Annotated in this window: 57 protein-coding genes, 1 pseudogene and 1 riboswitch (2 of these 59 only partly in view); of the genes and pseudogenes, 33 read left to right on the top strand and 25 right to left on the bottom strand. The window is 53.6% G+C overall.

Going from position 1 to position 55742, the window contains the following annotated elements; genetic code table 11:
- The 3 genes from bioF to bioD all read left to right on the top strand — a co-directional run.
- Positions 1-1002, top strand: partial view of an 8-amino-7-oxononanoate synthase gene (bioF, locus tag AC1DUO_RS07560; RefSeq protein WP_015690233.1) — the 3' portion only. It extends 150 nt beyond the left edge of the window; the window shows 1002 of its 1152 coding nt (coding positions 151-1152); its start codon lies beyond the left edge, outside the window; the stop codon is at positions 1000-1002.
- Positions 986-1777: a malonyl-ACP O-methyltransferase BioC gene (gene bioC, locus AC1DUO_RS07555; RefSeq protein WP_015690232.1), complete on the top strand. Its 792-nt coding sequence runs from the start codon at positions 986-988 to the stop codon at positions 1775-1777. Before bioF ends, bioC begins: the two co-directional genes overlap by 17 nt.
- Before the next feature lie 66 nt (positions 1778-1843).
- Entirely contained in the window at positions 1844-2524 is a 681-nt protein-coding gene (gene bioD, locus AC1DUO_RS07550) for a dethiobiotin synthase (RefSeq protein ID WP_015690231.1), read from the top strand.
- A gap of 4 nt (positions 2525-2528) precedes the next feature.
- Here bioD and AC1DUO_RS07545 read toward each other — a convergent pair whose 3' ends face one another.
- Positions 2529-3239 (bottom strand): ABC transporter ATP-binding protein, encoded by a 711-nt coding sequence (locus AC1DUO_RS07545; protein ID WP_013576383.1) that lies wholly within the window; start codon positions 3237-3239, stop codon positions 2529-2531.
- 1156 nt (positions 3240-4395) lie between these two features.
- Here AC1DUO_RS07545 and uvrB point away from each other — a divergent pair.
- The 3 genes from uvrB (at position 4396) to AC1DUO_RS07530 (ending at position 7402) form a co-directional block, all read left to right on the top strand.
- Positions 4396-6402 (top strand): excinuclease ABC subunit UvrB, encoded by a 2007-nt coding sequence (gene uvrB / locus AC1DUO_RS07540; RefSeq protein ID WP_013576382.1) that lies wholly within the window; start codon positions 4396-4398, stop codon positions 6400-6402.
- A 66-nt stretch (positions 6403-6468) separates the two neighbouring features.
- Positions 6469-6837 carry a VF530 family protein gene (locus AC1DUO_RS07535; RefSeq protein ID WP_013576381.1) on the top strand — a complete coding sequence of 123 codons (369 nt, stop codon included), beginning with the start codon at positions 6469-6471 and terminating at the stop codon, positions 6835-6837.
- A gap of 40 nt (positions 6838-6877) precedes the next feature.
- Positions 6878-7402 carry an isochorismatase family protein gene (locus AC1DUO_RS07530; RefSeq protein ID WP_015690230.1) on the top strand — a complete coding sequence of 175 codons (525 nt, stop codon included), beginning with the start codon at positions 6878-6880 and terminating at the stop codon, positions 7400-7402.
- A 64-nt stretch (positions 7403-7466) separates the two neighbouring features.
- Here the strand turns inward: AC1DUO_RS07530 and AC1DUO_RS07525 are convergent, their stop codons facing one another.
- Complete coding sequence (locus AC1DUO_RS07525; protein ID WP_015690229.1) at positions 7467-8375, bottom strand: gluconeogenesis factor YvcK family protein; 909 nt, start codon at positions 8373-8375, stop codon at positions 7467-7469.
- A 263-nt stretch (positions 8376-8638) separates the two neighbouring features.
- Positions 8639-8795: riboswitch (molybdenum cofactor riboswitch) on the top strand.
- On the opposite strand from AC1DUO_RS07525, the gene moaA reads away from it, so the two are divergent.
- From moaA to AC1DUO_RS07495, 6 genes are all read left to right on the top strand, one after another.
- On the top strand, positions 8785-9771 hold the full coding sequence (gene moaA, locus AC1DUO_RS07520; RefSeq protein WP_015690228.1) for a GTP 3',8-cyclase MoaA: 987 nt from the start codon (positions 8785-8787) through the stop codon (positions 9769-9771). (Overlaps the previous riboswitch by 11 nt.)
- 31 nt (positions 9772-9802) lie before the next feature.
- Positions 9803-10315 carry a molybdenum cofactor biosynthesis protein B gene (moaB, locus tag AC1DUO_RS07515; protein ID WP_013576377.1) on the top strand — a complete coding sequence of 171 codons (513 nt, stop codon included), beginning with the start codon at positions 9803-9805 and terminating at the stop codon, positions 10313-10315.
- 2 nt (positions 10316-10317) lie between these two features.
- Positions 10318-10809 (top strand): cyclic pyranopterin monophosphate synthase MoaC, encoded by a 492-nt coding sequence (moaC, locus tag AC1DUO_RS07510; RefSeq protein ID WP_119261836.1) that lies wholly within the window; start codon positions 10318-10320, stop codon positions 10807-10809.
- Complete coding sequence (gene moaD / locus AC1DUO_RS07505) at positions 10806-11051, top strand: molybdopterin synthase sulfur carrier subunit (protein ID WP_013576375.1); 246 nt, start codon at positions 10806-10808, stop codon at positions 11049-11051. The genes moaC and moaD overlap by 4 nt, the downstream gene beginning before the upstream one ends.
- Before the next feature lies 1 nt (position 11052).
- Complete coding sequence (gene moaE / locus AC1DUO_RS07500; RefSeq protein WP_112151652.1) at positions 11053-11505, top strand: molybdopterin synthase catalytic subunit MoaE; 453 nt, start codon at positions 11053-11055, stop codon at positions 11503-11505.
- Positions 11506-11623: 118 nt separating this feature from the next.
- The gene (locus tag AC1DUO_RS07495) at positions 11624-12334 is read left to right on the top strand and encodes a Bax inhibitor-1/YccA family protein (protein WP_013576373.1); all 711 of its coding nucleotides are present in this window, start codon (positions 11624-11626) and stop codon (positions 12332-12334) included.
- Positions 12335-12549: 215 nt separating this feature from the next.
- On the opposite strand, the gene AC1DUO_RS07490 is transcribed toward AC1DUO_RS07495, so the two are convergent.
- On the bottom strand, positions 12550-13752 hold the full coding sequence (locus AC1DUO_RS07490; RefSeq protein ID WP_013576372.1) for a multidrug efflux MFS transporter: 1203 nt from the start codon (positions 13750-13752) through the stop codon (positions 12550-12552).
- 377 nt (positions 13753-14129) lie between these two features.
- On the opposite strand from AC1DUO_RS07490, the gene rhlE reads away from it, so the two are divergent.
- Entirely contained in the window at positions 14130-15542 is a 1413-nt protein-coding gene (gene rhlE, locus AC1DUO_RS07485) for an ATP-dependent RNA helicase RhlE (RefSeq protein ID WP_013576371.1), read from the top strand.
- Between the two features lie 66 nt (positions 15543-15608).
- Here the strand turns inward: rhlE and AC1DUO_RS07480 are convergent, their stop codons facing one another.
- Positions 15609-16256, bottom strand: coding sequence for a helix-turn-helix transcriptional regulator (locus AC1DUO_RS07480; RefSeq protein ID WP_013576370.1), 648 nt, complete (start codon positions 16254-16256; stop codon positions 15609-15611).
- Between the two features lie 121 nt (positions 16257-16377).
- Between AC1DUO_RS07480 and AC1DUO_RS07475 the strand changes: the two genes are divergently transcribed.
- From AC1DUO_RS07475 to pbpG, 3 genes are all read left to right on the top strand, one after another.
- Positions 16378-17823 carry an MFS transporter gene (locus AC1DUO_RS07475; protein WP_015690225.1) on the top strand — a complete coding sequence of 482 codons (1446 nt, stop codon included), beginning with the start codon at positions 16378-16380 and terminating at the stop codon, positions 17821-17823.
- A 58-nt stretch (positions 17824-17881) separates the two neighbouring features.
- The gene (gene dusC, locus AC1DUO_RS07470; protein ID WP_015690224.1) at positions 17882-18814 is read left to right on the top strand and encodes a tRNA dihydrouridine(16) synthase DusC; all 933 of its coding nucleotides are present in this window, start codon (positions 17882-17884) and stop codon (positions 18812-18814) included.
- A gap of 227 nt (positions 18815-19041) precedes the next feature.
- The gene (gene pbpG / locus AC1DUO_RS07465) at positions 19042-19980 is read left to right on the top strand and encodes a D-alanyl-D-alanine endopeptidase (RefSeq protein ID WP_015690223.1); all 939 of its coding nucleotides are present in this window, start codon (positions 19042-19044) and stop codon (positions 19978-19980) included.
- A gap of 69 nt (positions 19981-20049) precedes the next feature.
- Here the strand turns inward: pbpG and AC1DUO_RS07460 are convergent, their stop codons facing one another.
- On the bottom strand, positions 20050-20133 hold the full coding sequence (locus AC1DUO_RS07460; RefSeq protein ID WP_019105993.1) for a small membrane protein YohP: 84 nt from the start codon (positions 20131-20133) through the stop codon (positions 20050-20052).
- Positions 20134-20241: 108 nt separating this feature from the next.
- Positions 20242-20871, bottom strand: coding sequence for a hypothetical protein (locus tag AC1DUO_RS07455; protein ID WP_013576366.1), 630 nt, complete (start codon positions 20869-20871; stop codon positions 20242-20244).
- Positions 20872-21240: 369 nt separating this feature from the next.
- Between AC1DUO_RS07455 and AC1DUO_RS07450 the strand changes: the two genes are divergently transcribed.
- Together AC1DUO_RS07450 and AC1DUO_RS07445 are read left to right on the top strand one after the other, a co-directional pair.
- Positions 21241-21900: a hypothetical protein gene (locus AC1DUO_RS07450; RefSeq protein WP_013576365.1), complete on the top strand. Its 660-nt coding sequence runs from the start codon at positions 21241-21243 to the stop codon at positions 21898-21900.
- A gap of 177 nt (positions 21901-22077) precedes the next feature.
- Complete coding sequence (locus AC1DUO_RS07445; protein ID WP_013576364.1) at positions 22078-22668, top strand: Yip1 family protein; 591 nt, start codon at positions 22078-22080, stop codon at positions 22666-22668.
- Between the two features lie 139 nt (positions 22669-22807).
- On the opposite strand, the gene dld is transcribed toward AC1DUO_RS07445, so the two are convergent.
- Complete coding sequence (gene dld / locus AC1DUO_RS07440; RefSeq protein WP_015690221.1) at positions 22808-24499, bottom strand: D-lactate dehydrogenase; 1692 nt, start codon at positions 24497-24499, stop codon at positions 22808-22810.
- A gap of 206 nt (positions 24500-24705) precedes the next feature.
- On the opposite strand from dld, the gene phnC reads away from it, so the two are divergent.
- From phnC to phnE (AC1DUO_RS07420), 4 genes are all read left to right on the top strand, one after another.
- Positions 24706-25542: a phosphonate ABC transporter ATP-binding protein gene (gene phnC, locus AC1DUO_RS07435; RefSeq protein WP_015690220.1), complete on the top strand. Its 837-nt coding sequence runs from the start codon at positions 24706-24708 to the stop codon at positions 25540-25542.
- 68 nt (positions 25543-25610) lie between these two features.
- Positions 25611-26543: a phosphonate ABC transporter substrate-binding protein gene (gene phnD, locus AC1DUO_RS07430; protein ID WP_013576361.1), complete on the top strand. Its 933-nt coding sequence runs from the start codon at positions 25611-25613 to the stop codon at positions 26541-26543.
- Positions 26544-26703: 160 nt separating this feature from the next.
- On the top strand, positions 26704-27567 hold the full coding sequence (gene phnE / locus AC1DUO_RS07425; protein ID WP_013576360.1) for a phosphonate ABC transporter, permease protein PhnE: 864 nt from the start codon (positions 26704-26706) through the stop codon (positions 27565-27567).
- Positions 27567-28490: a phosphonate ABC transporter, permease protein PhnE gene (phnE, locus tag AC1DUO_RS07420; protein ID WP_013576359.1), complete on the top strand. Its 924-nt coding sequence runs from the start codon at positions 27567-27569 to the stop codon at positions 28488-28490. Before phnE (AC1DUO_RS07425) ends, phnE (AC1DUO_RS07420) begins: the two co-directional genes overlap by 1 nt.
- A gap of 80 nt (positions 28491-28570) precedes the next feature.
- Here the strand turns inward: phnE (AC1DUO_RS07420) and AC1DUO_RS07415 are convergent, their stop codons facing one another.
- Both AC1DUO_RS07415 and AC1DUO_RS07410 read right to left on the bottom strand, forming a co-directional pair.
- Complete coding sequence (locus AC1DUO_RS07415) at positions 28571-29692, bottom strand: ribosomal protein uL16 3-hydroxylase (RefSeq protein ID WP_015690219.1); 1122 nt, start codon at positions 29690-29692, stop codon at positions 28571-28573.
- Between the two features lie 149 nt (positions 29693-29841).
- Positions 29842-31221 (bottom strand): NAD-dependent succinate-semialdehyde dehydrogenase, encoded by a 1380-nt coding sequence (locus tag AC1DUO_RS07410; protein ID WP_013576357.1) that lies wholly within the window; start codon positions 31219-31221, stop codon positions 29842-29844.
- 335 nt (positions 31222-31556) lie between these two features.
- On the opposite strand from AC1DUO_RS07410, the gene AC1DUO_RS07405 reads away from it, so the two are divergent.
- Together AC1DUO_RS07405 and ddlA are read left to right on the top strand one after the other, a co-directional pair.
- Positions 31557-31886: a DHCW motif cupin fold protein gene (locus AC1DUO_RS07405; protein ID WP_013576356.1), complete on the top strand. Its 330-nt coding sequence runs from the start codon at positions 31557-31559 to the stop codon at positions 31884-31886.
- Positions 31887-31944: 58 nt separating this feature from the next.
- Positions 31945-33042 carry a D-alanine--D-alanine ligase gene (ddlA, locus tag AC1DUO_RS07400; protein WP_013576355.1) on the top strand — a complete coding sequence of 366 codons (1098 nt, stop codon included), beginning with the start codon at positions 31945-31947 and terminating at the stop codon, positions 33040-33042.
- A 68-nt stretch (positions 33043-33110) separates the two neighbouring features.
- Here the strand turns inward: ddlA and AC1DUO_RS07395 are convergent, their stop codons facing one another.
- The 7 genes from AC1DUO_RS07395 to AC1DUO_RS07365 form a co-directional block, all read right to left on the bottom strand.
- Complete coding sequence (locus AC1DUO_RS07395; protein WP_013576354.1) at positions 33111-33452, bottom strand: helix-turn-helix domain-containing protein; 342 nt, start codon at positions 33450-33452, stop codon at positions 33111-33113.
- Positions 33433-33792 carry a type II toxin-antitoxin system RelE/ParE family toxin gene (locus tag AC1DUO_RS07390; protein ID WP_013576353.1) on the bottom strand — a complete coding sequence of 120 codons (360 nt, stop codon included), beginning with the start codon at positions 33790-33792 and terminating at the stop codon, positions 33433-33435. Before AC1DUO_RS07390 ends, AC1DUO_RS07395 begins: the two co-directional genes overlap by 20 nt.
- Before the next feature lie 173 nt (positions 33793-33965).
- The gene (locus AC1DUO_RS07385) at positions 33966-35180 is read right to left on the bottom strand and encodes an MFS transporter (RefSeq protein WP_013576352.1); all 1215 of its coding nucleotides are present in this window, start codon (positions 35178-35180) and stop codon (positions 33966-33968) included.
- A 247-nt stretch (positions 35181-35427) separates the two neighbouring features.
- The gene (bhsA, locus tag AC1DUO_RS07380) at positions 35428-35685 is read right to left on the bottom strand and encodes a multiple stress resistance protein BhsA (protein ID WP_013576351.1); all 258 of its coding nucleotides are present in this window, start codon (positions 35683-35685) and stop codon (positions 35428-35430) included.
- A gap of 151 nt (positions 35686-35836) precedes the next feature.
- Complete coding sequence (gene bhsA / locus AC1DUO_RS07375; RefSeq protein ID WP_013576350.1) at positions 35837-36094, bottom strand: multiple stress resistance protein BhsA; 258 nt, start codon at positions 36092-36094, stop codon at positions 35837-35839.
- Positions 36095-36263: 169 nt separating this feature from the next.
- Positions 36264-36521: a multiple stress resistance protein BhsA gene (gene bhsA, locus AC1DUO_RS07370; protein ID WP_013576349.1), complete on the bottom strand. Its 258-nt coding sequence runs from the start codon at positions 36519-36521 to the stop codon at positions 36264-36266.
- A gap of 416 nt (positions 36522-36937) precedes the next feature.
- Positions 36938-37195, bottom strand: coding sequence for a hypothetical protein (locus AC1DUO_RS07365; RefSeq protein WP_013576348.1), 258 nt, complete (start codon positions 37193-37195; stop codon positions 36938-36940).
- Between the two features lie 210 nt (positions 37196-37405).
- On the opposite strand from AC1DUO_RS07365, the gene AC1DUO_RS07360 reads away from it, so the two are divergent.
- Together AC1DUO_RS07360 and AC1DUO_RS07355 are read left to right on the top strand one after the other, a co-directional pair.
- A complete protein-coding gene (locus tag AC1DUO_RS07360) occupies positions 37406-38065 on the top strand; it encodes a TetR/AcrR family transcriptional regulator (RefSeq protein WP_013576347.1) in 660 nt (219 codons plus the stop codon).
- A 17-nt stretch (positions 38066-38082) separates the two neighbouring features.
- The gene (locus AC1DUO_RS07355) at positions 38083-38949 is read left to right on the top strand and encodes an oxygenase MpaB family protein (protein WP_013576346.1); all 867 of its coding nucleotides are present in this window, start codon (positions 38083-38085) and stop codon (positions 38947-38949) included.
- 3 nt (positions 38950-38952) lie between these two features.
- Here AC1DUO_RS07355 and abgT read toward each other — a convergent pair whose 3' ends face one another.
- The 3 genes from abgT to AC1DUO_RS07340 all read right to left on the bottom strand — a co-directional run bounded on the left by abgT (position 38953) and on the right by AC1DUO_RS07340 (position 43364).
- The gene (gene abgT, locus AC1DUO_RS07350; protein ID WP_013576345.1) at positions 38953-40476 is read right to left on the bottom strand and encodes a p-aminobenzoyl-glutamate transporter; all 1524 of its coding nucleotides are present in this window, start codon (positions 40474-40476) and stop codon (positions 38953-38955) included.
- Between the two features lie 105 nt (positions 40477-40581).
- Complete coding sequence (locus AC1DUO_RS07345; RefSeq protein WP_013576344.1) at positions 40582-42048, bottom strand: M20 family metallopeptidase; 1467 nt, start codon at positions 42046-42048, stop codon at positions 40582-40584.
- Positions 42048-43364 carry a M20 family metallo-hydrolase gene (locus AC1DUO_RS07340; protein WP_013576343.1) on the bottom strand — a complete coding sequence of 439 codons (1317 nt, stop codon included), beginning with the start codon at positions 43362-43364 and terminating at the stop codon, positions 42048-42050. The genes AC1DUO_RS07345 and AC1DUO_RS07340 overlap by 1 nt, the downstream gene beginning before the upstream one ends.
- Before the next feature lie 201 nt (positions 43365-43565).
- On the opposite strand from AC1DUO_RS07340, the gene AC1DUO_RS07335 reads away from it, so the two are divergent.
- Both AC1DUO_RS07335 and AC1DUO_RS07330 read left to right on the top strand, forming a co-directional pair.
- A complete protein-coding gene (locus AC1DUO_RS07335) occupies positions 43566-44462 on the top strand; it encodes a LysR family transcriptional regulator (RefSeq protein ID WP_013576342.1) in 897 nt (298 codons plus the stop codon).
- 141 nt (positions 44463-44603) lie between these two features.
- On the top strand, positions 44604-45710 hold the full coding sequence (locus AC1DUO_RS07330) for a suppressor of fused domain protein (protein WP_119261835.1): 1107 nt from the start codon (positions 44604-44606) through the stop codon (positions 45708-45710).
- Positions 45711-45897: 187 nt separating this feature from the next.
- On the opposite strand, the gene AC1DUO_RS07325 is transcribed toward AC1DUO_RS07330, so the two are convergent.
- Positions 45898-47394: an MFS transporter gene (locus tag AC1DUO_RS07325; protein WP_119262246.1), complete on the bottom strand. Its 1497-nt coding sequence runs from the start codon at positions 47392-47394 to the stop codon at positions 45898-45900.
- Positions 47395-47756: 362 nt separating this feature from the next.
- On the opposite strand from AC1DUO_RS07325, the gene osmF reads away from it, so the two are divergent.
- The 4 genes from osmF to AC1DUO_RS07305 all read left to right on the top strand — a co-directional run bounded on the left by osmF (position 47757) and on the right by AC1DUO_RS07305 (position 51622).
- Positions 47757-48695 carry a glycine betaine ABC transporter substrate-binding protein OsmF gene (gene osmF / locus AC1DUO_RS07320; RefSeq protein WP_112151644.1) on the top strand — a complete coding sequence of 313 codons (939 nt, stop codon included), beginning with the start codon at positions 47757-47759 and terminating at the stop codon, positions 48693-48695.
- A 61-nt stretch (positions 48696-48756) separates the two neighbouring features.
- Positions 48757-49926 (top strand): ABC transporter permease, encoded by a 1170-nt coding sequence (locus AC1DUO_RS07315; RefSeq protein ID WP_112151643.1) that lies wholly within the window; start codon positions 48757-48759, stop codon positions 49924-49926.
- Complete coding sequence (locus tag AC1DUO_RS07310; RefSeq protein ID WP_112151642.1) at positions 49923-50867, top strand: ABC transporter ATP-binding protein; 945 nt, start codon at positions 49923-49925, stop codon at positions 50865-50867. The genes AC1DUO_RS07315 and AC1DUO_RS07310 overlap by 4 nt, the downstream gene beginning before the upstream one ends.
- Positions 50864-51622 carry an ABC transporter permease gene (locus tag AC1DUO_RS07305; protein WP_013576336.1) on the top strand — a complete coding sequence of 253 codons (759 nt, stop codon included), beginning with the start codon at positions 50864-50866 and terminating at the stop codon, positions 51620-51622. Before AC1DUO_RS07310 ends, AC1DUO_RS07305 begins: the two co-directional genes overlap by 4 nt.
- Positions 51623-51685: 63 nt before the next feature.
- Here the strand turns inward: AC1DUO_RS07305 and AC1DUO_RS07300 are convergent.
- Positions 51686-51787 (bottom strand): annotated as a pseudogene (locus AC1DUO_RS07300) (hypothetical protein); the annotation flags it as partial.
- 225 nt (positions 51788-52012) lie between these two features.
- On the opposite strand from AC1DUO_RS07300, the gene yedA reads away from it, so the two are divergent.
- A complete protein-coding gene (gene yedA / locus AC1DUO_RS07295; protein ID WP_013576334.1) occupies positions 52013-52930 on the top strand; it encodes a drug/metabolite exporter YedA in 918 nt (305 codons plus the stop codon).
- An 81-nt stretch (positions 52931-53011) separates the two neighbouring features.
- On the opposite strand, the gene AC1DUO_RS07290 is transcribed toward yedA, so the two are convergent.
- The 4 genes in view from AC1DUO_RS07290 to AC1DUO_RS07275 are tightly spaced (at most 20 nt apart) and all read right to left on the bottom strand, a layout consistent with a single transcriptional unit that may run on beyond the window.
- Positions 53012-53548: a DUF3833 domain-containing protein gene (locus AC1DUO_RS07290; protein WP_037037201.1), complete on the bottom strand. Its 537-nt coding sequence runs from the start codon at positions 53546-53548 to the stop codon at positions 53012-53014.
- Positions 53549-53568: 20 nt separating this feature from the next.
- Positions 53569-54096, bottom strand: a complete 528-nt coding sequence (locus AC1DUO_RS07285) for a hypothetical protein (RefSeq protein ID WP_013576332.1) — start codon at positions 54094-54096, stop codon at positions 53569-53571.
- A complete protein-coding gene (locus tag AC1DUO_RS07280; RefSeq protein ID WP_119261834.1) occupies positions 54096-54596 on the bottom strand; it encodes a DUF2878 domain-containing protein in 501 nt (166 codons plus the stop codon). Before AC1DUO_RS07280 ends, AC1DUO_RS07285 begins: the two co-directional genes overlap by 1 nt.
- Positions 54593-55742 carry the 3' portion of a class I SAM-dependent methyltransferase gene (locus AC1DUO_RS07275; RefSeq protein WP_477986914.1) on the bottom strand. The gene runs 83 nt beyond the window's last position, so the window shows 1150 of its 1233 coding nt (coding positions 84-1233); its start codon lies off the right edge, out of view; its stop codon occupies positions 54593-54595. Before AC1DUO_RS07275 ends, AC1DUO_RS07280 begins: the two co-directional genes overlap by 4 nt.

Genomic DNA, 55742 nt, shown 5'->3' with positions numbered 1-55742 from the left:
GGCCTGAGTCAGGACGCTGAGGTGATCGCCGCGTGGCAGCAGGGTGCGGCTAAATACGGTGTCGGCAGCGGCGGTTCAGGACACGTCACCGGTTACAGCGAGGTGCATGCCGCGTTTGAGCAACAACTGGCGCAGTGGCAGGGATATCCGCGGGCTTTGCTGTTTATCTCCGGTTTTGCGGCGAATCAGGCGATTCTCGCGGCGCTGATGCAGGCTGAGGATCGCGTGCTGGCTGACAAACTCAGTCACGCGTCTTTACTGGAAGCCGCAGCCCATGCACCTTCGCAGTTGCGGCGTTTTCACCACAATCAGCCGGATTCCCTGCAGCGCCTGCTGGAAAAACCGGTAGCCGGTGAAACGCTGGTGGTGACCGAAGGTGTATTCAGTATGGACGGCGACGCCGCGCCGCTGGCTGATCTGCATAACTTGTCCAAAGCGCACGGTAGCTGGCTGATGGTCGATGACGCGCACGGTGTGGGCGTTACCGGTGAAGAAGGGCGCGGCAGTTGCTGGCAACAGGGCATCCGGCCGGAACTGCTGGTGGTCACATTCGGAAAAGCTTTCGGTTGCAGCGGCGCGGCGGTGTTGTGTGATGATGCTACCGCCGATTACCTGTTGCAGTTTGCCCGCCATCTGATTTACAGCACGTCGATGCCCGCCGCGCAGGTGTGCGCGTTACAGGCTGCACTGGCACGAGTCCGGCAGGATGACGGTCTGCGTGATAAACTGGCCGCCAATATTGCCCGTTTTCGCGCGGGTGCCGCCGGTTTGCCGTATCCGCTGACCGGTTCACAGACGGCGATCCAGCCGGTGATTGTGGGTGAAAACCAGCCCGCGCTGGATCTGGCATCCACCTTGCGCGATCGCGGATTGTGGGTCAGCGCCATCCGTCCACCGACGGTGCCACCGGGCAGTGCGCGGCTGCGCATTACTCTGACAGCGGCGCATGAGCCGGAAGATATCGATTTTTTGCTGGAGTCCCTTCATGGGTGCAGTCACTGAATTAGTGAACAAACAAGCGGTGGCCGATGCGTTCAGTCGCGCCGCCATCAGTTACGAAAACGCCGCACAGTTGCAGCGTGATGTGGGTGAGGAATTACTGGCGCTGGCAGCGCCGTATCTGCAAGACGCCGGCAAGATTGTCGTCGATGCGGGCTGTGGCACCGGCCACTTCAGCCGTTACTGGCGTGCGCAGGGTAAAAATGTCATTGCGCTGGATCTCTCTGAGGGCATGTTAAATCGCGCCCGTGAGCTGGATTCTGCTGATGAATACGTGCCGGGCGACATCGAACGTTTGCCGTTTGCCGACAACTCTGTCGATATCTGCTTCAGCAATCTGGCGGTGCAGTGGTGTAACGCACTGCCACGCGCACTGGAAGAAATGCACCGCGTCACCCGCAACGGCGGGCTGGTGCTGTTTTCCACGCTGGCAGAAGGTTCGCTCAATGAGCTGGCCGCAGCATGGATGAAGGTCGATGGCCGACGTCACGTGAATCAGTTCCTGACGCCGGACAAAATCGCCGAAGCCTGCGCGCCGTATCGCCATGATGTGACCTTCAGCGATCATGTTGCTCAATTCCCCGATGTGATGTCGCTGCTGCGCTCGCTGAAAGGCATCGGTGCGACGCACATCAAAAATGGCCGCCTCGGCGGTCTGGGCGGGCGTGAACGTCTGCAATTGCTGGACAAACACTATGCCCGCCGCGACGGCATCCTGCCGCTCAACTACCGGCTGGTCTACGGCATTTTGCAGGTCGAAGAACTTATCCCACGCTGATTTACTCCTCCCCCTTCGCAGGGGGAGGGAGCCAGAACCAACACCAGGCTTTTATTAAAATAAATCATGAAACAAAAATACTTTATTACCGGCACCGACACTGAAGTCGGTAAAACCGTCGCGACCACCGCTTTTTTGCAGGCTGCCGCGCAGGCAGGACACAAAACAGCCGGATACAAACCGGTGGCATCCGGCAGTGAAATGACCGGCGAAGGCCCGCGCAACAGTGATGCGCTGGCGTTACAGGCTTACAGCACCGTCGGGCTGCGTTATGACGAAGTGAACCCCTGCACCTTTATCGAACCGACTTCGCCACATGTCGTCAGCGAACTGGAAAAACGGCCGATTGATCCGCGGGTGCTATCAGACGGATTACGTCATCTCGAACCGCTGGCGGACTGGGTGGTGGTGGAAGGCGCAGGCGGCTGGTACACACCGCTGACGGCAGATTATACCTTTGCTGACTGGGTTATCGCCGAGCAGTTGCCGGTAGTGTTAGTGGTAGGCATGCGGCTGGGTTGCATTAATCACGCCGTGCTGACGGCGCAGGCCATCACACAAAGCGGGTTGCATCTGGCGGGCTGGATAGCTAACGACGTACAGGAAACGGGGAAGCATCATCAGGCATACATGGATACGCTCACGCGTATGCTGCCTGCGCCTTTGCTGGGCGAGATCCCGTACCTGAGTGCCGGAACTGACGTTAATTTGGGACAGTATCTTCATCTTAACCGTCTCACGGCATGAGACGTCAGACGGTCAGATAATTTTTGACTAATGTATCGTCAAGCTGCGCCAGTGTGCCTTGCGCGATGTTGCGTCCGCCGTCGACCAGGCAGAACCGGTCGGCAACGCTGCGGATGAACGGCAGTTTATGACCGACCAGCAACAATGTCAGGCCGAGATCACGGTTCAGGCGGTGAATGATATTGCCCATGTTTGCCGCCATCGATGCGCTGGTGTGCTCGGTCGGTTCATCCAGAATCAGTAATTCAGGTTCCTGAACCAGCGCACGACTGATTGCCAGTTGCTGCTGCTGGCTTTCATCGAGCTCACCGGCTTTGCGCGCCCCCATCTCCTTTAATGTCGGAAACAGGTCATACACCTCTTCCGGCACGCGACGGGTCTTATTCCGGCTGGCCATCATGGCGATTTGCAGGTTTTCATCGACGCTCATCTGCGAAAAAATCTGCCGTCCCTGTGGCACATAACCGATCCCCATTTGGGCGCGGCTTTCGACCGGCAAATTCAGCAGACTTTGCGGCTCTTCGTCACGCGACTGCCAGGAGATGGCGCCGCTTTTCACCGGAAGATGCCCCATGATGCAGTTCACCAGCGTGGTTTTTCCCACGCCATTTCGCCCGATCAGGCAGGTACATTGACCGCGGTACAGTTCGAGATTGATATCCCACAGAATATGTTTTTGCCCATAATACTGATTAACTGATTTTACACTTAACATCAGACCTCCCTCCCGCACGGAGCCTTCCGCTGAACTTCATTTTGACGGCCACTGTCATATTTCTGACATTTATGTTCCGCTGTTAATGCCCCAACGCAGAATTTAATTCCGTTTGTTGACGGCTAACCTGACAGCATCAATTACAGATAAATCCCCCTTAATCAGTGATAAATGGGGTTAAGGGGCATTTCCTTGTGCTAAAAATGATTTTTCCTGCCTGAAAGCAGGGAAATTCTCATTTTTTATGGCGGGGCGAAAAAAGCAGTTCCGGCTGTCGCAACCTCCACATGCAGAGACGTTGCAACTCTCAGGCCAAGTTTGTAAAAACGGCCAGGGAAAGAGAAGTTACAGGGGTGTTAACAGGCGCGCCGCTGATGATTTCGGATTATTCATTAGCATTTCTGAGGTTTTTGAGATTACCCCATAAGGAGTAGTCCAGGCTGAACTGCACTTTGCCAGTGCCGTCTTCACTGTTTTTGGTGCAAACACATGGACAAACGTGAGCAAAAAATTCTGGTGAGATGCACTTTTGGTTTTTGCAAGAAACATCAGCCCAGAAATTTAGGCAAAATAGGCATAAATAAGGAGATAAAAAAGATAAAAAATAACTAAAAAAGACCTTTCAGACTCACCGAAGGCAAAATTCAGTTTTTTACCAACTCCCGCAGCGCGGGGCGTGCTGGGACTTATCCACTATTCCTGTGGATAACCTTGTGCATGAGAGTGAGAAAAGTTGCTACAGACGAGTCAGCATGCGGGTTCCGCTTAGTTTGCCCGTATTCGCAGCTTTTTAATGATACTGTTTTTAATCAACGAGTTAGTTAAAAGCAATACAGCCGTAATTCGTTCGTCATAGTTGTGTCAATCTTCGTCAACCTGTGGTCAGAAAATGGAGGGAATGCGGATTTTGGGAAAAAATGTCATCTGATGGTGAGAATTCTCATTCGTCATATCCTAAAAAAGTGCAGCATCGACAGCACGTTAAAACGCCAACACTTTTTATCGATTGGAAGCTGGTTTTATATACAGTATTATAGCGAAGGTAAAATCAGGGCTGGCAAAAATCGCGAAGTCTTTCATACTATTTTTCCGCAAACTGTTCACCCGTTCAGCGCGCACGGCCCTATGCATTCCCATTTCAGTCAGGTAGCCCGTCATGAGTAAAGAGTTCAAACTGCATTCCGAATTTAAACCGTCAGGTGACCAGCCTGAGGCAATACGCCGTCTGGAAGAAGGGCTGGAGAACGGACTGGCGCACCAGACATTGCTCGGGGTAACCGGTTCAGGAAAAACCTTTACCGTGGCGAATGTGATTGCGGATCTGAACCGTCCGACGATGGTGCTTGCCCCCAACAAAACGCTGGCCGCACAGTTATACGGCGAGATGAAAGAGTTCTTCCCGGAAAACGCCGTCGAATATTTCGTCTCTTACTATGACTATTATCAGCCTGAGGCGTATGTTCCGAGTTCCGATACCTTTATCGAAAAAGACGCCTCGGTGAACGAACACATTGAGCAGATGCGTCTTTCTGCCACCAAAGCGCTGCTCGAACGGCGCGATGTCATTGTGGTGGCCTCTGTTTCAGCGATTTACGGTCTGGGCGACCCGGACTTATACCTGAAAATGATGCTTCACCTGACCAAAGGGATGATTATCGATCAGCGTTCGATCCTGCGTCGTCTGGCGGAACTGCAATATGCACGCAACGATCAGGCTTTCCAGCGCAGTACTTTCCGCGTGCGTGGCGAAGTGATTGATGTGTTCCCGGCTGAATCGGACGATCTGGCGCTGCGCATTGAGTTATTTGATCAGGAAGTTGAACGCCTTTCGCTGTTTGATCCGCTGACAGGCCAGGTGCAGCATGAAGTGCCGCGTTTCACCATCTACCCGAAAACGCACTACGTCACGCCACGCGAACGTATTGTGCAGGCGATGGAAGAAATTAAAGTCGAACTGGCGGATCGCCGCAAAGTGTTGCTGGCCAACAACAAATTGCTGGAAGAACAGCGCATCAGCCAGCGTACGCAGTTTGATCTCGAAATGATGAACGAGCTGGGTTATTGCTCCGGTATCGAAAACTACTCACGTTATCTGTCTGGCCGCGGGCCGGGCGAGCCGCCGCCGACGCTGTTTGATTATTTGCCGGCTGACGGCCTGCTGATTGTCGATGAATCGCACGTCACCATTCCGCAAATCGGCGGTATGTACAAAGGCGACCGCTCGCGTAAAGAAACGCTGGTGGAATACGGTTTCCGTCTGCCTTCGGCGCTGGATAACCGCCCGATGCGTTTTGAGGAATTCGAAGCCCTGGCGCCGCAAAGTATTTATGTCTCGGCCACGCCGGGCAAATACGAGCTGGAGAAATCCGGTGACGATGTGGTCGATCAGGTCGTGCGTCCGACCGGTTTGCTGGATCCGATCATCGAAGTGCGACCGGTAACCACGCAGGTTGATGACCTGCTGTCTGAAATCCGCAAGCGTGTGGCGATTAACGAGCGTGTGCTGGTCACCACGCTCACCAAGCGTATGGCCGAGGATCTGACTGAGTATCTGGAGGAACACGGCGAGAAGGTGCGTTACCTGCACTCTGATATCGATACCGTCGAGCGCGTCGAGATTATCCGCGATTTGCGTCTGGGGGAATTTGACGTGCTGGTCGGCATCAACTTACTGCGCGAAGGGCTGGACATGCCGGAAGTGTCGCTGGTGGCGATTCTCGATGCGGACAAGGAAGGCTTCCTGCGTTCTGAACGTTCGCTTATCCAGACCATCGGCCGTGCGGCGCGTAACCTCAACGGTAAAGCGATTCTGTACGGTGATAAAATTACCAATTCAATGGCCCGCGCCATTGAAGAAACCGAACGACGTCGCGCCAAACAGGAAGCGTACAACCTCGAAAACGGCATCACGCCGATGGGGCTGAACAAGAAGATCTCCGACATCCTGCAACTCGGTCAGCCGAAAACCAAAAAGAACAAAGACAAACGCGATGCCGAAGCGGCGCAAACCTTCAAATCGCTTACGCCGAAAGCGCTGGAGCAACGCATCAAGGAGCTGGAAAGCAAGATGTATGCGCACGCGCAAAATCTGGAATTCGAAGAGGCGGCCAACACGCGCGACGAGTTGCATGCCCTGCGTGAGCAGTTTATTGCGATTTCGTAACGAGAAGGGTGGTAGACTGCGCGGCTTAAAAATCATGACCCAGACATTTTAACGAAGAGCGAGCCAATGACTGATACACCACAAAACCCTGGCGCAGCGAAAGATCCGCTGCACGGCGTCACGCTGGAAAAACTGCTGACAACGCTGGTGGATAACTTTGGCTGGCCGGCGCTGGCCTCACAGGTGAATATCAACTGCTTCAAAAGCGACCCGAGTGTGAAATCCAGCCTGAAATTTCTGCGCCGCACGCCGTGGGCGCGTAAGGAAGTGGAAACGCTGTATCTGGATTTCATTGAAGGTCATCTGCGCCCGGATATGACCCGCAGCAAGCGCCGCACACCGCTCTCAGCACAGGCTCCGCAAAAGCCAAAAGTCAGCACCGCCAAACCGGCTGCCGACAGCCCGTGGAATAACCATCCGCTGGTGAAAAAGTAATTTACGCGCATTTCATTCTGTTCATTTGAGGGGAAGGATCGTGTCAGAGCAACATGTTCTTATCGTGGTGGATATGCAAAACGGGGTGTTCGCTTCCCCGCGTTATGACCGCAGCGGACGGGCTGAGCGCATTAATCAGCTGATTGACCGGGCAGGGCGGGTTATTTTCATTCAGCACGCTGAAGGTGAAATGACCGAAGGCAGCGAATTCTGGCAGATATTACCGGAATTGCATCAGCCGGAAGGCGCGATTTCTGTGACTAAAACCGCCTGTGATTCCTTCTACCGCACTTCACTCGATAACGTTCTGCAGGAACTGAATGCGACCCGTTTTACCCTTTGCGGTTGTGCAACGGATTATTGCGTAGACACCACCATCAAAATCGCTGCCAGCAAAGGCTATGCCGTGACGGTTGCGTCAGATGCGCACACTACCGGCGATCGCACACACGCGACGGCGCAGCAACTGATCGGGCAGCATAATGAAGTGTGGCGTGAGTTATCTGTGCCGGGAAATCCGGTAACGGTAAAAACCACTGCGGAAATCCTGGCTGACTGGCAGTAAATTCAGTTTTCGGACGCAAAAAAGGCCGCATCGCGCGGCCTTTCTTATCTCTGATGTTTACCAATCAGATCATTTTTTGCAGCGCCTCTTCAATCGCCATGCGTAACATGTCGCGGTCATGACGATAGGGCACATCACTGGCTTCGAGCGGGCTTTGAATAATCAGATGTTCAGTGGCGCTTCCGCCGATTTTGACTTTCGGCCCGACAATCGCGGCATCGGCGCGGCGGCCGATGCGTTTCTCGATCATATCCAGTTTGTCGTCCAGCGTCAGCGACGCGGCGGCGACACTCAGTTCCTTCCCCAGATTTCCGATATACACGATATGCGCCCGGCTGCGGCGCAGCGCGGTTGTCAGATCATTCATCAGTAACAACGGCATCAGGCTGGTAAAGAAACTCCCCGGCCCGATCAGGATCAGATTTGCCTCAGCAATGGCCTGTAACGCTTCGCGCGTGGTGGACACCTGGGGTTCCAGCCGCAGTTCGCGCGGAATTTGTGCCAGTTTATCGACGTTGACTTCGCCGTGGACGTGTTCACCATTGGCATCAATGGCCGCCAGATCGACCGGCTGTTCTGACATCGGGATCAGTTCTGCGTCGACTTTCAGCAGGCTTCGTACCAGATTGATCGCTTCGAGCGGGCGCACGGTGAGATGATCCAGCGCGCGCAGCATCAGATTGCCAAGATTATGGCCATCCAGCTCGCCCTGGCCGCTGAAACGGTATTCGAACATCGCCGACGCCAGACTCGGTTCGGTGATCAGCTGATTCAGGCAATTGCGCATATCACCCCAGGCAATGCCGCCAACGGAACGGCGGATACGGCCAGTCGAACCGCCGTTATCGGTGGTCGTCACAATGCCGGTCAGGCGCGGACCCAGCAGCGAGAGTGAAGACATCACACGGCCCAGCCCGTGACCTCCGCCTAATGCCACCACCCGGTCGAGGTCTGCTAATGTTCGGTTGCGCATGGTTTTCCTTTCAAATGGGGAGCGGCGGGTTTACATCGTTTTCTGCGGCGGATTTTACCTAATTTTGCAACAAGATGTTATCCCTTCACGCCACTCTCAGGACATTAAAAACCGGGCAGTTTCAGCGTTGAAAATGCAGCCTTTTGTCGTAAAAAATCGTTATGTATCAAAATACATAACGAAAAACCATCTTGGCGTTCAGGACTTTGCGGCGTTAGAATATCCCCCGTTACCCCCGTATTCATTCTCGATCCGCTATGGACGGCATGAATCAACTCCTAGCCCTGGTTCCTAAGTTGCCTTTCTGACGTCGTTCCCACAGAAACAATATGGAGCCCTGGCCGTGACGAAAGTCACCAGGGTGCATGGCAGAAATGCCCGCATCTCCCGTATCTGGAAAGGTGTTAAGGTGCTTCAACTTACTGATGCTTTTGCCCGCAAGTTTTATTACTTGCGGCTGTCGATCACAGATGTGTGCAATTTTCGTTGCACCTATTGTCTGCCGGATGGCTACAAGCCGCACGGACACAGCAATAAAAGCTTTCTCTCGCTCGATGAAATCCGTCGGGTCAGCCGCGCGTTCGCCAGTCTGGGAACGGAAAAAGTGCGCCTGACCGGTGGAGAGCCGTCGCTGCGCCGCGATTTCTGCGAGATCATTGCCGCAGTGCGCGAAAATCCTTCCATCAAAACCCTCGCGGTGACCACTAACGGTTATCGCATGGCGCGTGATATCGATAAATGGCGCGATGCCGGTCTGACCAACATCAACGTCAGCGTCGACAGTCTCGACGCCCGCCAGTTTCACGCCATCACCGGTCAGGATAAATTCCGCGACGTTATGGCGGGTATAGATGCGGCCTTTGACGCCGGTTTCAGCAAGGTGAAAGTCAATACCGTGCTGATGCGCGATGTCAATCACGCCAGCCTGAATACCTTCCTCGACTGGATAAAAACCCGTCCGATCCAGCTGCGTTTCATTGAACTGATGGAAACCGGCGACGGCGGCGACTTGTTCCGCAAACACCACGTTTCCGGTGAGGTGCTGCGCGAACAACTGGTGCGTCAGGGCTGGCAGTTACAACTTCGCTCACGCAGCGATGGCCCCGCGCAAGTCTTCAGTCATCCGGATTATCTGGGTGAAATCGGTCTGATCATGCCGTACGAAAAAGACTTCTGCGCCAGTTGCAACCGGCTGCGTGTGTCTGCCCTTGGCAATCTGCATTTGTGTCTGTTCGGCGAGCAAGGCATTCCGTTACGCGATTTATTAGCCGACGACATGCAACAGGACGATTTGATGGACCGCATTCAGGGCGGCCTCAGCCGTAAAAAACAAACCCACTTCCTGCATGAAGGCAATACCGGAATTACTCAGAACCTGTCGTTTATCGGCGGCTAAACCCGGTACTGATCGTTTAAGGAGCAAACTGATGAGCAAAGCCAGTAAAGAGTTCTTGCCTTTATCTGTCGCGATCATGACGGTTTCTGACCGCCGAACCGACGCTGAAGACACGTCCGGGCATTACCTGAAAGAAGCGGTGACCGAAGGCGGCCATCATGTCGTCGCGCAGCAAATTGTCAAAGAGAACATTTACAGCATCCGCGCTGTTGTATCTGCGTGGATTGCGGATGAAAAGATTCAGGCGATTTTGGTCAACGGTGGCACGGGTTTTAACGCGGGCAACAATACGCCGGAAGCGCTGAAGCCTTTGTTTGACCGTGAAATCGAAGGTTTTGGCGAGCTGTTTCGCATGGTGTCGTTTGAAGATATCGGCACCTCGACGATTCAGTCGCGCGCCATCGGCGGCATCGCCAACCAGACGGTGATTTTCGCTATGCCCGGCTCAACCCGCGCCTGCCAGACCGCCTGGGACAACATTATTGAAGCGCAGCTCGATGCCCGTCAGGGGCCGTGCAATTTCACTCCACATTTGAAGAAATAAGTATGTCTGAACTGACCCATATTAATGCGTCCGGCGACGCTCACATGGTGGATGTTTCCGGTAAAGCCGAAACGGTCCGCGAGGCCCGCGCCGAAGCTTTTGTTGGAATGGCCGCTGACACGCTGGCGATGATCATCAACGGCAATCACCATAAAGGTGATGTGTTTGCTACGGCGCGTATCGCTGGCATTCAGGCGGCGAAGAAAACCTGGGATCTGATCCCACTGTGTCATCCGCTGCTGCTGACCAAAGTGGAAGTGAATCTGCAAGCACAGCCGGAACATAACCGTGTGCGCATCGAATCCCGCTGCCGTCTGAGCGGTAAAACCGGCGTGGAAATGGAAGCGCTGACGGCGGCTTCTGTGGCGGCACTCACTATCTACGACATGTGCAAAGCCGTGCAAAAAGATATGGTGATTGGCCCGATCCGCCTGCTGGAGAAAAGCGGCGGTAAATCAGGAGATTTTAAGGCGGAAGGTAAGGTGGAAGTATGATCGACATTCTGTTCTTCGCGCAGGTACGCGAACTGACCGGCACCTCCGGTCTGCAACTCCCTGCTGATTTCGCCACGGTGGAGGAGCTGCGCGCTTCGCTCACCGGACGCGGCGACCGCTGGGCACTGGCGCTGGAATCCGGGAAATTACTGGTGGCGGTTAACCAGACGCTGACCACGATGGCGCATCCGCTGCGTGCGGGCGATGAAGTGGCGTTCTTCCCGCCGGTCACCGGGGGCTGAGATGGATCAGACGAAAATTGTTGTTGATGCCGCGCCGTTCAGCGTGGGTGATGAGTACAACTGGCTGGCGCAATCGGACGCCGACGGTGCTGTGGTCACGTTTACAGGCAAAGTGCGTAATCATAATCTGGGTAATCATGTCAGCGCCTTAACGCTGGAACATTATCCGGGCATGACCGAAAAAGCGCTGGCAGAGATTGTTGCTGAAGCCCGTACCCGCTGGCCGCTGCAAAGTGTGTCTGTTTATCACCGCGTCGGACCGATGTATCCGGGCGATGAAATTGTGTTTGTCGGCGTGACCAGCGCGCATCGCGGTATGGCTTTTGAAGCCAATGAATTCATTATGGATCATCTGAAAACCCGCGCGCCGTTCTGGAAGCGTGAAGCCACAGAAGAGGGTGATCGCTGGGTCGATGCCCGCGACAGTGATAAAGAGGCGGCGGCGCGCTGGTAAATAGCGCCTCAACCATACGCAGACCTCCCATGCTTTTCTCTCTATCTGTGATACGCTTTACAAATCGGGAGGCTGTTTTGGCCTCATTTTTCATCCTCCATGCAAAAGGGTAATCATCATGGATCGATATCCACGCAGTAACGGTTCAATTGTTGAACGCGCGAATACCGGCATTCAGGCGTACATGGCGCAAGTGTATGGCTGGATGTTCTGTGGCTTGCTGCTGACCGCATTTGTGGCCTGGTACGCTTCCGGCTCTGAAAAAATCATGAGCTTTGTTTTCTCCAGCCAGATTACTTTCTTCGGCTTGATCATCGCGCAACTGGCGCTGGTGTTCGTGATTTCCGGCATGGTGAATCGCCTGAGCGGCACGGTCGCCACCGGCCTGTTTATGCTGTATTCCGCACTGACCGGTCTGACGCTTTCCAGCATTTTTCTGGTCTACACCGGTGATTCAATCTTCGGAACGTTCATCGTCGCTGCCGGTATGTTCGGCGCAATGAGTGTCTACGGTTACGTGACCAAGCGCGACCTGACCGGGATCGGCAGCATGTTGTTCATGGCACTGATTGGTCTGGTGCTGGCATCACTGGTGAACATGTGGCTGAAAAGCTCCGGCCTCGCGAACATCATTTCGTACGCCGGTGTGCTGATCTTCGTCGGTCTGACGGCGTATGACACGCAGAAGCTGAAAAATATGGGTGCGCAGTTGTCAGCGGATGACCGCGATAACTTTCGTAAATACTCGATTGTTGGCGCACTGACCTTGTATCTCGATTTCATCAACCTGTTCCTGATGTTGTTGCGGATTTTCGGCAACCGCCGGTAAGGTTTTTTGATTTCAAATATGAGAAAGGGGCACTGAGAAGTGTCCCTTTTTTTATGCTGACAGGTTAGGTTTATTAGCTCCCTCCCTTGCGAAGGGGAGGGTTGGGGTGGGGGGGGGTATTAAGATCAAAAAATGAAAGCTGAAGTGTGCAGGGATAATGGTGTCAGCCCTTAAAACCCCCTCCCGGCCTCCCCCTTCGCAGGGGGAGGAGCAAATCAAAACCTGACCCGCCCCGTCGGCACCTGCCGAAAACTCCACCAAACCTGCACCGTATTGAACAGCACCAGTATCGCCGTGACGATAAACACCCAGCGGAAGCCAAGCAGTGCCGAGGCACTTGAGCCAATCAGCGGCCCGACCACATTCCCGAGATACATAAAAGACTGGTTGTAACCGAATATCCGGCCGGTGACCTGATCACTGCTGTATTTCACCAGCAACGCCTGTACCGCAGGCATCAGCGCGCCATCGCCGAAACCGAGCATGAAACGCAGGATCCCGAGCTGGGTCGGCGTATTAATCAGTGCCATCAGGCAAAACAGAATGAAGCAAAAAACCAGCGCGGCAATCAGAATGCGATGCGCGCCAATGCGGTCGCCGAGCTTGCCAAGTTTCGGGGCGGCCATCAGCGCGGAAACGCCCGGCACGGCGGCAATCACGCCACTGATAAAGGCGATATTGCTGGTATCCGATGACAGTTCGCGGATAAATAGCGTCAGGATCGGGCTGATGGAACCGTTGGCGAGCTGAATCATCATGGTGGTGACGAACAGGCTGACAATCAGCCACGGGTAGGGCAGCGTAGTAAATACGGCTTTGCCGCTCAGACGGTTGGCTTTGGTGACCGGTACCACGCGTTCTTTAATCAAAAATAATGTGATCAGAAAGCTGATAAACAGCATGCCGCTGGTGACGAAAAACACCGTGCGCAGGCCGAGATGGTCAGCCATAAAGCCGCCGAGCAGCGGGCCGATAATCACGCCGGATACCTGACCGGTAGACAGCGTGCCGAGCGCCCAGCCACTTTTATCTCGCGGGACCTGCGAGGCGACCAGCGCCATCGCGTTGGGAATATACCCGGACGTCAGGCCCATTAGTGTGCGCAGAATGAAAAGCTGCCAGACGTTGGTGGCGAACCCCTGCAACATCATGACAATCGCCATCCCCAGCGCGGCGCGCAGCAACATCAGTTTGCGGCCTTTGCGGTCAGCCAGACTGCCCCACAACGGCGCAACGATGGCGGAAACCAGGAACGTGCCGCTGAATACCAGCCCTGACCACAGGCTCAGGGATTCATGAGACGTTACGCCAAGTTGTTCGATATAAAGGGGTAAAAAAGGCAGGATCTGACTCATCGCCATGCCGGTAAAAAAACAGCCCAGCCAGACGGAGATTAAATTTACTTTCCAGGTTTCCATGTTGCAGCGATGTAGCCTTATGGACAGAGGAGTGAGAGAAAAGAAGCATAGCAATCAAATCTGTGAAGTGGGACGCAAAAAGTGGGAACCCATTCATCAGGTTTATAATTGATTATCCTGTGTCAAAGTTTCGGATTATCGCGGCAGATTATGCGGCCTGAAAGTGTTACCAGAGTCTGCGGCTGTAACCATCAGTTACAGGCGAGAAGGAGATAACTTCACGCAGAGCGGCGTTTTGTGCTACTATCGCCCCAACTGGCGCACTGCAGTTTGTGCCGAATCCTCGTGGTAATGCCTCATTTGCCTCGTCTGATCATCCACTCTTGAAACTGCACCGAACCCCGTTCGGGTTAGAGTGGACTGGAGCTTTTCCTTATATGTCATTTGATTCCCTCGGCTTAAGTGCCGAAATTTTGCGTGCTGTTGAAGAACAGGGCTATCGCGAACCTACGCCTATTCAGCGTCAGGCTATTCCTGTCGTGCTGGAAGGCCGTGACCTGATGGCGAGTGCGCAGACCGGTACCGGTAAAACCGCTGGTTTTACCTTGCCGCTGCTCAATATGCTCAGCCATACCAACGCGCAATTCAAAGGACGTCGCCCGGTTCGTGCGCTGATCCTGACCCCAACCCGTGAGCTGGCGGCGCAGATTGGTGAAAACGTACAGGCCTACAGCAAATACCTCACCCTGCGTTCTCTGGTGGTATTTGGTGGTGTGAGCATCAACCCGCAGATGATGAAACTGCGCGGTGGTGTGGATGTGCTGATCGCAACGCCGGGTCGTTTGCTGGATCTGGAACATCAGCGTGCTGTTGATTTATCTCAGGTTGAAATTCTGGTGCTGGATGAAGCCGACCGCATGCTGGACATGGGCTTCATTCACGATATCCGTCGCCTGCTGGCAAAACTGCCTGCCAAGCGTCAGAACCTGCTGTTCTCCGCGACGTTCTCTGATGAGATTAAAGGTCTGGCGAGCAAGTTGCTGACCAACCCGGCCTCTGTCGAAGTCGCGCGTCGTAACACTGCTTCTGCGCAAATTGAACAAAGCGTTCATTTTGTTGATAAGAAACGCAAAAGAGAATTGCTGTCGCAGATGATCGGTGAAGGCGACTGGAAACAGGTGCTGGTGTTCAACCGGACAAAACATGGTGCAAACCATTTAGCCGAACAACTCAATAAAGATGGCATCACGGCTGCTGCTATTCACGGCAACAAAAGTCAGGGCGCACGTACCCGTGCACTGGCTGATTTTAAAGCCGGTTCTGTCCGTGTTCTGGTGGCAACAGACATCGCTGCGCGTGGCCTGGATATCGATATGTTGCCGCACGTGGTCAACTATGAGCTGCCAAACGTACCGGAAGATTACGTTCACCGTATCGGCCGTACCGGTCGTGCGGAAGCCACTGGTGAAGCGATTTCTCTGGTGTGTGTGGACGAACACAAACTGCTGCGTGATATCGAGCGTCTGCTGAAACGTGAAATTCCTCGCATCGCACTGGAAGGTTACGAGCCCGATCCGAGCATCAAAGCTGAGCCGATCATCAATGGTCGTCAGGGCAGCGGCGGTGGTGGTGGTCGTGGCGCGCCACGTCAGGGCCAGCGTCCTGGCGCACCGCGTACGGGTGCTCCACGTTCAGGCGCTCCGCGTCAGGGCGGTAACGGTCAGCGCAGCGGTACGTCTGAAAACCGGGGTTCAGAAAACCGTGGTTCAGCTGAGAACCGTCCGGCACGTTCGCGTCCTGCCCATGCAGGCCAGCGTCGCACCGGCAATGCAGGCAGCGGCAACAAATAAGTTTCCGGATCCCCTGTAATGCAATCAAACCGCCTTCACTGAAGGCGGTTTTTTTTCGCGGGTAATCTAACGAATCACGTACGCACAACGGCGTGCACCCTGCAAAATATGTTCGGTGCGTTCGACACTGGCGTTCAGCACATCGCTGAATACATCGCGTTCCGCACGGCAAAATCCCTGACAGGTAGCTGCGGCAGCGCAAATCGGGCAGTGATTTTCGACAAACAGATAACTGCCATCCTCCTGCATTTTCCAGTCCGCCATATAGCCTTCACGGGTACGGATATCCGTCAGCCTTTGCAATTTGTCTTCCATCGACACCGCCCCGAGCATCGCCTGGCGGTAGTGTTCCTGCGTGATTTTTTCCCGCGAGGTGATGAGCTGATCCAGCGCCGAATCCCCCAGAGAGGTGCGGATCAGTTGCAAAAGTTGTACGGTGAGGTCAGCGTGGGCATCGGGAAATCGCGCATGACCGGCGGCGGTCAGTTGCCAGAACTGCGCCGGGCGTCCGACACCCTGTGAGACAGATTTGGCTTCCACCAGTCCTTCCTTCGCCAGCTTCACAAACTGCTGGCGCGCGGCTTCACCTGTGGTACCCAGCAGATGGCCGGCATCGCTGGCCTGAAGTTGCCCGTGGGTTTTCAGCAGCATCAGTAAACGCTCTGCGACGCTTTGCCGTACGTCATTTTTATTTTCCAGGTCATTGCTTGACATATTGCCTCGACGGGTTCTAGATTACGTAAAAAATATTCCAAGTTATTTCTTGTTTTAATCATATCATAACCACAGCACGCTTCAATGCGTGGACAGTACAAACCAAAGGGATGCAGAGAAAATGTCGGGAAGTCAGAACGGATGGGCGGATTTATTCAGCGCCGAAAACCGGGGCAGTGCCATTACCCTGAGCGCAGGTGTCGCGCTTTATGCGACTAACAGCTACATCGTCATCACGATTTTACCCTCCGTTGTGCAGGATATCGGCGGGCTGGCGTGGTATGCCTGGAACACTACGCTGTACGTTGTGTGTTCCATTCTCGGCTCAGCACTTTCTGCACGATTGATGCGCACCGCCGGGCCGCGTGGCAGCTATCTGATGGCGACCGCTATTTTTATTGCCGGTGCCGCCATTTGTACCGCCGCGCCGAATATGCCGGTGCTGCTGCTCGGACGGGCGCTGCAGGGACTGGGGGGCGGATTCCTGTTCGCACTCTCCTACGCGATGATCAACCTCCTGTTTAAAGAATCTCTCTGGCCGCGCGCCATGGCGCTGATTTCGGCGATGTGGGGCATTGCGACGCTGGTCGGCCCGGCGGTAGGGGGTATCTTCGCCGAACTGCATGCATGGCGCTGGGCGTTTGGTTTGCTGTTGCCGGTGACGTCGCTGTTCGGGGTGTGGGTCTGGCGGATTTTGCCAAAATCCCGGCACGACCGGCAGCCGGACGAACCGCTGCCGCTGATGCAACTGGCCTTGCTGACCGGCGCAGTGTTAGTGGTATCGGCGGGCAGTCTGTCTTCATCAGGGCTGATTAACTTGCTCGGTTTCGTGGTCGCGGTGGCGATGATTTTAATCTTGCGCCACCGCGAATTTACGGCGGATGTCAGACTGCTGCCGCGCAACGCTTTACGCCGTTCCTCACCGCTCTATGGCCTGTATCTGGTGATGACGTTGCTGATTATCGGCCTCGGTTGCGAACTGTTTGTGCCGTATCTGCTGCAACATTTACACGGTCAGACCCCGCTGGCTGCCGGATACATCACTGCCGCGGCGGCCGCGGGCTGGACATTAAGTGAAGTGGCCAGTTCCGGCTGGACAGGCCGTCGCGCGGATGGCGCGATTATCTGCGGGCCACTGATCCTGGCTGCCGGTTTGCTTTTACTGTTGTTCACCGTACCGGTCGCTTTCGGCCTGCCGTGGCTGAATATCAGTGGCGTAGTGCTCGGGCTGACGCTGGCCGGTTTTGGGATTGGCCTCGGCTGGCCGCATTTGCTGACCCGCGTTCTGCAACAGGCACCGGAAGAGGATCGCGAAAAAGCCGGTGCGTCGATAACCGTGGTGCAATCTTTTGCGGCGGCGCTTGGCGCGGCGTTAGCCGGAACGGTGGCTAACTTTGCAGGCGTTGATAAGGGGGATAGCGGTGCAGCCAGCGCGGCATTCTGGATGTTCCTGCTGTTTGCTGTGCCTGCGCTTCTGGCGGTGTGGATTGCCTGGCGCTCCGTCAGAGTCAGACGCTTGCAGGGCAGGGCGAAAACCTCATTAAGCGGCGATTTGTCTCAGGGGTAATTGCCCGGCGGCGGGCCTTGCGGTAATCTTGCGCGTCATTTTTAAGGGTTGAACTGCGATGCGCGTATTACTGGCTCCGATGGAAGGTGTGCTTGATCCTCTGGTTCGTGAACTTCTCACAGAAGTAAACGACTACGATTTGTGCATCACCGAGTTTTTGCGCGTGGTGGATCAGCTGCTTCCCGCCAAATCCTTCTATCGCTTGTGTCCTGAATTACATCATGCCAGCCGCACGTCTTCGGGCACGTTAGTGCGCGTTCAGCTACTCGGTCAGTATCCGCAATGGCTGGCCGAAAACGCCGCCCGTGCGGTGGAACTGGGCTCTTACGGTGTCGATCTCAACTGCGGTTGCCCGTCCAAACTGGTTAACGGCAGTGGCGGTGGCGCAACGTTACTCAAAGATCCTGAGCTGATTTATCAGGGCGCCAAAGCCATGCGTGAAGCGGTGCCCGCTCACTTACCGGTGACTGTCAAAGTGCGTCTCGGCTGGGATTCGCTGGAACACAGTTTTGAAATTGCAGATGCCGTGCAGCAGGCGGGTGCAACGGAACTGACGGTGCACGGGCGTACCAAAGAAGACGGCTACAAGCCGGAACGTATTAACTGGGCTGCGATTGGCGAAATCCGTCAACGCCTGAGTATTCCGGTGATCGCCAATGGTGAAATCTGGGATTACGAAAGCGGCCAGGCGTGTCTGCACACCACCGGTTGTGATGCCGTGATGCTCGGGCGTGGTGCGCTGAATATTCCGAATCTCAGCCGTGTGGTGAAGTACAACGAACCGCGTATGCCGTGGCCGGAGGTAATAACGTTGTTGCAGAAATACACCCGTCTGGAAAAGCAGGGCGATACCGGTTTGTATCACGTTGCGCGCATTAAACAGTGGCTGAGTTATTTGCGTAAAGAGTACGAAGAGGCGACAGAGTTATTTACTGAAGTGCGCGTGCTGAAGACGTCGAAGGAGATTGGTTATCTGATCGACAATCAATAATATTCACCTGTGTATTTCGAAGGGACGCTTTCTGAGCGTCCCTTTATTTTTTCAGTGCATTCTTACGCAAGTGTTCACTTACTCGTCGTTCCACGGTCTGTGGGTGGTGGTGACAGACTTTGTGACAAATAGAATTGAAAATTGCGGGTGCTAAGACTTTTCGCCTCACTTATAATTCCGCCCGCTGTTACGACATATCTTAATGACAACTTTCTAAATACAGAGCAATGCATGTGAAAATCCGTCTTTTGGTTCTGAGCTTATTAGCCTTAAATACAGGCATGTTGTCTGCCCCTGCCGCCACCGCTGCAAAGCATGAGCCGGCCGTCGCCCCGATCGTTCAAATTGCTTCCGGCAGTGCCATGGTGGTGGATCTGAAAAGCCACGAAGTGATTTATTCCCGAAATCCGGATGAGGTGAGGCCGATTGCCTCCCTGACCAAACTGATGACCGCGATGGTGACGCTTGATGCGAATCTGCCACTCGACGAAGTGATCAATATCGATATCAGTAATACACCTGAAATGCGTGGCGTGTTCTCCCGCGTGAAACTGAACAGTGAAATTACCCGTCGTCAGATGATCCAACTGGCGCTGATGTCCTCAGAAAACCGGGCTGCGGCCAGTCTCGCGGCACATTATCCGGGCGGTTATTCTGCATTTATCAATGCTATGAATGCGAAGGCGAAATCGCTGGGCATGACCCATACGCATTATGCTGAACCGACCGGTTTGTCGCCGCGCAACGTCTCCACCGCGCGTGATTTAACACGGCTGCTGCTGGCTTCACAGCGCTATCCGCTGATCGGTCAGCTAAGTACGACTGCTGAAAAAACGGCTGTCTTCAGCCATCCGGCGTACGCATTGCCGTTCCGTAATACCAACCATCTGATCATGAATCCGTCGTGGAATATCCAGCTGACCAAAACCGGTTACACCGATGAAGCCGGCCATTGCCTGGCGATGCGTACCACCATTAACGGCAAGCCCGTTACACTGGTCGTGATGGATGCCTTCGGGAAATTTACGGCCTTTGCCGATGCCAACCGCCTGCGCACCTGGATGGAAACCGGCAAAGCAGTGCCTGTTCCACAGATTGCCAAAAACTACCGTAAGCAGAAAGAGCAGCAGAAAACGCAGCCTTCCGTCGAAGAGGCGGATGATTGAGCAGATGATTGAAATGAAAAAGTCCGGCCAGATGCCGGACTTTTTGTTTTGCAGGGACAGACAACGTGGTCAGAAAATCAGTTTAAACACCCCTGTCAGGGTCAGTAAGCCGACGATAAAGATGATGGCGATGATCCACAGAATAATTTTCATGTTTTCTCCTTAACATAACCTTCAGTCGTCATCGGCCATCCGGCTAAGCCAATGATATTCCTTATCAGTATAGCTTCTGCCTGCATTTTTGCTGTGTGCTTGCTAATTTCAGGCCAGTGCCGCGCGCAGACCACATTCCGGGCTGGTAAGCGGTTTGCCCATTTGGGTCAGTTGTGCCGCACCGGTCATCGAAGCCTGAGCCAGCACCACGCAGGCCGCGCCTCGCCTGTATTCCACATCAGCCGCCGCCGCGATAGCCTGTAAATATCCGGCCAGATCCCCCTGCTTAAACTTTTCCCATGCGCCTGCCACCAGATGGATTTCAAACTGCGCCTGCGGATGTTTTTCCACCTGCGCGAACAACTGCCGCGTCGGCTCCAGGGTCGTTTCGACCGCACAGAGTGCAACCACACTGCCCGCTGTTTTCATGGCCTGTTCCGCCAGCGTCTGATCGACACGCAACACCGGCACCGCGGCACTTTCACTGGCAAGCGTCGCGGCAGAACCCAGCGTCGAACAGGTCAGTAAAACGCGATCGGCATTTTCACTCAATGCCAGCAGCACATCCGCTGTTTGCTGACGAATTTCTGCAGTCAGCCCGCCCGCCTTTTCGGCTGCAGCCAGTAAATCGGGCCGCGAAACATGCACAAACTTATGCTGATCCAGCCCAAGTTCGTGAGCTGTATTTTCGAAAACCGCAATATTGCTGTCGGCCGTATGTAAGCAGGTAATGCGCATGTAATTCTCCTGATAAGTGTCTGCCTCTACGTTAATGATTTTTTAACCGTACCGCAGACTTTTTTACCTGTAAAAACTGATGAGTTAATGCGGGCTGGAAAATGCCCGGTTTCCCCTGTGCACGCTATGATTTCCATAACCCGCGGGCGTCCGTAATTCCTTAAGTTTGACCTGTTAACGATCCCCGTAACAGGTTATTTTCATTGATATTTATTCATTAAAGCAATGCAACTCAATCATATATAGATACATAAGCAATCGCGTATTTGTCGAGAAGGAAATTGATTTGAGGTGGTTATTTATCCAGTGCAAACTGTGGCCAGATTAAGGATTTCTAAACAGGGAAAGCTCATGTGAGGGACAACAACTGTGTTTCAGCTCAGCAGACGGGATCTATCGCCGATCAACAGGATGCTCTATTTTCCAGGCGCGCCTGCCTGGCCGGAAGATTACAAAGGAAAATCGCTCATGGAAAAGCTCATGCAAAACCAGATCAACAATATTGAAAAGCAGGGAATCAAAAATGGTGAGGAAATTGCCGGGCTGAATCTGCGGGTAGGGAAGGTGGAACAGCAGGTCAGTCAGCTAACGGTAGTGATCACGGAGACGAATCTCCGTGTCGGCAAACTGGAGCACCAGATGGTCACGCTCACTGAAGCGGTGACAGATATCGGGGGTCGTGTCGGGAAAACCGAACAGAGCATCGCGCGCATCGACGGGCACCTGCTGAGAATTGACGATCATCTGGTGAGGATAGATAAACAGTTTGAACAGGTAGATAAACAGTTTCAACAGGTCGATAAACAGTTCGATCGTGTAGATGAGCGCTTTGACAAAATAGAACAACGATTTGAGAAGATCGACCGGCGCTTTGAAAAAGTAGATGAACGCTTTGTGAAGATTGAAGCTTCACTGAGTGCAATGCAGGCAATGTTTTACGATCTCATGATTAAACAGACCCGATGGATTGTCAGCATGATGCTGGTACTGGTTGGCGTGACGTTTACGGCTGCACGCTATATTCACTAACGGCGACCTGATACGGTTGATCTCCCATTACGCTGAATTGGCCGTATCAGCAAAGCTGGCAAGAGCGACTATAATATAGACAGGTCGCCACCTTCTTTATGCCCTTGTCTGACGGGCAATCCCGAAGGTTTATCACTGCGCGCTGCTGGCGGCTTTCGGCGTACAAGGGGGTGTTTCATGGCTAATCATGTCTGGGGACTGATATCCAATCCGGGTCCCGAATTGCAACAAATCCAGCGTGAGCGGGAAACCGTTTCACATGTGTATTCCCACCATGTTCTTTTAATGGCGCTCATCCCGGTTGTCTGTTCTTTCATCGGAACAACACAACTTGGCTGGAACTTCGGTGATGGCGAGAAGCTGATGGTTTCCATGTTTACCGCGTCTTATATCGCCGTCATTTTCTATGTTCTGATGCTCGCTGCTGTCGCACTGATGGGGCGGATTATCTACGGGATGGCGCGTCGTTATGACAGCCGCCCGACACTCAACAACTGTATCGTCTTTGCCGGCTACGTGGCCACACCCATGTTCCTCAGCGGGGTCGTAGCCCTGTATCCGATGGTCTGGTTATGCCTGTTTGTCGGGCTGATCGGCCTGTGTTACAGCGGATACCTGTTGTATCTCGGCATTCCTAACTTCCTCAATATCGACCGTCGCGAAGGGTTCCTGTTCTCCAGTTCAACACTGGCAATGGGCGTTCTGGTATTAGAGCTGCTTCTGGCTCTGACGGTAATTATGTGGGGTTACGGAACACAGTTATTTTAACTTAATGGCTATCTTACTTGCCATTTTGCCCCCGGGCAGTGCTCGGACTCCTCACGTACTTTATGTACGCTCCGGGTCCTCCGCGCTGTCTGGGAACAAACTGCCTGCGCCGACTACGCCATTCCTCTTTTGAAGGACATTATTCCTGCCAGTTCTTCATCTTACTGGTTTTCCCGATACCCGGATTGAAGGTGTTGGTCGGGTCTGCCTGCCGGTAGAATTCTTTCAAATGTGGTTTTGCCAGATACAAATGGCCGACGTTATGTTCGGCGGGATATTCCGCGCCTTTGGCGTCGAGCAGTTCTAACATCCTGTGTTTCAGCGCCTTGCTGTTTGCGCCTTTTTTGACGATGTAATCCTGATGGAAAACGTGGCACATGAAATGGCCGTAATACAGTTTTGCCACCAGTTGATTGTCGATATCTTCCGGCAATGTCTCGAACCAGTCGCGGTCATTGCGGCGCAGTGCGATATCCAGCGCCAGAATATCTTCCACTTCTTTTTCATGTACCGCGTGATACCGCACGGCGGCACCGGCGGCGGCAAAGCGATGCAGGAAGGCTTTCTTGCCTTCGTCGGCGGAACAGATAAAGAAATCACCCTGACCCTCACTAAAGAAACGTGTCAAAAAGGTTCGGGCTTCGTCAATACCGGGGCCGGACATTTTCAGCAGTAAGTGATGTTCAAACCGGTCACGATACTGCTTCATACGCGGTGGCAGATGATTCGGCAGGGCTTTGCTCAGACACTGCATCACGCGGTCGCTGAAATGTTTGGGCAGGAAAGGGACCTTGCTGGCGTGTGCATCGAACTTTCCTTTGGCAGTAAACATGTCTGGCATTTTGTCGGTGCCAAGTTTGTCGATCATCAGGAAAGTGTCTTTGCCATAGACTTCGGTGATATCGAAAATATCCCGGTGCATGTATTCCCCTGCCACCGGAAGGTTAGCGAAGTCACGCAGGATCTGGCGGCGTAATTCTGTCAGCACCGCCGTGTCATTGGTGCCGATGTAGAAAACCTGCTGCTGCGTTTCTGCCGGAAACGTATCGAGCCGCACGGCGAAAACCGCCAGCTTGCCCGCACAACCTGAAGCTTCAAATAAACGTCGCTCATCCGCGTTGAAACGCGACGGCGTATCCGCATCCACTTCGCGGACACGTGAGGCATAATCGTGATCCGACGCCAGACGCTGATCATGCTGGATATCGGTTTCCAGATAATCGCCTTTTTCCAGACGTGTCAGGATTTCTTCCGGCGTTTCACCAAGATTAATGCCCAGATGGTTAATCAGCCGCAATTCACCTTGTGCATCGATTTGTGCATAGAGCGCCATTTCGGTATACGCCGGGCCGCGTTTCACCAGCGATCCGCCAGAATTATTACAGATCCCGCCGACCACCGATGCGCCGATGCAGGACGAGCCAATCACTGAATGCGGTTCGCGGTTGTAGGGCTTGAGGATTTTTTCCAGCTTATACAGGGTGCTGCCGGGAAAACCGATCACCTGATGACCGCCGTCGAGTAACTGGATCGTGTCCAGTTTCAGGGTGCTGAAAATAACAATGTCGCGGTCATAGTCGTCGCCGCTGGGCGTCGAACCTTCGGTCAGCCCGGTATTGGCGGCCTGCATAATGACAATCTTGTCGGCGGCGATGCAGGTTTTGAGCAGTTGCCACTGTTGCAGCAGCGTTTGTGGAAATACGACCGCCAGCGCTTTACCGCCACCGGAGCGAAACCCTTTGCGGTAGCGTTCGGTGTTGCTGTCGCCGGTTAAAACGTGGCGGCTGCCGGCAATCTCTTTCAGCGTGGCGATGAGTGACTGATTATCCATTTCATCTTCCTTTTTTGATGGGATGCCATCTAATCATAGACTTAAATGATACTTGTTAAGTTAAACGTCATTCGGGATATGGGTTAGGTAATTTCACTTAATCTGTTGCATTTTTGTCATGCGCTGTCCATTAAATCGTCATTGATGTGTCATAAAACTCGCGCTTAATGAACGCCAGATAACGAAAGCAACCGAGAGACAGCATCATGGCGCAAGCTCAACTTAAGCTGGCACAGGCTGAATATCCTCAGACCGGGCCACAGCATCTGAACAAAGTTCTGGACGTCAAAGGCCTGGTGAAATCCTATAAATCGGGTCAGCGTGTCCTGAATGACATCAATTTTGATCTCCACGCCGGTGAGTTCGTGGCGGTAATTGGCCGTTCTGGCGCGGGTAAATCCACCCTGCTGCATGTGCTCAACGGTACGATCCCGCTCACGGATGGCAGTGTGGTATGTCATTACGAAAATGGTGAACAGCAGGAGCTGGCCGGGCTTACCGGCAAAGCATTGCGTCGCTGGCGTTCAGGCTGTGGCATGATTTTTCAGGATTTCTGCCTGGTGCCTCGTCTGGATGTCCTGACAAATGTGTTACTGGGGCGTCTCAGCCACACCTCAACGTTCAAATCATTCTTTAACCAGTTCGATGACGAAGACCGCGCCCGCGCCATCTCTTTGCTTGAATGGTTGCACATGCTGCCGCATGCATTGCAGCGTGCCGAAAACCTTTCCGGCGGCCAGATGCAGCGTGTGGCGATTTGTCGCGCGCTGATGCAGAACCCGAAAATTCTGCTGGCCGATGAACCGGTGGCGTCACTGGATCCGAAAAATACCCTGCGCATCATGAATGCGCTGAAAAAAGTCAGCGAAGAGAATATCGCCGTGATGGTCAACCTGCACTCTGTCGAGTTGGTGAAAGATTATTGCACCCGCGTTATCGGCATCGCGAAAGGGCAGATTATTTTCGACGGCCATCCGGACCAGTTAACTGAAGGCATTTTGCATCAGTTATACGGTGAAGAACACGAAGCGATAAACAGTTAAACAATAACGTTATTTATTTTGCAGTGCTTATTTCTACTTTCTCTCAATCTACACAAGGTCATCATTACATGAAGAAGTTATTACGTCTGGCAGTCTTCGTAGCAGGTTCTTTTACTGCAATGCACAGCATGGCAGAAGATGCTCCTAAAGAATTAAACTTAGGTATTCTGGGTGGCCAGAATGCCACCCAGCAAATCGGCGATAATCAGTGTGTAAAAGATTTCTTCGATAAAGAATTAAATGTGGATACCAAACTGCGTAATTCATCCGATTATTCAGGTGTTATTCAGGGGTTATTAGGTAAGAAAGTGGATATGGTATTAAGCATGTCCCCGTCATCTTTTGCTTCGGTTTATATTAATAATCCGAAAGCGGTGGATCTGGTCGGCATTGTTATTGACGATACGGATAAATCCCGGGGTTATCACTCCGTGGTTGTCGTAAAAGCCGACAGCCCGTACCAGAAATTATCTGACCTGAAAGGCAAATCATTCGGTTTCGCTGACCCGGATTCTACTTCGGGTTACCTGATCCCGAACCAGACATTCAAGAAAGAATTTGGCGGCACGACGGATAACAAATACAACAACTTCTTCTCCAGCGTGACCTTCTCCGGCGGCCATGAGCAGGATATTCTTGGCGTGCTGAACGGCCAGTTCGAAGGCGCAGTCACCTGGACTTCAATGATCGGCGACCGCGAAACCGGTTATACCTCCGGTGCATTCAACCGCATGATCCGCATGGACCATCCGGATCTGATGAAGAAAATCCGCATTATCTGGGAATCGCCATTAATTCCTAATGGTCCGATTTTAGTGCGCAGCGATTTGCCACCGGCATTTAAAGCTAAGCTGGTTTCTGCCATTAAGAAACTGGATAAAGATGACCACGCTTGTTTCGTAAAAGCGGTGGGCGGCAAACAGCATATCGGCGAAACGTCCCTGGCTGAATATCAGCAGATTATTGATATGAAGCGTGAACTGACCAAAGGCGGTCGCTAACCCGTAACTCCCTCCCCTGCGAAGGGGAGGGTTGGGGTGGGGTATTAATGGCAACTCAGGAAGCGAAAGCTTTTACCATTATTGTTTTTTTAATACCCCCTCCTGACCTCCCCCTTCGCAGGGGGAGGAATAATGATTATCGCAAATCGGAAATATTATTTTGAACAAAGACTTCAATCGTTATTACCAGCAGATACGCGGTAAACAAAAGCGGGAAGCGCTGATCTGGTCAGGGCTGATGTTGTTGTTATATCTGTGGTCAGGCAATGTTTCCGAACTTAATTTAAAAACGATTATCGTCTCCGCGCCGAGCTTCTTTGATTATATTGGTCAGACGGTGCCGGTATTACACTGGTCATTGTTATTTGCTGACGGTCATACAGAAGGTTCACTGGCGTATTGGGGATATCGTCTCAATATTCAGCTGCCGCTGATTTGGGAAACTATTCAGCTGGCGTTGTCCTCAACGATATTGTCGACGGCGCTGGCAGTCGTGCTGGCTTTTCTCGCCGCCAGCAATACGGATTCGCCTAAATGGGTGAAATTCAGCATCCGTACCTTTGTCGCTTTCCTGCGCACCATGCCGGAACTGGCCTGGGCGGTAATGTGTGTGATGGCGTTTGGCGTCGGTGCCATTCCGGGTTTTATCGCCCTGACGTTACACACTGCCGGCAGTCTGACCAAATTGTTCTACGAATCCATTGAAACCGCATCGGATAAACCGGTGCGCGGACTCAGAGCCTGCGGCGCGGGGCGTTTGCAGCGCATGCGTTTCGCCATGTGGCCGCAGGTGAAACCGATCTTCTTATCCTACAGCTTTATGCGCCTCGAAATTAACTTCCGCCAGTCGACTATCCTCGGGCTGGTCGGGGCCGGTGGTATCGGGCAGGAGCTGATGACCTCAATCAAACTGGACCGATATGACCAGGTCAGCATGACCTTACTGCTGATTATTCTGGTGGTGTCGGCGATGGATTTTCTTTCCGGTAAATTGCGCAAACGCGTTGTGGAGGGCACTTTCTGATGTTAACTGATGCGCTCGAACCTCATGTGGTCAGCAGCCTGAAGCAGAAGCACGGGCATCTGTTTGCCGCGCAGCGCCGCTATCTGCGCTACCTCGCGATACTGGCTGTCGTGATTACGCTGTACTACGTCTATTTCTTCAGTTATTTCGGTATTCCATGGAGCGAAGTGGTGCGCGGCACCCGCGAAGTAGGACGTTATTTCCTGCGGATGTTTGTCTGGCATAACGTTTCCGAATGGCCGTTTATGTATTATTTTTCGCAAATAGCTATCACGCTGGCGATTGTGTTTTCCGGAACCATCACCGCGTCTTTCCTCGCATTGCCTCTTTCATTCCTTGCGGCGCGTAATGTGATGTCGACGCCGGTTCTCAGACCCGTTTCCATGGTCATCCGCCGTCTTCTGGATGTTTTACGCGGGCTGGATATGGCGATCTGGGGGCTGATTTTCGTTCGTGCTGTCGGCATGGGGCCGCTGGCCGGTGTGCTGGCGATCGTGATGCAGGATTTAGGCTTGCTGGGCAAGCTTTATGCGGAAGGGCATGAGGCGGTAGATCGTTCGCCGAGCCGCGGCCTGCGGGCGCTGGGGGCTTCCCCGCTACAAACGCACCGCTTCGGGATTTTCACTCAATCCTTCCCGACATTCCTTGCGTTGTCGCTGTATCAGATTGAATCCAATACCCGTTCAGCCGCTGTTCTTGGTTTTGTTGGCGCGGGCGGGATCGGTCTGGTGTATGCGGAAAATATGCGTCTGTGGAACTGGGATGTAGTGATGTTTATCACATTGATTTTAGTGGCTATCGTGATGATTATGGACAAGATTTCCGCGATGCTGCGCGCCAAATATATCCTGGGCGAAGAGATTAGTTTATTCGCACCGGAAGAACGGAAAATGAAGCCGCCGGTGGAGCTTTATCGCTCGTAAATGTTAACGGTCGAAACAGAATAAAAGAAGGCGGCATCCGGGATGGATGCCGCCTTTGCTGTTATTGAATCGCCGGGAGTTTACTCGTCGAAATACCAGTAACCCTGATTCACCAGATCCGTTAACAGAGCGACAAATTCAGGATCCTGCAACGCAGCACCCAGCTCTGTTTTACTGATCAGCGTATAGCGGCACAGCGCATCGGCAGCGGCATGTTGCGATGTTTCCAGCGGCTCGCTGTTAACAAAGAAACGTTCGCCGACGTTGAGAACCCGCAGACCGCTCAGGCGCACCAGGCTTTCGCCCTGCATCAGTGCATCGGCAATTTCATGTGATTCGTATGGCGGTTCGGCTGGCGCGATATCCAGTTCATGGCGCGGCGTAGTGGCGAAACGGCCAAACCATTGTTTGAAATCTTCCGGCTGGCTGATCAGCTCAACCATCATCTGGCGCACACGTTCCAGCTCGTAATCTTCTACTTTACCGACGTGGTCGCGCAGCGTGAGATCCGGATCGCTGTAATGGCTGCCGCCCAGATCGTTTTCCAGCGCGTAGTCAGCAAAACTGCTGATGAAATCGCGGCTGTTAGGGCCACGGAAACCGACGGAATAATTGAGAGCGGTTTCATGGGTAAAGCCGTCGTGCGGGAAGCCCGGCGGAATATACAGAATGTCGCCGGGTTCAAGATCTTCATCAATGATTGGCGTGAACGGATCCACATGCAGTAACGCCGGGTGCGGGCAGAACTGACGCATCGGCAGAGCATCGCCCACGCGCCAGCGGCGGCTGCCCATGCCCTGGATGATAAACACGTCATACTGATCGATGTGCGGGCCGACACCGCCGCCGGGCACGGAATACGAAATCATCAGGTCGTCTAAACGCCAGTCCGGCAATACGCGAAAAGGTTTCACCAGTTCTGCCGCAGGCAAATGCCAGTGGTTTACGGCCTGTGCCAGCAGTGACCAGCCGGTTTCACCCAGCCCGTCGAAATCTTCAAAAGGACCGTTACTTGCCTGCCATTCACCATCTTTATGGCTCACCAGACGGCTGTCCACTTCCGGCTCCATCGCCAGACCGGCTAATTCGTCTGGAGAGATTGGATCAACAAAATTTGAGAACGCTTTTTTGATAACAACAGGTTTTTTTTGCCAGTATTTTTCTAAAAATTCCGGCCAGTCCAGATTGAGTTCATAAGCCATGTGATTTACCAGTGGGAAGACAAACGGGTCTGATTATAGAGAGGCGGTGCTTGAGCGCGCTTTGTCGTGGGTCAAGGCTTGGTAAATGAGGGAGAAAGGAAAAGTGCGGAGAGAGGAAAAAATCCCCCTCCGCAGGGGGAGAAGAAGCATCAGGACTTCGCGGCCAGCACCACCAGTTTCTGGTTCACAAATTCTTTGATACCGAGATCAGAGAGTTCGCGGCCGAAGCCCGAGCGTTTCACACCACCGAAAGGCAGTTCAGCAGCGGTATCCGTCGGTGAATTGACGTATACCATCCCGGTTTCAATCTGGCTCGCCAGCTTACGGGCGCGGGTCAGATCGGTGGTAAACAGCGAACCGCCGAGGCCGTAATGTGAGTCGTTGGCAAGTTTCACCAGTTCCTCATCATTTTTCACCACGTACACCTGTGCGACCGGGCCAAAGAACTCTTCGAAATAGGCCGGATTATCGCGGGTAATGTGCGTCAGAATCGTTGGCTCAAAGAAGTTGCCCGGATTGTCTGCCACTTTTTTACCGCCAAAGTGCAGTTTCGCCCCGTGTTTCACGGCATCATCCACTTGTTTGCTCAGCGTTTTCACCGCTTCGGCAGAGGACAACGGTCCCAGTGTGGTGGATTTATCCAGCGGATCGCCGATCTTCAGTGCCTTGAAGTGTTCGGTGAATTTTTTAAGGAATTCATCGGCGACTTTTTCATGAATAATGAAGCGCTTGGCCGCCGTACACACCTGTCCGGCATTAGAGACACGGGCCTGCGCACCGGCTTTGGCAGCTTTATCGATATCCGCATCATCGAGTACGGCAAACACGTCATTCCCGCCGAGTTCCAGCGTCGATTTCTTCAGCTTAGATGCCGCCCGTGAAGCCACGACCGCACCGGCTTTCTCCGAACCGGTCAGCGCGACACCCTGAACGCGGTCATCATCAATGATGGCACTGACCTGATCCTGAGAAATAAACAGGTTGGTATAAGCGCCCTTTGGGGCACCCGCTTCGGTAACCAGTTTCTCAAAGGTTTCCGCACAATGGGGAACGATACTGGCGTGTTTGACGACCACGCTGTTACCTGAGGCAAGATTCGGTGCCAGTACGCGCATTAACTGGTAGAACGGGAAATTCCAGGGCTCGACGGCCATGATCACCCCAATCGGATGATGTTCGACCCAGGCTTCGCCGAGATCGGATTTATACGGCACAGGTTTGAGAAATTCCTCGGCGTTTTCGGCATAGAATTTCGCAATATCCGCGCAAATCTGCACTTCGCCACGGCTCTGGCCGATGAGTTTCCCCATTTCTACACTGACCACTTCCGCCAGTTCATCGACACGGGAAGCCATCAGTTCTGACAATTTATGCAGCACGTTAACGCGTTGCTTAATATCGCCCTGACCCCAGTCAGATTTGTATAAAGCATGGGCGGCAGAGAGTGCCTCTTCAACCTGCTGATCGTTATGTGTTTGATATTCTTTGATGAGCTTATTGTTGAACGGATTTATCGTTTGATATGGCATATGTTGCTCCTTGTTTTGTGGCGTGTCGTCGAAAACAACGGCACGTTGGAATTGAGGTGCGTGCGCCTTTCTGCGTTCTCAACAGAACATTAAGCATAGTCGAAAAAACGTGACCGCTGTCCCACAGACATCTCATGCAACACAACGGTATGGCGTGTGCTGCCCGCATTCTCCCCTGGCCCTGCCATACGTGCGCTGCAGCCTGTCTCTAAGAACAATCGGCTTTACGCAACTTTGCGAGCGGCTGTTAATGAATTGTTTTCAGCAAGCGATTGATAAATTTACCGCTCACTTTTATGCTGGCTTTCCTTCCTTTTCCCGACATTGAGAAACTCATGAAGCTTGATGCGATTCCGTTTTGCACGACTGACTGGAGTGATGTCACGCCGACGCAGCATCCGGGTGATACCGGCATGGCGCTGTGGCGTACACAAAAATTTGGCGATATCCGTGTGCGTATCGTTGAATATTCACCTGGCTATGAGGCTGATCACTGGTGCAGTAAAGGCCATGTTTTGTTCTGCCTGGAGGGGGAGCTTCATACGCGTCTTGAGGACGGACGGAATTTCACCTTATCGCCGGGCATGAGTTATCAGGTGGCGGACAATGCTGAAGCACACCGTTCATCCACACCAATTGGCGCGAAACTGTTTGTTGTTGATTAGTCGTGGTTGTTTATAGAAACGTTCGCCGTCCGCTGAGGCTGGCGACAAGGAGCAGCAGGTGAGTAAATTACGGGTTGGTATTATTTTCGGTGGTAAATCGGCAGAGCATGAAGTGTCACTGCAGTCGGCAAAAAACATTGTGGATGCGATTGATAAACAACGCTTTGATGTGACATTGCTGGGCATTGATAAGAAAGGGGAATGGCATATTAATGATGCCAGTAACTACCTGATCAATGCTGAAAATCCGTCGCTGATTGCCCTGAACCGCTCGAATAACCAGGTTGCACTGATCCCCGGTCAGACTGAGAATCAGTTAATTGAGACTCACAGCGCCAGCGCGTTGTCGCAAGTGGATGTGATCTTCCCGATAGTGCACGGAACGCTGGGGGAAGACGGTTCCTTGCAGGGGCTGCTGCGCATGGCAAATATTGCCTTCGTGGGGTCCGGCGTGCTGGGTTCCGCCGTGAGCATGGATAAAGATGTCACCAAGCGTTTGCTGCGCGATGCCGGTCTGGCTGTTGCCCCGTTTGTGTGCCTGACACGTGCGAACCGTCAGAAAAATACCTTTGCCAGTGTTTCGCAACAACTCGGTCTGCCGCTTTTTATCAAACCTGCGAATCAGGGCTCATCGGTGGGCGTCAGTAAAGTCAGTGATGAAGATGGCTATCAGCGTGCGCTGGATAAAGCCTTCAGCTTCGACCACAAAGTGCTGGTGGAATCGGCCATTAAAGGTCGTGAAATTGAATGCGCTGTGTTGGGTAACGATCACCCGCAGGCCAGTGTGTGTGGCGAAGTGATCCTGCACGACGAGTTTTATTCCTACGATACCAAATACATCAACGAATCCGGTGCTTCCATTGCGGTTCCGGCTGATTTACCCCGTGAGACCCACGACCGTATCCGCGCCATTGCCTTGCAGGCATTTCAGGTGCTGGAATGTCGCGGCATGGCGCGTGTGGACGTTTTCCTGACAGAACAGGGCGATGTCGTCATCAATGAAATCAATACATTGCCGGGCTTCACCAACATCAGTATGTATCCGAAACTCTGGGCAGCCAGCGGGTTAAGTTACAGTGAGCTGATCACCCGCCTGATTGAGCTGGCGCTCGAGCAACATCAGCAGGATAACCAACTGAAGAGTTCTGCCAACTGATTATTCAAATTTTGCATTGAGATGAAAAGGCAGGGAGAAATCCCTGCCTTTGTCGTTTTCTTTGCTGATTATTCAACCACCAGCTTTACCTGTTTTCCGGCCAGACTCAGCATCAGAATCAGGGCATCGAGCGTAAATTTATCCGTCTTTTTGTTCACTACGTCAGAAACGCGCGGGCGGGAAACTTGCAAAATTTTTGCAGCATCGCTCTGAAGTAAATTCTGATGGGCGATCCAGAGGCCAATTTCAGTCATCAGTTGTTCTTTGAGCGCCAGAGTATGGGCAATTTTACGCTGTGAATCGGCATGTAAAGCCTGTGCTTCGACAGCGCTGAATCCCAAATCGGCGAAAACATTTCCGCCTGCTGGTGTGATATGTCGTGATGCGACATCAATAACATCCTTTTTCATTTTCTCTCCTGTGGCGCTCCCGGACAATTTGGGCATAGCGGCTTTTTATAATGGAAATATCTTTCGGGCTGGTTTGCTGCTTCTTTTTCGCAAAGCAGTGCAGGATGTAAATGGCCTCGTCGAATTTAGCGAGATAGATAACCCGAAAAGTACCGGCAAACACATCAAGTTTGATTTCAACCACGCCAGCTCCCCAGTCGCTGACTGACTTCCATTGTGTTGGGGGAAGCCCATGCTGAATTTGTTCAAGTTCATAGCCTGCTCTTTTTCTGGCGTCTGTGGGGAAATCACGTAAATCCTTCAACGAACTTCCACGCCAGTCGATATCTTTAATCACCATCACTTTCCTTGTGTATAAAATTTTATACCTAAATATGCCTCACGCCAACGTCTTTATACGACAGCCAACGTCTGACGAGATAAGTAAGGAGAATTCTTGCGAGATATGCCGAAGAAAAGCACTCCCATGGGGTTAAAAGGCAGAGAGAAATCCCTGCCTTTGTCGTTTTCTGATTACGCTCTGTAGTGCCAGAGTAAGATAACAACCCCGGTCAGGCTGGCGATTGACACACTATAAAGCGCGCCGGTTGCCCCGATGCTATCAGCCAGTAAACCGGCGGCGCCGGTGGCAAAAGCGCTCACCATAACTTGTCCGCGCCAGGCCAGAGCGCTGGCTGTGGTGACCTGCCTGCCCGCAAAATTTTGCAGCACGCCGAAAGTCCCTAATGTAAACACCACATTCGAGGCCAGATGAGCACCGAAAATCAGCATCAGACTGGCCACCGGCCAGGTGGAGAGGGGAGAAAGCAGAAAATATCCGCCCAGAAACAACATCAGGCATAGCAATAACCGTCCGTTGCTGGCGCTGTAACGGCGGAGTTTGTCGGCATTGAGCAATAACGGCCCGCAAAGTTGTCCCAGGCTACGGGAGAACAACAAAGGGAGCGCCAGACCTGTGGCTTCTTCAGGGCGGATTTGTTGCGCCAGTGCGGGCAATAATGCCATCGCGGGTGAACCGACGGCGGCGAGCGCCGGTAGCAGCAAGACGCTTCGTTTCTGTAGCGGTGAGTAATTTTTCCAGCGCAGTGACGCGGGTACGGCGGAATCAGCGGGCGTTGTGTCGGCGCATCTGGCCTGAAATATTTTCCGGGTGATCAGAAGCAAAATGGCAGATGCGGCAAAACTCAGGGCATCAAGCAGCAGAATGCTGAGTGGCGAAACAACATTGAACAACAAAACCCCTGCGCCGGTGCCGAGCATGACCTGCGCCGCGAAGATCAGCGTTTCCATTGCCGTCGCTGCCGGTAACTCATCAACACTCAGCCCGCGTTTGAATAACAACGTGAGCGCCGGATAACTCATCCCGCTGAGCAACGCCTCGGCAGACTGAACAGCCAGCAACGCGGAAATATTGTGTGACAGCAAGCCGTACAGCGGAAATATCAATGCCACCATGCCGAGAATTTCGGTCAGGATCAAAATCTGCAGCGGCGACATTTTTCTGCACAAGCGTTCGCCCCACAGACTTCCGATAAAGCCGGGCAATGTTGCCAGCATATAAGCGAAAGTCAGCGTAGCAGGGGAGGCGTTCCAGCGCAGCAGTTGACCAAAAACCACCACCTGTGTCAGGCCATTACCCAGAGATGATAAAATAAAGGCAAAGCCCAGCAGCCGCAGCCAGCGATGGCTGCGCAGTGCGCGTATGAGCGCAATTAATAACGAATTCATGAAAGAGATTCTCATCAGAAATAACAGAAACCCCGAATTGCCCGCAGGCAACAGGGAGAAGAAAAACTGTCAGTGATGAGAGTTCGTTACATTGGGAAAGAGGGCCTTAAGGAAATAGAAGAGAAAAATGTAGCACAAGGTCAGGCGGGCAGGGAGCATTCAGAGAAATTTTTCATAAAACACAGACACGAAAAAGGCGGCAAATGCCGCCTCTTCTGCTTACTGCTTTTTTACTGCTTACTTCAGCTTATTTATACAGTTCAGCTGTGCCATACAGATGGTTATCACCTGAAGCACCGATGATACGGTAAGAGCTTGCACCGGCTTCGCTGGCTTTAGCATTCAGTTTGTCCTGCAGGCTGCTCAGGCTGTTACCTGATGTTGCGCTGACCACACCAATTGCCTGCTGACCTGCCGGTGCGGACTGAACTTCAGTCGCTGCCAGAGTCGAGAATGAAGCGGTAGCCAGTGCGATTGCAGCAAGAGTCATTGTTACGTTTTTCATGTTATTTTCCTCATTTCGTATTTTTGAGCTTTGCCAGGCGTTGTCATCAACGTTCATTTAATGTGCAAAGCTGTCTTCTGTCCGATACAACATCTAGCTTATTAATCGTTAACTAAATGCTGTTGTACCCTTAAATTGCTTATTCTTGTGCTTATTTATACAGCTCAGCAGTACCGTACAGATGGTTTTCACCTGAAGCGCCGATGATACGGTATGAGCTTGCACCCGCTTCGTTGGCTTTTGCATTCAGTTTGTTCTGCAGGCTTGATAAATCATTGCTTGAAGAAGCACTTACCACACCAATTGCTTGTTGACCTTCTGGTGCAGACTGAACTTCAGTCGCTGCCAGGGTAGAGAATGAGGCGGTAGCAAGCGCAATTGCAGCTAAAGTCATAGTGATATTTTTCATGATGGTCTTCCTTTTTATCTGTTTATCAGCAGGTGATTATTAGGTCCGACTGTTATTTCTTAACAGTTGATAAGTAAATGTTAGACCTGGATCACATTCTGTGCAACTCATTTATTTATTAATCGTTAACTTATTGTGCGGAACAATCTGCTAACGAAATCTTCAGGCCTTATTTATACAGCTCAGCAGTACCGTACAGATGGTTTTCACCAGAAGCACCGATGATGCGGTATGAGCTTGCACCGGCTTCAGTGGCTTTCGCGTTCAGTTTTGACTGCAGTGTGCTCAGGTCACCGTTTGAAGAGGCGCTGACAGTACCGATAGTTTGTTCACCCGCAGGTACAGACTGAACCTCAGTCGCCGCCAGGGTAGAGAAAGAAGCGGTAGCAAGTGTGAGTGCTGCGATTGTCATTGCGATAGTTTTCATGATGTTAATTCCTGTTCGTCAATTTTTTATTCGGGGTGCCTTATTCAGGAACCTCAGTTTCGGGTCAACGTTAGTTATTAGTTAACGTTCGATAAGTAAATGATAGGGAGTGTTGAGAGTTTGTGCAAGATGTTTTTTTAATGAACGTTAACTAATCGTGCTGTGATGAATGTCACGCTAAACGCGGTTTTTGTTTTCATTTTGTTAAATGAATGTTTTTAAAATGATTCGCGATAAGAATTGAAAATCCTTTATGCATAATTTTGCTGAATGAATCTTTAATGATCGCTAAGTTAATGGTTGGTTCTGGCCAGCGAGGGTGATAAAACATGGGGCGGCCAGGAAAAAGATAAGGCGACATAAGCCGCCTTATCGTGATTCCTGCCCTGACGGTCTGTCATCAGGCTCCGTGGTCATTAGTAATAAACAGAAGCGGGCTGATGACCAGAGGTTGAAGGCGCAGGTGGTTGAGTGGGAGAAGTAGGAATACGGCCCTGTTCGATTTTTTTGTTCGTACAGGTGGCCGGGTTACAGAAGTTACTGTCACCGGTCACATTGACCATCCGCACTTCCTGACTCTGCAAAGGCATCATGATAACCTGCTGTGCGGCAACATTGGCAACCGGTACAGCGGTTAATGCCAGAACTGCAAGAAGGATTTTAAAGTTACTCATGATGTTACGTCCTGAATGTGTTGTCTGCAAAAGGCTTATAAAAGCGTTTTAGTTGTGCAGCTTTGCGGGTTTGAGTGATTTTCTTATCGCTCGATAATTAAATGATAAACTCCGCTGGACTTGTGCGCAACTATTTTTAATAATGATCGTTAAGTTATTTCTATAACTATTTTAATAACCATAATCACAATGGTGATGGAAGGAGGGTGTATGAGCACTGAACAGACGGCTTTGGTCCGGAAAAGTCGCGGTCGCCCAAAACAGTTCGATCGTGGAACTGCTCTGAGCAAGGCCTTGAATTTATTCTGGCGCCATGGTTACGAGGCCACTTCATTAGCCGATTTGGTCGAAGCAACCGGTGCAAAAGCGCCAACTTTGTATGCCGAATTTGGTAACAAAGAAGGGCTTTTCCGCGCAGCCGTTGAACATTATCTGAAAAACTTTTACGAAAAGAGCTCATGTTTACTGAGCAGAACAGATTTGTCCGTTGAGGATACGGTTGGGCGCTATCTGCGTGCCATCGTTGAGCTGTTTACCGACTGCGACACGCCAAGTGGCTGCTTTATGATCAGCGCATCATCCGGGATGTCTTCATCTTCTGCGGATATTGCCGAAATGCTGCGTGCGCGCCACCTTTCGCAGGAACGCACTCTGTTTGAATATTTCGAGAAGAAAAAACAGAGCGGTGATTTGACTGCGGTAACTGACAGCGCGCTGCTGGCGAAATACCTGGCCTGCACCATTCAGGGCTTCTCCGTACAGGCCCGTGACGGCGCAAGTTCTGATGAACTCAACCGGCTGATTGACGTGGTCATGAATCTGTGGCCGGAGCTGACCAAAGCCACGGTTGTCAGCAAAGCCGCACATTAATCACTGAGTTAAGATAATTGTTAAGAAAGAGAATAGAACGTCAGGTGCTGAGTCTTTCGGGCCTGGCGTTAGGCGGTATAGACTTTGAGAATCCGCCGGGTGACCCGGGACTGTTTGGTCCGCAAAGCATCACCTGGCGAATTCACGGAGACTTCTCATCCATGCTTTGTGGCGGTGTCAGTGCCTTATTGCTGCAAATGCTTCATCCGCTGGCGCTTGCCGGTGTCTGGGATCATTCCTCATTTCGTGAAGATATGCTCGGGCGACTTCGTCGCACCAGTCAGTTCATTTCCGGGACGACTTTTGCGCCTGTTAATGACGCCAACGCGTTAATCGAAAAAGTAAAATCCATTCATTTGCGGGTGACCGGTACCGATGCTTACGGCACGCCTTATGCGGCCAGCGATCCGGATTTACTGGTCTGGGTGCACGTAGCTGAAGCGTACAGCTTCCTGCAATCGCATCTGCGTTATCGCAATCCTGCGCTCAGCCTGAGCGATCAGAACCGCTATTATCAGGAGTTTTCCCGTGTGGCGAAAAGCCTGGGGGCGGCAAATGTGCCGGAGAGTGTCGATGCGGTAGAGGCCTATCTGCAGGCGATGCGCCCGCAGTTGCGCTGCGATGAACGGACGCTTGAAGTGGTAAGATTATTGCAGAATGCACCTGCGCCGAGCCGTCTGGCCAGGCCGGTGGGCAGCCTGATGATTCAGGCTGGCATTGAGTTATTGCCTGAGTGGGCAGCCATGCAACTGGGGATTTCCCTTTCCCCGCAAAAGCGCCGGAGGATTCGTTTCGCCACCCGTTGCATTGCAGGGGTATTGCGCTGGGCGGTGAGAAACGGCTCATGGCACCGGGCCATGCGCCGTATGGGGCGTCTGCACTGACCGTTAAAGATGCGGATAAACGCCCGGACCGATGGGCAGACCCAGCAGATACCAGCCCACCAGCATCAGCAGCCACACCACGAAAAACACAATCGGATACGGCAGCACCAGCGAATAATAGGTGCCGAGTTTCGCTTCTTTGTTGTAGCGCTGCAGGAACCCGAGGAACAGCGGCACAAACGGCGACATCGGCGCGAGCGGGATCACCGAAGAATCCGCGACGCGGAACACGATTTGCGCGAACGCCGGATGGAAACCGAGCAGCATAAACATCGGCACAAATATCGGTGCCAGAATCGACCAGATTGCCGAGCCGCTGGCGATAAACATACACAGCAATGCCGACAGGAAAATCAGGCCGAGAAACGCCGGGATGCCGGTCATGCCTAAGTTTTCCAGCACATCCGTCAGCCCGATCGCCATGAATTTCCCCATATTACTCCAGTTGAAAAACGCCACAAACTGGGAGAGCGGGAACACCATCACAATAAAACCCGCCATGGATTTCATCGGATCCACCAGCAAATCCGGCACGTCACTGGCGCTGCGGATCTGCTTCGTCACCATGCCGTAAGGCACTGAAATCACGAAAAAGAACAGAATAATCAGCGGTACGATGCCCTGAATAAATGGCGAAGGGATGATGCCGCCGGTTTTCGGATTGCGCAGCGGCGCGGCTTCCGGCACCACCAGCAACGCCACCAGGGCGATAAACACCAGCGCCGCAATGCCGCTCGCCATCAGGCCGCGGTTCTGTTCCGGCGTCAGCTTTTTCATCTCTTCGTTACGCTCGCCGTGATACACCGGCAGGCGCGGTTCAACGAATTTATCGGTCAGAATGGCACCCACGATGGTCAGCAAAATCACCGAGGCTGCCATAAAGTACCAGTTGTCGATCACACTGACCTGAACCGCCGGATTAATCGCCTTTGCCGCCTCGGTACTCAGACCGGATAACAACACATCGGTGGTCACAATCAGCAGGTTAGCCGTGAAACCGCAGCCAACACCGGCGATAGCCGCCAGTAAACCAGCCACGGGATGACGTCCGACTGCGAGGAAAATCAGTGCGCCCAGCGGCGGCATCACCACCAGTGCGGCATCCGACGAAATGTGGCTGAAGAAGGCGATAAAAATCACCATATAGCTGGCGTAACGGGCGTTTACTTTGGACGCCATTTTGTACATCAGGCTTTGCAGCAGCCCGACGCGCTCCGCCAGTCCGGCACCAATCACCAGCGCCAGAATCGAGCCGAGCGGGGTAAATCCGCTGAAATTTTTAATGACGTTCGGCAAAATCCACTGAATACCTTCCACGCTCAGCAGGTTTTTTACATGGATTACCTCACCGTTGGTTGGGTTTACTGCCGTAATATTCAGCCATGAAATCACCGCACTGGCGACCATCAGCACGGCGATCAGGTAAACAAATAACAAAAACGGGTTGGGAATTTTATTCCCCACACGTTCAACCCACTGAAGAAATCCCCCCGGACTCTGGCCGGAATCTTGCGCCTGAATACTCATCTGTTAACCCTCTGTCGTGTTTGTCTTTTTTTATATTTATGCCGCTCATCCGTGCCGGAACGGGACGCGAATGAGCGGTTTACATCATTAACTGACACCCGTGATTTATTTCAATGGCGAAGGTTTTACGCCTGCCGGGATCGGGCACTGATACGGGCGTCGTGCACGTTGTGCATCGCGCTCTTTCTGACAGGCCGTCAGTAAATCCGGCCGGGTGAACAGGTCTATCGCGGTCGATGACATGATTTTCGCTGCCAGACACATGCCTTTATGGGCGATGGAGGTCCGCCCCTGCGACACAATCTGCCAGGTATGCAGCGGCGAACCGACCGCAAAACACGGGCTGAAACACTGCGCCGTCGGCACCAGCCAGCTCACATCACCGACGTCCGTTGAGCCGTAGAGGATATTGCCGTTCGGGGCATACGGAGCAACGGAGTCTGTCAGCGGGGAATGGCGCAAGGTTTCGGCGAATTCCACGCCTTCCGCGCCGCTGGTACGGGAGATATTCAGCAGATTGTTATCGATATCCTGTTCGCTCAGCGTGGCATGAATCGACGCCGCAAACGCCCGCTCTTCGGCGGTGTAATGCGGAGTGCCGAAAGCCTGCACATACTGATACATCGCGCTTTCCAGTGTGCGGTTGGGCACGTAGTTGGAACAGGCCTTGTCAAAGCGCATCGACATCTGTGTGCCGGTCATCAGCGCTGCGCCTTTGGCGATATCCACCACGCGGTCGAAAATCGCCTGCGCCTGATCCATTTGCGGCGCGCGTACCAGATACAGCACTTCGGCGTCTGCCTGCACCACGTTGGGCGAAATCCCGCCCGCGTTGGTGATCGCGTAATGCAGGCGCGCTTCCTGAATGATGTGCTCACGGAGGAAGTTCGCGCCGGTATTCATCAGCGTCAGGGCATCCAGCGCGCTGCGACCCAGATGTGGCGCGGCGGCGGCGTGTGAGGACACGCCTTTAAAGCTGAACGACGCCTGAATATTGGCCAGCGTCTGGTTGCTGAACATGCCGCTGTAGGTTTCCGGATGCCAGGTCAGTGCGGCATCGACGTCATCGAACAATCCTTCGCGGGCCATAAAGGTTTTGCCGGAGCCACCTTCTTCACCCGGGCAGCCGTAAAAACGCACCGTGCCCTGAATGTTTTCACGTTCCATCCAGGCTTTCACTGCCAGCGCGCCGCCGAGTGCCGCCGTTCCCAGCAGATTATGGCCGCAACCGTGGCCGTTGCCGTTTTCCACCAGTGGCTGCGCTACATCGCAACCGGCTTTCTGGCTTAAACCGGCCAGCGCGTCGAATTCGCCGAGCAGGGCGATCACTGGTTTTCCGCTGCCGAAGCTGGCGATAAACGCCGTTTCCATGCCACCCACGCCGCGCTCAACGGCAAATCCGCTGGCGTCGAGTTTGTCGGCCAGTAATGCAGAAGAGAAGGATTCGACAAAGCGGGTTTCAGGATGATCCCAGATGGCATCGCTGATTTCTGCCAGCGCGGGTTGCTGGTTATCGATGAAATCATTGATGAAATTCACGACGTTCTGTTGATGTGGCACGTGCGACGTCATCAGCGTTCCCCTTTGAATTCAGCGATATTCAGCGCCAGTGCCGCCAGGGTTTTAATGCCCTGAGACATCACTTTTTCATCGAAATCAAACAGTTCATTGTGATGACCCGCGCTCAGATCAGTGCCGAAAATGACATAAGAGGCTTCGCCACCGCGGGCTTTTACGCGCTCCATCATATAGGTGGCATCTTCCGAACCCGCTGCGCCTTCCTGACGGTCGATAATCTGCTCAAACTCGCCGAGTTTTTCCGCCTGACGGTGGATGTAATTCACCCAGGCGGGCGTCGGCGTGCTGCTTTGCGCCGCGCCCATCAGTTTGATGTCGAATTTCACCTGATGCATTTCGGCTGCGCCGGAAATCACTTTCAGCGCCTGCTGATAAATAAATTCGTTCACCTCATTGGTGGTGCCACGCGTTTCTACTTTCATCGTGGCGCTGGAAGGCACCACATTGCGCCCGGTACCAGCCTGTAAAACGCCGACATTAATGCGTGAATCACCGCCGCTGTGACGCGGGATCGCATGCAAACCCAGTGTTGCCTGCGCCGCCGCCAGCAGGGCATTGCGGCCATCCTCCGGCTTACCGCCCGCATGTGAGGCCACGCCGGTGAAGTGCACGTCGAGCTTGGTCGTTGCCATAAAAGTATCGTTACCGCACACGATGTGATTAGCCGGTACGCCGGTGCCGATATGCACGGCGGTGAAATATTGCACGTCGTCCACCACGCCCGCTTCAACCATGGATTTCGCGCCGCGCGTGCCTTCCTCGGCAGGCTGGAAAATCAGCTTGATGGTGCCGCAGAGCTGGTCGCGCACCTGCATCAGCACGTCTGCCAGCCCGAGGCCAATGGTGGTGTGACCGTCGTGACCACAGGCATGCATCATGCCGTTATTGGCCGAAGCAAACCCGTCGCGGAACGGGCGATGCTGGTCTTCCAGTACTTCGTTTAAATCCAGCGCGTCCATATCCACCCGAAAACCCATTACCGGGCCGGGGCGACCGGTTTCCAGCGTGGCGACAATCCCGGTGAAACCGCCGGAGAAATGCGGCATCCAGCGGGCAATCGCGCCTTGTTCCAGTGCGCGCTGCTCCTGTTCGGCCAGCACGGCAGCGGAAGGCAGCCCCATACGCGAATCAGCGTCGATGACTTCTTTGCCGAGTTGCAGTGAATAGCCCAGTTTTTCCAGACGATCGGCCACCAGCGTGGAGGTACGAAACTCCAGCCAGCCGGATTCGGCGTATTTATGCAGATCACGACGTTGCTTTTGCAGGGAAGGGAACAGCTTTTCTACACGTTCAGAAATCTCATTAACCATCACGGACTCTCTTTTTACACAGACATGCAGGCTTTCCGCACAGCGGCAGAAAGGAGGAAATCAAAGCTTCGGGAAGTGCAGACCCGCACGCAGAAAGCGGCGAAAGGCGGCCTGATATGATTTTCAATGTACATAAAGCGTTCAGGGCATATAAGATGCCAAAATCTTCTTAGTGATAATCAGGGGTTATCAAAGAATCTCATGCCATCACAAATAAAAATGCATCAGTTGCGGGCGTTTGTTTCGGTCGCACGTCAGGGCAGTATTCGTGCCGCCAGCCGGATGCAGAATCTTTCACAGCCCGCGCTGACCAAATCAATTAAAGAACTGGAAGAAAATCTGGGGGCGAGGTTATTTGTCCGTCGCCGTCAGGGCGTGACGCTAACTGATTGTGGTGACGCGTTTTTTAAGCGCGCAAGCCTGATTCTGGAAGAGCTGCGGGTGGCGCAGGAAGACATCGCTCAGCGCCTCGGCGGGACCAGCGGCAGGGTCAATATCGGCGTCGGTGCCAGTATTGCCCGCACCATCATGCCGGAAGTCATTGACCGTTTTCACCGTGAATTCCCCCATGTGAAGGTGCGGATTGCCGAGGGACAACTGGTATCAATGATCCCGGAGCTGCGTCAGGGCGAGCTGGATTTCACCGTGAATACCTATTATCAGGGACCCTTTGATAACGAACTGTTATATGAAAAGCTTATGGATAAAGAGTATCGCGTGGTGGCAAGGCGTGGTCATCCGATGCAGCATGCCCGTTCGATGCAGGAGCTTTTGCATTGCGACTGGACGATGCCGACGCCACGCGGCAGCTATTACAAACTGCTCAGCGAAGTGTTCAGCGAAATGGATGCCGAGCCGAATATCAGCGTGATTTGCGAAACTTTTATGTCCTGCACCAGCCTGATCGCCAAAACCGATTTTCTCAGCGTGTTGTCCGTCGATGTCATTAACGATCCGGTGATCGGCCAGAGTCTGGTCGCGCTGGATCTTGATCTGCCGCTACCGAAAGCCACGTTCTATCTCATTCAGCGACGTGATACCACGCTGACGCCGATGGCCGCGCATCTGGCGCAGCTGTTTCGGATGTATTGCCGCTGATGTTGATATTTTGACAAAAAAGCACCTGTTTTAATGATTTATCGGGGATTTTTGGGAATATTGCCCGTTATCGGCCTGGCTTATCCGTTCTACACTGACCATCACAGGGAATAATAAGCTTCCTGATATTGTTGAGGTCATATGCGCCAGTCCGACATTGTTGCTGAAGTCAGTAACGACAAACAAACCCTGACCGCGCTGGTCGAGCAGGATAACCGCGTGGTGTATTTTTATATTTTCGCCCGCGAAGATTTGCGCGACCGCTTTCCGAAAATGCGCGCCTGCTGGGTACGTAATCTGGTGCCCGCACCGCTGAACGATGACACAGAGGCAATGGAGCAGGGGATTGCCCCGATGCTGGCGGCGCAATACTGCCGCAATCTGGAGGGCGAAGCGCCGCTGGAGCCTGCACAAATTCAGATCCTCTGGAATGAAAGCGATGACGGCGCGGCGTTGTGGTATCAGGGATTATTGCTGGCGGTGATCCCCGGCTGGAGTTTGTATATCGACCATTCGGTGTGTTATTCCGCCGGCTGCATTAAACAGAATCCGCTGACCTTCCCGCTGGGTTCTGCCTCGACCAACACGCAATGTGAACTGGCAGAAAAGACCCGCCTGTTCTGGCGTGACTGGCAAAATGAATTCAGCAATCCGTGGCCGAAAATCCAGCGCAAGCTGCTGGAATCCTACGAAGATCGCTTTGGCTCATCACTGAAATATTATCTGATCAATCAGGGCAACTGGCCGCCGATGGCGATTACTCAGCATGAAGATGAAGAGAATTATTACTTCTTCACGGTCGGCATGAGTATCCGTCCGATGCCGCAAATTGATATTGTTTTCAACGATGAAGCAGAAAAGCATCGTCGCATCGAACTCGCCTTTTCGGTCGGCAAAGAATATGTGACAGAAGAAAATGCCGTGCAGATGGCCAGCGCGTTATCCGGTTATGCACAGATTCCCTGGACGACTCTCAGCTGGTTGGGTGAAGGCCACACGCTGATGTCGCCGATGGCACCGCTCGGCTTTGAAGGACACGTGATTTCCTCCGCATTATGCGGTCCGGCAGACAAAATGCGTCTGCCAAAAATTTACGGGGATCCGGTGAATCTGTTTTGGGTCAGTCCGGTGTTTACCAGCGAACTGGAGTTTGCGCAGGCCAGACCGAATGGCGGATTTGAACTGGTCGCCGCGATGATCAAGAACGATATCGGGTATGTGTTTGCGCCGAGAAGTGCGGTGGTTTGATGTCACTCTCTCAGTTTTCTCACAGAGATGAGTAAGAATACCGATCTGCTCCCTCCCCTGCGAAGGGGAGGGTTGGGGTGGGGTATTAAAGAAGAATCAAAGAGTTGAAGAGTGCAGTACCTATTGTGTTGTCTTTAAAACCCCCTCCCAGCCTCCCCCTTCGCAGGGGGAGGAGCAAGGCAAAAACCTAAACCGGTTTAATTTCCTGCTGAAAATCCTCAGCATCAACATCATATCCCGACGGTTCCCAGCGTACCGCTGTCAGTACGATTAAGCCTGCCAGTGGCGCTAAGGCGATCACCCAGAACACGCCGGTGCCGAGTGCGGCGGAAAGCACCGGAAACAGGAACAGTGAAAGGGTGGAGCTGGCGCGCATCAGCGTCTGGTTGAAGCCGACACCCATGCCGCGCAGTGATGTCGGGTAGCTCAGTGACGCAAATGTCATGGTGTGCGATCCCGGCCCGAACCCCTGACCGAACAGGAATAACGCCAGCATGGCGATGGAAATTGCGGCTTCGCCACCGTCTGCCGGGCGGCCGACCAGTGCCAGACCGATCATCGCCACCAGCTGGCAGGCGTAACCGGCGTAGGTCATTTTCCATGCACCAAATTTCGACACATACCGTACCGCAATCAGACCACCGACGAAGGCGAAGCACAGGTTCAGGCCGAGCGAGAACAGAATGGTGCTGATCATCGACTGTTGCAGGAAGCTGGATAAAATCACCGGTAACCCGAATGCCACCGCATTATAGGCAAATGACGAGGCCACCGCCGTCACGGTCGCCAGCAGGGTGCGGCGCAGATAAATGCCCTGCAACAGCGTGCCGTAGTTACGCCATGCGGCTTTGCGCACTTTCACCTGCGGTGTTTTGTCCGCATCTTCAGCCACTACCGCATTGATGTTGTAAGACTTTCTCAGGATCGCCGCCGCGCTTTGCAGGTCGCCCTGATTGGCCGCCCAGACCGGCGATTCATTCATATAACGGTGACGGATAGCGATAATCAGAATCGCAGGCACCGCGCCGAAGCCGAGGATCAGACGCCACAACCAGTCGGTGTGCGTGGCAGGCAGTACTGCGTAAAGCAGCAGAACCAGCAGATACGAGACGCTGATCGCCGCGTACCACGTCGGGCACCACATCGCCACGCGCGAGGCTTTATTGCCGCGCCCCTGAAGTTTTGAGAACTCCGCAAGAAACGCCATCGCCACCGGTAAATCGATGCCGACGCCTAATCCCATCACGAAGCGCGACCCGCCGAGCACCCATTCATTCGGTGCAAAGGCGCAGGCCAGCGCGGCAATCACGAAGAAGAACATATCAGCCATAAAGACGCGGTAACGGCCGATTTTGTCGGTCAGATAGCCGCCGAACAATGCGCCGACAATCGCCCCGAAGGTAATCGCCGAGGCCACAAAGCCCGCGCCGGAAGGCGTCAGCCCAAACTGGCGGGTGATATCTTTCATTCCGAAAGCCAGCGCACCGAGATCATAAGCGTCGAGGAAAACGCCGCCGAGAGCGATAGCAATCACGATGCGTGCGTCGCTGATTTTCGCTGCGCCGCGGTTCACTAACTGAGCAATATCGGCAGCGGAGCGAATCACCACCGGCTGGTCAGACGCAGAATCTGCGCTGTAATCCCCTGAAGAGGCGGTCTGAGAGGCCGCAATTGAATCAGACATTGTTGTGTTTACGCTTTTTGACAAAAAAACCAGCATAGAGGCGAGGTGATGCCGGTCACAAGTCCTGATTAGACGTTGCGTGAAAACAAATGGCTATAAGTTAAAACAAAGTGATCTAAAAGGCAGCGGTGAACATCTTCTTCGGGGGAAACAGCCTGTCTTGTCTCAGTGATTTAGCGGATAAGCTTCGAACATTTATGCATTTTACTCCGCTTCCGCCGCCTGCTTTTATGGCTCACCCTCCGTTTCCCTGCGCGAAATTGGACTATTCTTGTTAGCAGCTTGTTTATTCAGATGAAAGCCGAAAGACAGAGCAGTCGCCGGGCGACAAAAACCAACATAACCCGATAAGAGGATAGAACATGACTGTAACAACTGGGCGAGTACGGGGATTTTCAGTGGCAGCACTGGCGCTGGCTTCCGTGTTAAGTTTCAGCGCACAGGCCGCTGATGATGCCGTGCGTGTCGGCTCAAAAATTGATACCGAAGGGTCGCTGCTCGGTAACATTATTATTCAGGTGCTGGAAGCCAACGGTATTCACACTACCAATAAATTGCAGCTGGGAACGACGAAAGTGGTGCGTGGTGCAATCACCGCCGGTGAAATCGATATCTATCCGGAATACACCGGCAACGGCGCGTTCTTCTTCTCCGACGATAAAGACCCGGCGTGGAAAAATGCGCAGGCCGGTTTCGATAAAGTCAAAAAGCTGGATTACGACCAGAACAAAATTGTCTGGCTGGATCCGTCTCCGGCCAATAACACCTGGACTATCGCGGTACGTCAGGACGTCGCGAGTGCGCACAACCTGAAATCGCTGGGTGATTTGGGCAAATACATCAGCAGCGGCGGCGATTTCAAACTGGCGGCGTCAGCCGAGTTTATCGAGCGTCCGGATGCCTTACCGGCGTTTGAGAATGCCTATGGCTTCAAGCTTAATCAGGCGCAACTGTTGTCTCTGGCGGGCGGTGATACGGCGGTGACCATCAAAGCGGCCGCTGAGCAGACTTCCGGCGTCAATGCGGCAATGGCTTACGGCACTGACGGCCCGGTCGCCGCGCTCGGCCTGCAAACGCTGGAAGATCCGAAAGGCGTACAGCCGATTTACGCGCCTGCGCCTGTCATCCGCGAGGCCGCGCTGAAAGCGCATCCGAACATTCCTGATTTGCTCAAACCGGTGTTTGCTTCGCTCGATACCAAAACGCTGCAGGGGCTGAACGCGAAAATCGCGGTTGATGGTCAGGATGCGAAGAAGGTGGCGGCGAAGTACTTGCAGGAAAAAGGTTTCGTTAAAAAATAACCGGGCAGTGACCGCCCTGAGCACGATCTTCGGGTCGTGCTCTCTGATATCAGGTAATGTTTTGACTTATCACTCACCCGTTAAAAACCGCGTCCTGCTGACGCTGGTTTTGCTGCTGTTGCTGGCCGGTTTCGGGCTGGCTTTTGTCAGCCATGCGCCCAACCGGCTGGTATCCGGTAAAGGTATTTCACTGGCGAGCCTGCTGCATGGCTATTCTGCATTACTCCTGTTGCCTGCCGTTTTGCTGCTGGCCTGTGCCTTTCTGACCCTTTATGGCCGCCATCATTTGCTGGTGATGCTGCTGGCGGAAATCCTGCTGGCCGTGCTGGTCTGGCTGGCCGGTCACAGCGCGGTGCAACTTGCGGGGGGCGATGAAGACAGTATCGCGCGCACCTCGCTCGGCGGCGGTTTCTGGGCAGGTGCGGCGCTTTGTCTGCTGATCGCCTCCGACGCCATTTCCCGTTTTACCCGTAATCACAGCCTGCGTATTTTGCTCAACGTGCAGATGGTCGTGCCGGTGGTTTTGCTGCTGGCGTACGGTCAGCTTGCCGAACTTTCGCTGCTCAAGGAATACGACAACCGTTCCGACGTGTTCAACGATGCGCTGTGGCAGCATCTCGGCATTTTGTTTGGCACGCTGGTGCCTGCGGTGCTGATCGGTCTGCCGGTCGGGTTGCTGTGTCACCGTAAACCCCGCTGGCGCGGGCCGGTATTGTCGGTGCTGAATATTATTCAGACCGTGCCGTCGATTGCGCTGTTTGGCCTGCTGCTCGCACCGCTGGCGGGGCTGGCAAAAGCGCTGCCGTGGCTGGCCGAACACGGCATCAGTGGCATCGGGCTGGCACCGGCGATTATCGCGCTGGTGCTGTATTCGCTGTTGCCGCTGGTGCGCGGGGTGATTGCCGGGCTGGAGTCGGTGCCGGAATCGGTGATCGAATCTGCCCGCGGCATGGGTATGAACCGTGCGCAGGTGTTTTTCCGCGTGCAGATGCCGATTGCCTTGCCGGTTATCCTGACAGGTGTGCGCATTGTTGCGGTGCAAACGGTCGGTATGGCGATGGTTGCGGCGCTGATTGGCGCGGGCGGACTGGGGGCCATCATGTTCCAGGGTCTGCTCAGCAGTGCGCTGGATCTGGTCTTGCTCGGGGTGATCCCGGCGGTGCTGATGGCCGTTGTTGTCGACAGCGTCTTTAAATTTGCAGTCTCAATTCTGGAAACCACACGCAGATGATTCATTTCAAGCAGGTTAGCAAACACTTTGCCGGAAAAGCGGTCGTGCGCGATCTCACGCTGGAAATGGCCAAAGGCGAATTCACGGTGCTGATCGGCACCTCCGGTTCGGGGAAATCCACCACGCTCAAAATGATCAACCGGCTGGTGGAGCACGATCGCGGGGAGATTTTATTTGCCGGTGAACCCATAGAAAAATTCCGTGCGCAGGATCTGCGCCGCCGGATGGGTTATGCGATCCAGTCCATTGGCCTGTTCCCGCACTGGACGGTGGAGGAGAATATCGCCACCGTGCCGCAATTACTGAAATGGCCGAAGGCGAAAATCCGTGACCGCGTGACTGAACTGCTCGAACTCCTCAATCTCGATCCGAAACAGTTCCGTCATCGTTATCCGCATCAGCTTTCCGGCGGACAACAGCAGCGCGTCGGTGTGGCACGGGCGCTGGCTTCTGACCCGGAAGTATTGCTGATGGATGAACCTTTCGGCGCGCTCGATCCGGTGACCCGCGCGACGTTGCAGGAAGAAGTGGCGCGCATCCATAAAATCACTCACCGCACCATCGTACTGGTGACGCATGACATCGACGAAGCGCTGGCGCTGGCCGACCGCATCGTACTGCTCAATGACGGACAAGTGGTGCAGCAGGGGACGCCGCTGGAATTGCTGACCCGACCGGCAACGCCGTTTGTGCGTGATTTCTTCGGTGGCAGCGAGATGGGGATCCGCTTGTTGTCGCTGCGCGAAGTGGGTTCGCTGATGCGGCGCGGCGAGTCGTATTCCGGCAACCAGTTACCGCTGACCGATACCATGAGCCTCAGTCAGGCGCTGTCAAAATTTGTCGTGCAGCAGGCTCAGCAGTTACCGGTGGTGGATGAACAAGGGCAACCGCTCGGCGTGCTGCATTTTGCGGATCTGACCGCACCGGAGGGCCGCGCATGAAACGGGTATTTGCAGATCCTCTGATTTGGTTATTCGCTTTATTGCTGGCGCTGATTTTCGGTATGACCTCGCTCGGCGGGCTGTTCCACTGGATGTTCCCTGAACTCAGCAGGCCGGTGTATCAGCAGGAAAGCTTTGCCGCGCTGGTGGAAGCCCATCTGTTGCTGGTCGGCATTTCCAGCCTGATTGCGGTGATTATCGGCGTAGCGGCGGGGGTGGGCGTAACACGTCCGGCGGGCAAAGAATTCCGTTCACTGGTGGAAACGCTGGTGGCGATGGGACAGACGTTTCCGCCGGTTGCGGTACTGGCAGTCGCGGTGCCGGTGATGGGATTCAGTGAAAAACCGGCGATTATTGCGCTGGTGCTTTACGGGTTGTTGCCGATCCTGCAGGGGACGATTGCCGGGATTGAATCGGTACCGGCGTCGGCGCGGGAGATTGCGCAGGGCGTGGGGATGAGCCGCTGGCAGATGCTGCGGAAAGTGGAAATTCCGCTGGCCGCGCCGGTGATTATTTCCGGCATCCGCACGTCAGTGATTATCAATATCGGGACGGCGGCGATTGCCTCGTCGGTCGGCACGTTAAGCCTCGGCTCGCCGATTATCATCGGCCTGAGCGGTTTTAATACCGCCTACGTATTGCAGGGTGCGGTGATTGTCGCGTTGCTGGCGATTTGCGTAGATATGCTGTTTGAACGCTGGAGCCAAGGGTTACAACGCTGGCAGCAGCGGTCAGTGGACGAATCAGTTCGTTGATGCAGACGGCGGCGCAGGCACCACGGAAGGGGCGTCGTTATCGCTGACCGGTTTCGCGTCGTCCTGAATCACCACCGCATAACCGGCAACCATCACGCCACCAATTGCGCCAATCGCCATCAGACCAAACAGCGCGATAAATAATTTTTTGCCTAGCGAATTCATGTGCAGTACCTCAGGATTTTGAACGGCGAATTATAAATCGTTTCCTCACCCCTGCAACAGACTATTCATGCTGTGATTACTTTTAACGGTGATGCCAGCGCATTTTTTGTCATATACAGAAACTTTTTAGCAACATTTTGACGCGATCGCACGGATTCCCTTGCCGGAAATCAGGGCAATAGCGTTAACTGTTTGCCTTCATTATCACGCTAATAAGTTATTCCTATGACTGGTTCCGCCACCCGTTCCCTGCTGCCATTAATTGCTGCACTGTTTGCGCTGTATTTTATCTGGGGTTCGACCTATTTCGTGATCCGCGTGGGCGTGGAAAGCTGGCCACCGCTGATGATGGCCGGGCTGCGTTTCTTCGTCGCCGGATGTATTTTGTTCACGTTTTTATTGCTGCGCGGGCATAAAGTCCCGACGTTGAAACAGTGGATGGCCGCCGGTGCCGTAGGTATTTTGCTGCTCTCTGTCGGTAACGGGCTGGTGACGGTGGCGGAACATATGCAGGTGCCGTCGGGCATTGCCGCCGTAATGGTCGCCACCGTGCCGCTGTTTACCCTGTGTTTCAGCCGCCTGTGGGGAATGCCCAACAGCCGCCTGGAATGGACCGGTGTCGCCATCGGCCTGTTCGGGATTGTGCTGCTTAATACCGGCAGTAATCTGGAAGGGAACCCGTGGGGCGCGGCGCTGATCCTGCTCGCCTCACTAAGCTGGGCATTCGGTTCGGTGTGGAGTTCTCGCTTGCCGCTGCCAACCGGCCTGATGGCGGGTGCGGCGGAAATGATTATCGCCGGTGTGGTGTTGCTGGTGGCAAGTCGTGTCACCGGGGAACACATGACCGCGACGCCTTCGCTGAGCGGTTTTCTGGCGCTCGGTTATCTGGTGGTATTTGGCTCGATGATTGCCATCAGCGCCTATATGTTTCTGCTGAAAACTGTGCGTCCCGCCGTGGCCACCAGTTACGCCTATGTAAACCCGATTGTGGCGGTGTTGCTCGGCATCGGCTTCGCCGGTGAATCCTTGTCTCCGGTCGAATGGGTGGCGTTGGGCGTGATCCTCTGCGCGGTGCTGCTGGTGACGCTGGGGAAATTGGTGTTCGGGCGTAAGAAGACGGTGATTAAAGAAGTGAAGGTTTAAACCGCTTCCTTTTCGCAAATGTGAAAGCTGATTTTGTTTTGCTCCTCCCCTTCGCAGGGGAGGGATCAGACCGGGTTAAGCCTATTTTTTCTCAAAGAAAATCGTCACCCGCGCCACTTCCACGCCGAATTTTTTCAGCGCGGTGACGTTAAACAAGTGCTGTTCGTCCTGCTGATAAATCCAGTCATCGAACGTCAGCCGGTAGGTGCTGCCGCCTGATTTTACGTCCATCACGTATTTCCAGTTAAAGGCATTGCCTGCGGATTGCCCGGTGGCGGTGCCGATAATGTCGCCCGCCGTGCCGGTATAGCTGCCGTCTGCCAGTTTGCGGATCCGCCAGACGCGGGTCTGTTTCTCGCCGTCGTCATACACAAAGTCTTCATGCAACGTCAGCGTATCGCCCGCCACATCACCGCGGATTTTCACGGTGAAGCGCCGGGTCTGTTTGTTGCTGTAATCCTGCACCATGCCGTAGGCCACGCTGTCACCGGCAAACCAGGTGAAAATATCCAGCTTCGGTTGCGCTTGTGCGTAATCCTGAATATTGGCTTTACAGCCGGTGAGTAACAGCATTCCGCCGACGATCAGCGTGACAAAAATCTTGCGCAGAACAGTCATAAAACCTCCATAAGATGCCATTAATCGGACGCGGATGCGCCGGTCAGCTTGCTGCGTAAATCAGGATATTGCGTGGCGGGCGAGAGCCAGATCGCCAGAAAGGCATCGCGGAATGCCGGGCTGAAAGGCTGACCGACCGGTGTGCTCAGCACGCTGTTTGCGGGCTGGCTGTAAAACTGGCCGCCATTTTCAGTGGCGACAAACATGATTTCGCTGCCGTTGCTGACATCCGGCCAGGTGTTTTGTACCGCCTCCAGCCAGCCATTTTTCTGTGCCTGTGCCAGCAATCCCAGTGCCTGCCATTGTTCTTCTGTTGCTCTGGTCAGCTCCTGATGATCAATACTGCGCAGATACTCAATCTTCAGCGCCTGCGGCCATTTTCCGGCCTGATACTTACCGTCGGGCGTCAGCAGTTGCGAATGATAAACCTCAAAAGGCCCCCAGCTCAGCGTGGCACGCCCGACCTGTTGCCATTGGTTCCACGGCGTGGCGGCAAAGGCAGAGAAAGAAATCATCAGCGAAAGTACGGCCAGAAATGCGCGCATCATCAGGTTTTCCGCTCTGTGTCATGGCTGAGCAGCACCGGCAGGCTGATCAGCGGTAAGAATATCGCCCAGCCCGCCGCCAGCAGAAGCCAGACATAAACCGGTGCGGCGAGAAGTTGCATGGCACCGAACTGCATGCCGAGGTAATAGGCCAGCGGGCCGCTGACCGCGCCGACAGGCATCAGCCAGTACCATGTCAGCCGTAAATAGCCGAGTAACCACAGCCACCAGGCGCTGAAGCCCAGCCATAACGCCATCATCCACGGCGGTACGGCGGAAGAATCGCTAAATTCAAACAGACCCAAAATGCACCACAGCGAGTCCATCATGATGCCCAGCGTACAGGCAGTGGCGACCCACAACCGGCGTTTTGATGGTGTAAACGCCAGCATCAGAAAACTGCTCAAAAGCAGGAAGAGGATAAACCGTCCGCGCCCCCAGACGGCCAGCGTCCACCAGGCATCAAAACCCAGTGTCAGCAGCCAGAAGCGCAAGGTTTTCATCCGCGTCGCTCGGCGACCAACTGCACGGTGCTGATGGTGCGTGCACGAAAACCTGCCTCGCAGTAGCACAGATAAAACAGCCACAGACGGCGGAAATATTCGTCCTGCACGCCGTCAGTCTGTGCATTCCAGTAGCGCTGTACCCGCTCGCGCCATTCATGAAGGGTGCGGGCGTAATCGGAACCGATATCGAACAGATCACGCACCACCAGACTGGTGCAGCGGGTCATGGTGTCATTCATGGCGGTAATTGAGGGCAGAAAACCGCCGGGAAAAACGTAGCACTGAATAAAATCGACGTTACGGCTGTAGGCGGCATAACGCTGGTCGGCGATGGTGATTGCCTGAATTGCCATACGCCCGTGCGGTTTGAGCAGCGCATTGCAGCGTTTGAAAAAGGTGGAGAGATAGCGTTTGCCGACTGCTTCGATCATCTCTATCGACACCAGTTTGTCGAACTGCCCCTGCAGCGAACGATAGTCTTCGAACAGCACCGTCACGCGGTCACTCAGCCCGGCTTTTTCAATCCGCTCACAGGCAAAGCGATATTGCTCGCGGGAAATGGYGGTGGTGGTGACCTGACAGCCGTATTCGCGCGCGGCAAATTCGGCCATCGCGCCCCAGCCGGTGCCGATTTCCAGCAGATGATCGCCCGCTTTTAATTGCAGCTGTTCACACAGGCGGCGCATTTTGGCTTCCTGCGCCTGTTCCAGCGTCATCTGCGGCTCCTGATACCAGGCCGAGGAATACAGCATCTTCTCATCGAGAAAACCCTGATAAAAATCGTTGCCCAGATCGTAATGCGCCGAGATATTTTTACGCGCCTGCGACGGACTGTTGCGGCGGAAAAAATGAATGACTTTTTTGGCCGGTGTGCTGAGCCAGCTGAGGCGTGCCTCGATTTTATCGACCAGCTTCAGGTTCTCGGCCAGCAGTTGCAGCACGACGGTCAGATTAGGCGTGGTCCAGTCGCCATCAATAAAACTCTCACCCGCTGCGACGCTGCCGCCCAGTAAGACACGCCGGTAAGCGCGCTGATGCAGAATGTCAATTTCACCCTGCAAGATAGCCGTCGGATCGCCAAAAAATATCGCCTGCTCACCGGGTTCACGCAGCGTCAGGCCCGCGCCTTTGAGCTGCTTCAGG

Source organism: Rahnella sp. P4_A8, assembly GCF_056402435.1.
Note: the sequence above shows the minus strand (reverse complement) of the source record. Positions and strands in the feature narration are given on the sequence as shown.

Excerpts from the sequence above, each read along its gene's own strand:
- bioC (WP_015690232.1), top strand. The coding sequence starts at position 986 with ATGGGTGCAGTCACTGAATTAGTGAACAAACAAGCGGTGGCCGATGCG.
- bioD (WP_015690231.1), top strand. The coding sequence starts at position 1,844 with ATGAAACAAAAATACTTTATTACCGGCACCGACACTGAAGTCGGTAAA.
- AC1DUO_RS07545 (WP_013576383.1), bottom strand. The coding sequence starts at position 3,239 with ATGTTAAGTGTAAAATCAGTTAATCAGTATTATGGGCAAAAACATATT.
- uvrB (WP_013576382.1), top strand. The coding sequence starts at position 4,396 with ATGAGTAAAGAGTTCAAACTGCATTCCGAATTTAAACCGTCAGGTGAC.
- AC1DUO_RS07535 (WP_013576381.1), top strand. The coding sequence starts at position 6,469 with ATGACTGATACACCACAAAACCCTGGCGCAGCGAAAGATCCGCTGCAC.
- AC1DUO_RS07525 (WP_015690229.1), bottom strand. The coding sequence starts at position 8,375 with ATGCGCAACCGAACATTAGCAGACCTCGACCGGGTGGTGGCATTAGGC.
- moaB (WP_013576377.1), top strand. The coding sequence starts at position 9,803 with ATGAGCAAAGCCAGTAAAGAGTTCTTGCCTTTATCTGTCGCGATCATG.
- moaC (WP_119261836.1), top strand. The coding sequence starts at position 10,318 with ATGTCTGAACTGACCCATATTAATGCGTCCGGCGACGCTCACATGGTG.
- moaD (WP_013576375.1), top strand. The coding sequence starts at position 10,806 with ATGATCGACATTCTGTTCTTCGCGCAGGTACGCGAACTGACCGGCACC.
- moaE (WP_112151652.1), top strand. The coding sequence starts at position 11,053 with ATGGATCAGACGAAAATTGTTGTTGATGCCGCGCCGTTCAGCGTGGGT.
- AC1DUO_RS07495 (WP_013576373.1), top strand. The coding sequence starts at position 11,624 with ATGGATCGATATCCACGCAGTAACGGTTCAATTGTTGAACGCGCGAAT.
- AC1DUO_RS07490 (WP_013576372.1), bottom strand. The coding sequence starts at position 13,752 with ATGGAAACCTGGAAAGTAAATTTAATCTCCGTCTGGCTGGGCTGTTTT.
- rhlE (WP_013576371.1), top strand. The coding sequence starts at position 14,130 with ATGTCATTTGATTCCCTCGGCTTAAGTGCCGAAATTTTGCGTGCTGTT.
- AC1DUO_RS07480 (WP_013576370.1), bottom strand. The coding sequence starts at position 16,256 with ATGTCAAGCAATGACCTGGAAAATAAAAATGACGTACGGCAAAGCGTC.
- AC1DUO_RS07475 (WP_015690225.1), top strand. The coding sequence starts at position 16,378 with ATGTCGGGAAGTCAGAACGGATGGGCGGATTTATTCAGCGCCGAAAAC.
- dusC (WP_015690224.1), top strand. The coding sequence starts at position 17,882 with ATGCGCGTATTACTGGCTCCGATGGAAGGTGTGCTTGATCCTCTGGTT.
- pbpG (WP_015690223.1), top strand. The coding sequence starts at position 19,042 with ATGCATGTGAAAATCCGTCTTTTGGTTCTGAGCTTATTAGCCTTAAAT.
- AC1DUO_RS07460 (WP_019105993.1), bottom strand. The coding sequence starts at position 20,133 with ATGAAAATTATTCTGTGGATCATCGCCATCATCTTTATCGTCGGCTTA.
- AC1DUO_RS07455 (WP_013576366.1), bottom strand. The coding sequence starts at position 20,871 with ATGCGCATTACCTGCTTACATACGGCCGACAGCAATATTGCGGTTTTC.
- AC1DUO_RS07445 (WP_013576364.1), top strand. The coding sequence starts at position 22,078 with ATGGCTAATCATGTCTGGGGACTGATATCCAATCCGGGTCCCGAATTG.
- dld (WP_015690221.1), bottom strand. The coding sequence starts at position 24,499 with ATGGATAATCAGTCACTCATCGCCACGCTGAAAGAGATTGCCGGCAGC.
- phnC (WP_015690220.1), top strand. The coding sequence starts at position 24,706 with ATGGCGCAAGCTCAACTTAAGCTGGCACAGGCTGAATATCCTCAGACC.
- phnD (WP_013576361.1), top strand. The coding sequence starts at position 25,611 with ATGAAGAAGTTATTACGTCTGGCAGTCTTCGTAGCAGGTTCTTTTACT.
- phnE (WP_013576359.1), top strand. The coding sequence starts at position 27,567 with ATGTTAACTGATGCGCTCGAACCTCATGTGGTCAGCAGCCTGAAGCAG.
- AC1DUO_RS07415 (WP_015690219.1), bottom strand. The coding sequence starts at position 29,692 with ATGGCTTATGAACTCAATCTGGACTGGCCGGAATTTTTAGAAAAATAC.
- AC1DUO_RS07410 (WP_013576357.1), bottom strand. The coding sequence starts at position 31,221 with ATGCCATATCAAACGATAAATCCGTTCAACAATAAGCTCATCAAAGAA.
- AC1DUO_RS07405 (WP_013576356.1), top strand. The coding sequence starts at position 31,557 with ATGAAGCTTGATGCGATTCCGTTTTGCACGACTGACTGGAGTGATGTC.
- AC1DUO_RS07395 (WP_013576354.1), bottom strand. The coding sequence starts at position 33,452 with ATGAAAAAGGATGTTATTGATGTCGCATCACGACATATCACACCAGCA.
- AC1DUO_RS07390 (WP_013576353.1), bottom strand. The coding sequence starts at position 33,792 with ATGGTGATTAAAGATATCGACTGGCGTGGAAGTTCGTTGAAGGATTTA.
- AC1DUO_RS07385 (WP_013576352.1), bottom strand. The coding sequence starts at position 35,180 with ATGAATTCGTTATTAATTGCGCTCATACGCGCACTGCGCAGCCATCGC.
- bhsA (WP_013576351.1), bottom strand. The coding sequence starts at position 35,685 with ATGAAAAACGTAACAATGACTCTTGCTGCAATCGCACTGGCTACCGCT.
- bhsA (WP_013576350.1), bottom strand. The coding sequence starts at position 36,094 with ATGAAAAATATCACTATGACTTTAGCTGCAATTGCGCTTGCTACCGCC.
- bhsA (WP_013576349.1), bottom strand. The coding sequence starts at position 36,521 with ATGAAAACTATCGCAATGACAATCGCAGCACTCACACTTGCTACCGCT.
- AC1DUO_RS07365 (WP_013576348.1), bottom strand. The coding sequence starts at position 37,195 with ATGAGTAACTTTAAAATCCTTCTTGCAGTTCTGGCATTAACCGCTGTA.
- AC1DUO_RS07360 (WP_013576347.1), top strand. The coding sequence starts at position 37,406 with ATGAGCACTGAACAGACGGCTTTGGTCCGGAAAAGTCGCGGTCGCCCA.
- abgT (WP_013576345.1), bottom strand. The coding sequence starts at position 40,476 with ATGAGTATTCAGGCGCAAGATTCCGGCCAGAGTCCGGGGGGATTTCTT.
- AC1DUO_RS07345 (WP_013576344.1), bottom strand. The coding sequence starts at position 42,048 with ATGACGTCGCACGTGCCACATCAACAGAACGTCGTGAATTTCATCAAT.
- AC1DUO_RS07340 (WP_013576343.1), bottom strand. The coding sequence starts at position 43,364 with ATGGTTAATGAGATTTCTGAACGTGTAGAAAAGCTGTTCCCTTCCCTG.
- AC1DUO_RS07335 (WP_013576342.1), top strand. The coding sequence starts at position 43,566 with ATGCCATCACAAATAAAAATGCATCAGTTGCGGGCGTTTGTTTCGGTC.
- AC1DUO_RS07330 (WP_119261835.1), top strand. The coding sequence starts at position 44,604 with ATGCGCCAGTCCGACATTGTTGCTGAAGTCAGTAACGACAAACAAACC.
- AC1DUO_RS07325 (WP_119262246.1), bottom strand. The coding sequence starts at position 47,394 with ATGTCTGATTCAATTGCGGCCTCTCAGACCGCCTCTTCAGGGGATTAC.
- osmF (WP_112151644.1), top strand. The coding sequence starts at position 47,757 with ATGACTGTAACAACTGGGCGAGTACGGGGATTTTCAGTGGCAGCACTG.
- AC1DUO_RS07310 (WP_112151642.1), top strand. The coding sequence starts at position 49,923 with ATGATTCATTTCAAGCAGGTTAGCAAACACTTTGCCGGAAAAGCGGTC.
- AC1DUO_RS07305 (WP_013576336.1), top strand. The coding sequence starts at position 50,864 with ATGAAACGGGTATTTGCAGATCCTCTGATTTGGTTATTCGCTTTATTG.
- yedA (WP_013576334.1), top strand. The coding sequence starts at position 52,013 with ATGACTGGTTCCGCCACCCGTTCCCTGCTGCCATTAATTGCTGCACTG.
- AC1DUO_RS07290 (WP_037037201.1), bottom strand. The coding sequence starts at position 53,548 with ATGACTGTTCTGCGCAAGATTTTTGTCACGCTGATCGTCGGCGGAATG.
- AC1DUO_RS07285 (WP_013576332.1), bottom strand. The coding sequence starts at position 54,096 with ATGATGCGCGCATTTCTGGCCGTACTTTCGCTGATGATTTCTTTCTCT.
- AC1DUO_RS07280 (WP_119261834.1), bottom strand. The coding sequence starts at position 54,596 with ATGAAAACCTTGCGCTTCTGGCTGCTGACACTGGGTTTTGATGCCTGG.